The organism is Eubacterium callanderi, from assembly GCF_900142645.1.
Classification (GTDB): Bacteria; Bacillota; Clostridia; order Eubacteriales; family Eubacteriaceae; genus Eubacterium; species Eubacterium callanderi.
Window position 1 is genome coordinate 279,384 of sequence record NZ_FRBP01000004.1, and the last position, 57,671, is coordinate 337,054.

Below are 57,671 nucleotides of genomic sequence, written 5' to 3' on the forward strand. Positions count from 1 at the left end.
GGCGCCGGTGTTCTGCACCCGCGTTCTGTGGAGCTTGCTGAAAAATTTAAAATGCCGCTCATCGTAAGATCGAGCTATAATAATAACGAAGGAACGATTATCAAGGAGGATGTTAAAATGGAAAAAGTGTTAGTTAGAGGAATTGCGTTAGACGAAAATATCGCTAAAATATCAATTTTTGAAGTACCGGACCAGCCAGGGATTGCTTTCAAGCTGTTCAGCATGCTGGCCTCCGCCAATATTCACGTAGACATGATCGTGCAGAATGTCAACCGCACCGCGGTCAATGATATCTCATTCACCGTCGATGCCGACGAGCTTCAGGAAGCGGTAGAAGTATCTCAGAAGTTTGCTTTTGAGGTCGAAGCCCAGAAGGTTGCCTTTGACAAGGGCGTTGCCAAGTTGTCTGTTGTGGGTACCGGCATTGTTGCCAATGCGGAAATTGCCTCTAAATTTTTTGAATCCCTCTTTGAGCTCGGCATCAATATCCAGACCATCAGCACCTCTGAAATCAAAATTTCCTGCCTGATCGATAAAGAACGGGCCAAAGAAGCCATGATCCATATTCATAAAAAATTCGATATGTAATATACTTTATCCGGATTGCTTTAAGGCGGTCCGGTTTTTTAATCACCAGCTTTTCATCAGAGAAAATCTGCGCTATAATATAGAGTAAGAAATCGTGCTGAGGAGGGAAAGTATGAAAACAATTCAGGATTTTGCGGCACTGTTAGACGGCAGAGAATATAAAAAGGAAATGACAGAGGATGAAATCATACAGGCCAGAAAACTTGGCTTTGTCATTGTCTTTGGCTGCTCCGACGACCGGACGGTTTTTCACGGTGCCATCGAGGAGGAACGCCAGACCGTTGACGGCGGCACCCTTTATATTACGGAAAAAGGCCTGTTCGAGGACTGCCCCTGTAACTGTATCTATTCACAGGAGGCAAAGGAAAAGGCCAGCCCCATCGAGGTGAGATGGTGTAAAGGCCCCTATGTCTGGTCCTACAGAACTGAGATCCCCCACGAAAGCTTTGAGATCATCGACAATCAGCCCGCAGAAAACCTCAAGTTCTGCCAGGGAATGGTGTTTGACCTGAAAGGAATAGAATAAGCCTTTGTGCAGCGTGCATATAAGACACGCTGCTTTTTTATTTGTTTCATTTCAGTCTCCTTTGGGTAATCAAAGAATATGATGAAAAAAGGAGAAATTAGAAATGGAAAAAACCATTGGCGACAATCGAAAGCTCAGAAATGGCTTTATTACTTATTTTATTGTCCTGATCGCCCTGGGCGCTGTCTTAATTCCCGTGCTGCCGGGAGGGGCGCTGCCTCTTGAAATTGCATTCTTAATTTTATTTCCGGGTATTCCCGGCACTGTGGTGTGGTACATTACCAATAACGGCCCCAAAAAGACGCCGAAGGAATGGCTGCAGTACAACTGGTACGGTGTTGTGCTGTCCGTTGTCATTATCTTGACCGCGTTGCTGCTGCTTTTGCCGCAGTTCCGTTACCCGACGGATTACCTGTTCTTCACCCAGACTTTTGATGAGAATATTCCACGGGCAATCGAGAATGGACGGGCCTTTGAGGGCGTTCTTCAAAATCTTTTCTCAGGCCTGACACCAGAAAGCGCCTGGATGCTCAGAGCCTTTAACGTGGCTTTTCTCGTGCTTTTCGGCCTTCTTTTGGATCAGTGGCGCCGGAGTAAATCGCACAATGACCTGGTGGCTTTTCTGGTAACCACAGTCCTCATGGCTTTTTCGGTGATCACAGATTTCACCGCCTATGCAAGCCTGGTTTCCTTTATCCCGGCCGTTTGCTGTGCCGGCGTCTGTGTTATTCTGTATGACCGATTTGACAGCGCACTGGCAGACCGTGACCTTAAAACCGCTTATATCGCGCTGCTGCTGTCACTGGTCTTTTTGCTCGTGACCTTCCTGCTGGCTCAGGTTCCCACCATGGTGACCTTTGTCCTGCTGACTGGCTACGTTTATTTTAACAGGGCGGCTCAATCCTCGGTGAAATACGTCGGCTTTTTTGCTTTGCTCTTTGTGTGGGGAACTGCCATCTATTTCGGCATCGCCCAGGCTCTGGCAGGCTCGGCGCAGCGGGTGCTTAACCTTGGACTGGACCCGGCAGGCTCTCTCGGGGCCTTTGGCGGCCGCCTGCTGTGGTTCTTCGGTACCGTGGTGCCAGGCTGTCTGAATAAGATCGTTGAGGCCTTTTTCGGCTCAGCCGTCTACTACAAAGACCCCATCAATCTGGCGGTGACGCCCTATAACCAGATGGTGGCTGGCATTTTTGTATTCTGCGTTCTGTTTTTCTTTATCCTGTCGCTGGTTACCTACTATAAAACCAGGCGCAAGGCGGCGGATGTTATTTTGCTGTTACTCTTTGTGCCGCTGGCTTTTATGTATTATCTGGTGCTTCTGCCCACCACCTTTGCCTCCTACGATACCCTTGGTGTCAATGCTGTTATTGTGTTTATCATGGTATTCGGTATCCGGGACCTGGTGCTTGTTGGGCGGGATACACCCAGTAAGCTTCAGAAGCGGGTCTACGTTTCCATCATCAGCGTTCTGATTTTTCTGCTGATCCTAAACAGTAACCTCTTTACCGCGCAGTTTATTACGGGCTGAGAAGTCCGGTCCAACGCCTCTTTGTCAACGATTTTTAGTGGCAAAGAGGTCTTTTTATACGCTTTTTCAGCAAAAACTTTGATAAATTTACAACGATGCTTGTTATGTGACAAGACAGATGCTATAATAGTTGGAAAGACTGTATACACGGAGGAGAATTATGAACGAGATGGTTGAGCGGATTTTAGAGCTCAAAAAGGAAAAGGATGTCGTGATTCTGGCACACTATTACGTGACCGGTGACATCCAGGATATAGCTGATTATGTGGGAGATTCCTACCTGCTCAGCAAAAAAGCAGCAGAGGCCAGTGAAAAGGTCATCCTGTTCTGCGGCGTCGAATTTATGGGAGAGAGCGCGAAAATCCTGAGCCCGGATAAAACCGTGCTCATGCCAGATATGGAGGCCGACTGCCCAATGGCCCATATGGTAACGCCTGAGGATATCCGGCAGCTCAAGAAAGAATGTCCCGATGCGGCTGTGGTCTGCTATATCAACTCAACCGCCGAAACCAAGGCCTGTGCCGATGTCTGCGTCACCTCATCCAACGCTGAGCGGGTTGTGGCCGCCATGCCTCAGAAGGAAATCTACTTTGTGCCGGATTCCAATCTCGGCCGCCATATTGCTGAAAAGCTGCCGGAAAAAACCTTCTATTTCCACAATGGCTTCTGTCCGACTCATGCCCGCATCAGCGAAGCACTTGTCAGGAGGGCAAAGGAAGACCACCCCGGCGCCAAGGTGCTCATGCATCCCGAGTGTATTCCGGAGGCCCTGGCTCTGGCCGACTATATTGGAAGCACCTCGGGTATCATCGACTTTCCGGGAAAGGATGGCGGCGACAGCTATATCATCGCTACTGAGGAAGGCGTTATGCACCAGATGAAAAAGCAGTACCCGGACAAGGCCTTTTATATGGTCGATGACCTCTGTATCTGCGAGAATATGAAGAAAAATACTTTGGAAAAAATCCTGCGTACCCTTGAAACCTTTGACAATACAATGGAAATGGATGAGAAGCTGCGTGTGCAGGCATCCTGTTCCCTTAAAAAAATGCACGAGTTAGCACAGTAAGGAAGTGTGTGAAAATGAAGAATCATGCCGATGTTATTATCGTCGGAACCGGAGCGGCAGGTCTGTTCTGTGCCCTTAAGCTGCCCCAGAATTTGAGAATTATCATGATTACCAAGGATGAGGCTGAAAACAGCGATTCCTTCCTGGCCCAGGGCGGTATCTGTATGCTGAAGAGTCCTGAGGACTATAAAAGCTATTACGAGGATACCATGAAAGCCGGCCATTACCAGAATGACCCACAGGCCGTATCGATGATGATCAACAGCTCGCCCCATATCATTGACGAGCTGGTCCGCTATGGGGTGGATTTCAGACATGAGGGCAGTGAGTTTGCCTTTACCCGCGAGGGTGCCCACTCTACCCCCAGAATCCTGTATCACGACGATGTGACTGGCCGGGAGATCACCAGCAAGCTGCTGGAACAGGTAAAAACCCGCAGAAACATCGAGTTTCACGAGTTTACCACCATGATTGACCTGATCTGTGAAAACAGCCGGTGCTCTGGCATTGTGGCCCGGAGCAAAACAGGGGAAATCTTCCCGCTTTGCGCGGAAAACATTGTATTGGCAACAGGCGGCCTGGGCGGCCTGTTCCGCTATTCCACCAACTATCCCCACATCACCGGGGACGCTCTGGGCATTGCCATCCGGCATGGCATTGCGGTGAAAAACATCAATTACATCCAGATCCATCCCACCACCCTGTATTCCCAGAAGCCGGGCCGTTCTTTTCTGATCTCCGAATCGGTCAGGGGAGAGGGCGGTATTCTGTTAAATGCCAGGGGCGATCGCTTTGTCAATGAGCTGCTTCCCAGAGATCTGCTGACTGAGGCTATCGAGAAGCAAAAGGCCATCGACCACAGGGAGTATGTGCGTTTATCCGTCGTCCATCTCGGGGCGGAGGCCATTAAGGGGCGGTTTCCAAATATTTACAGGCATTGTCTGGAAGAGGGCTACGATATGACAAGGGAGCCCATACCCGTCACGCCGGCCCAGCACTATTTTATGGGCGGCATTGAGGTTGATCTGGACAGCCGTACTTCTTTTGAGAATCTGTACGCGGTGGGGGAAACCAGCTGCAACGGCGTTCACGGGGCCAACCGCCTCGCCAGCAACTCTCTGCTGGAGAGCCTGGTCTTTGCCGAAAGGGCAGCCCGGCATATTGCGGCAGAGCCGCGGCACAGCCTGGCCTTTGGCCTGCCATCACCGAGGGTGCTGTCAGCGCCTCAGGTGGTTCCAGATTACAAATCATTGATATTAGAGGAAATTAAGAGAGAGGACACACATTTTTATGAACAATGGTGCAACAATTAAAATAAATGTTGACGAGGCAATACTGAGCGCCCTGCGGGAGGATGTGACCAGTGAGGACATTAGCACAAACGCGGTCATGCGTGAGCCCAGGCAGGGCAGGGCAGAGCTCATCTGTAAGCAGGACGGTGTGATGGCTGGCATTGGTGTTTTCAGAAGGGTATTCGAGCTTTTAGACGATACTGCGGCCTTTGAGCTTTACTATGAGGATGGCGACAAGGTGTCAGAGGGGACCGTTATCGGTGTTGTCACCGGTGATATCCGCTGCCTGCTCACCGGCGAGCGGACGGCCCTGAATTTTCTCCAGCGTATGAGCGGCATCGCCACTTATACCAGAGGTCTGGCCGATGTGCTGGAGGGCAGCCGGACAAAGCTGCTGGATACGCGTAAGACTACGCCAAATATGCGTGTTTTTGAAAAGTACGCTGTCAAGGTCGGCGGCGGCTACAACCACCGCTATAACCTGTCCGACGGTATTCTGCTGAAGGATAACCATATCGGTGCTGCCGGAAGTGTTAAAAAAGCAGTGGCGATGGCAAAGGAATACGCTTCCTTTGTGCGCAAGATTGAGGTAGAGGTTGAAAATCTTGAGATGCTGGAAGAAGCCCTTGAGGCCGGAGCGGACATTATCATGCTGGATAACATGGATAACGAGACCATGAGAAGGGCAGTGGCCATGGTTGACGGCCGCGCCGAGACCGAGTGCTCGGGCAATGTTACCCTTGAGCGTCTGGCCGAGATTGCCAAGATTGGTGTTGATTATGTCTCCTGCGGTGCGCTGACACATTCCGCACCGATTCTGGACTTTTCACTCAAAAATCTCAGGCCCGTCAGAGTATAGAATACACGAAAAGAAAGGTTGGTGATTATTTGGACGGAGAACAGCGGCGCAGAGAAATTATGGATGTGCTCAGGACCACCAAAGCTCCCGTATCCGGCGCCTTTCTGGGAAAAAAGTTTCATGTCAGCCGGCAGGTTATCGTTCAGGATATTGCCCTGATCCGTGCGAGCTGCCCAGGCATTATCTCCACACACCGAGGCTATATTATGACTCAGCCTGCCTATGTCAGCCGGGTCTTTAAAGTCTGCCACGGCCCCGGCCAGATCGAGGATGAGCTTAACCGTATCGTGGATGCGGGCGCAAGGGCTGTGGATGTCTTTGTCAGACATGCTATTTACGGTAAAATCGAAGCTGAGCTCAATGTGTTTTCCAGGCGGGATGTGCGCCTCTTTGTGGACAAGGTCAAAAACCATGGAGTAAAACCTCTGACCGATATTACTGGCGGAGAACATTATCACACCGTGGAAGCAGACTCTGAGAGTATTCTGGATGAGGTCGAGGAGGCCCTGCAAAGTGCAGGTATTCTTATAGGCGTTGAATAAAAATAAAGCAGAAGCAGCTAAATGCTTCTGCTTTTTTCATTGTTCTCAAAAGAGCCGAATGGGTATAAATGACATTAAATAAGGGTTTCTTTTTTGATGAAACCGTTATATAATAGAATCATCAAGGAAAAGAGGTAAGAAATGAAAAAGAGACATTTAATCGCACTTTTTATGATTCTTTTGCTCCTGATCCCGGCGCTCAGCGGCTGCGGGAAAGATCTGACCACAAAAATATCTCTGGAATCAGGAGAATACTATGGCGAACAGGAAATCACCCTTTCAAATGCCGGAACCGGAACGATTTATTACACCCTGGACGGCTCTGACCCAAGGGACGGCGGAAATGAATACAATCCTGAAATGCCACTGAAGATCAACTATGGCTCAACTCTAAAGGCCTACACCAAGGAAGGCAGCAGTAAGGGGAAGGTCGTTGAGGCTACCTACACCATTAAAAACATGGAACAGACCGATCAAAGCTCGGGTGCGCTGATGTTTACATCCTATATACGAGGCACCTACCAGAGCGGCGATTCCAAAATCATCTTTAACCAGGACCGCTCACTTGAATGGCAGAACGGCTCAGATGCCGGCAGTTCGCCCTATACCATTACAATGTCCAGCGACGAGGACCCGTTAAAGGCGACCCTTACTTACATCAATAATGATGGTAAGGAGGCTAAATACGATATTGACGCCAACGCCATCTGGGAAGATGGTTCCCTGGTTATCAACGGGACTACCTACCAGCCCGTGGATGAAGAAGAGGAATAAGTGGCTGATCAGCCAATAATAAAAAGAACCGCCCAATTGAGCGGTTCTTTTTATGTATAAGAGATTAGTAGGTAAAGAACGAGGATTTATACGCGCGGCATGGTTTTAGTCGCAACAACATCCACACCAGTGCCTAAGACGTCTTTAATGATGACATCGCCCATTTTGACAGGAGCATCGACAACAATTTTGTCGATTTCTTTCATGACATCAAAGATTTTACCCTTTGGCACAGCGTCAGCTGTTTTGACAGGCAGACGAGCCATTAAAGCGCCGTTGATCACCACAGTGGTCGGGATCACACGTTTAGGATTGGTAACTTCTTCAATCCCATATTTCTCACCATTTTTACAGGTGTTGCCCGTTACAGTGTATTTGCCGTCTTTTTCTTCAACGACCATTTGGCATCCTAAAGGGCATGAAATACATGTTACATTAGTTTTCATTTTTTTGCCTCCTTCGGTTCGACAATAAATTCTATTTTACCATTTGGGTATTTTTCCAGTACTTCTTTTTTGATATTGAAGTTTACCATTTCAGCAGGCAGGAATTTTCTGGCTTTTTTGGTAGCGATCTTTTCACCGTTAATATAGGCATTGACAACGCTGTCGGCATAGACGTTGCGGACACGCATGTAGAAGGTCAGAGCATCGTCCATATTGGCCAAGGATACATGCTGCGGCACGACATAGGAGATACCCTCACCATTGACGGTGTCAAAGTTTGTTTCTGTGGATAATTCACCCTTGATATATTTGGCAGCGCCTTTACCAGCAAGTACGGATTCTTCGGATACGAAGTCAACCAGGTCATGTACATGTACAACATTACCGCAGGCAAACACGCCAGGCATGCTGGTTTCACGCAGTTCTCCGACAACCGGACCACTGGTGCGGCCATCAATATCAACGCCTGCGTTGCGGGAGATTTCATTTTCAGGAATCAAACCAACGGATAAGAGCAGGGTATCACATGGGATAAATTCCTCTGTTCCAGGAATTGGTTTGCGGTCATCACCGACCTGCATGACAGTAACGCCTTCGATACGGTCCTTGCCGTGGATAAAGGTGATGGTGTGGGATAACTTCAATGGAATATCATAGTCATCCAGACACTGCACAATGTTACGAACCAAACCATTTGAATAAGGCATTAATTCACAGACAGCCTGCACATGAGCGCCTTCCAGCGTCATACGGCGTGCCATGATGAGTCCGATATCGCCGGAACCCAGGATTACAACTTCCTTACCCGCCATGTAGCCTTCCATGTTGATGAAACGCTGCGCGGTACCGGCAGTGAAAACACCAGCGGGGCGGTAGCCCGGAATGCCAATAGCGCCGGAGGTACGTTCGCGGCAGCCCATGGTCAGGATAACCGATTTAGTTTCAATGGCTGTATAGCCGTCTTCTTCATTGATGGCGTGGACGATTTTAGTGTCGCCCTTGTCTTCCATGTCAAGAACCATGGTGTTAAGCTCATAGGGAATTCCCAGTTCAACAACCTGGTCAATATAACGTTCTGCATATTCAGGGCCTGTTAACTGTTCTTTAAATGTATGTAAGCCGAATCCGTTATGGATACACTGGTTCAGGATACCGCCGAGTTCGCGGTCACGTTCCAGAATCAGCACATTTTCAGCACCGTCTTTTTTTGCTTCTACAGCCGCAGCAAGGCCAGCAGGGCCGCCGCCTAAAATAACTACATCATAAATCATTGCTTATGCTTCCTCCCCGTTAGATTTTGTTTTTCCGCACAGGATATATGCCTTGTCCTTTGAATCGTACATAACATCATCCATTTCACAGTCCAGTTCCCGGGCTAAGATTTCGACGACTCTCGGAGAACAGAAACCGCCCTGGCAGCGTCCCATACCGGCACGACAGCGTTTTTTAACACTCTTAACAGTGGTTGCACCGGCACTGCGGTGAATAACGTCAAGGATTTCGCCTTCTGTGATGGTTTCGCAACGGCAGATAACCTTACCGTATTTAGGATCTTTAGCGATCAGCTCACGTTTTTCTTCTTCAGACAGTTCGTTAAAGTAAACGTGCTTTCTGTTTTTAGGATTGAAGTTTTCATTTTCTTTTACATCGATGCCTTGGCGTTCGAGCATTGGGATAATGATTTCTTCAACAACATACCAGCCGGCAGCCGGAATAGAGGTCAGGCCTGGAGATTCGTAGCCAGCAAAGTTGACGAAATTTTTAACCGGAGATTCTTCGATGATGAAGTCGCCGTCTGTGGTCGTGTAGGTATCCGCAACCGGTGTGTTTCTTGTACCGGCGTAAGAACGGATAATTTTGTTGAAGCTGTTCTTTAAGGTTGGGCAGTTCTTCAACGCATTTTCCTTAATGTAGTCAAGCTTATCCTGTGTGGTGGAGATATCACCTTTTTCAACAGGGGAAGCATCTGGTCCGATTAACAGGTTGCCATGTACGGTTGGGGCAACGAGGATACCCTTACCGTTTTTAGTTGGGCATGGGAAGATAACGTTGTTAACCAGTCCGCCAACTTCTTTGTCAAAGATGAAGTAGTTGCCCTTACGCGCTAAAAGTTTGAAGTAAGGTTCTCCAACCATCTTATAGATGTCATCCGCATAAACACCGGCAGCGTTGACAACAATTTTGGCTTCAATGTCTTCGCCAGTGGTTTTAATTAAGAAGGAACCATTTTTATTCTGGATATTGGTTACCAGATGGTTCAATTTAAGTGTAACACCATTGTCAACTGCATTTTCAGCAACCTTGGCGCATAATTCGAAAGGTGAAACCAGGCCGGCAGTACCAGCGTATAAAGCACCGCAGATATCAGGGTTGATGTTTGGTTCCATTTCATGAACTTCATCCTTGAACAGGATACGCATATCCGGAACACCATTAACCAGACCATTCTGATAGAGTTCGTGGAGCTTCATCATTTCGTGCTCAGTATGGGCAACGACCAGGGAACCGGTGCGTTTGTACGGAACATCCAGGTCAGCACACACCTTTTCGTACATGATGTTTCCAGGTGCATTAAATTTACCCTTTAATTTATAGGAAGGCGCATCAAAACCAGCATGAACGATAGCTGAATTCGCCATGGTAATCTGATTTCCCACATCATTTTCTCCGTCCAACAGAACCACATCCAACTGAAAGCGGGATAACTCCCGGGCTATGTAGGAACCGGCAATACCAGCGCCTATAATAGCGATATCATACATAATAAATCCTCCTTGATTTGTTATAATATATTTAAAAATATAGACAAAGTTAGTTGTTCAATAAAAAAACCACACAATCTTCTCAGAAATTTGAAATACTAAGAAAATTAGTGCGGCTCTCCATTGCCATTGATTTAGTTTTTTATTCTCCCTCAGGTTTAAGGGGTTCATCTTCTCTATTATTTTGCTCATTTTTTATGCTTGAAAAGGCGTCCCATAACGGCTTATATGAGGTACTGGCAGAGATCGCACCAGCGTCGATGCAAGAACGAACCTCTTCTTCTGTCTCGATAAACCCGCCAGTGATGATTGGAACCGTCAGCTCCTTTTTTACACTGTGGATAATCTTGGGAACGAGTCCGGGCAAAATCTCAACGGCGTCAGGCCGGATTTTTTTTGCCGAGTTAATGGAAACGTCCATGGCGGACGAGTCCAATAAAAATAAACGCTGTATGGTCATCAGACCTTCCTGCTTAGCACGGGCAACGAGAGAATTCTTCGTTGAGATAATGCCAGTAGGGTTGATCTCTTCCTTCAGATATTTGATAAAATAATTATCCTGCGCGTATCCTTTGATAAGATCCAGATGGACAAAGGCATACTTACCGGCATGGTTCACATACTCAACCATTTTTTTGAGGTTGTAGATGTTTCCGCCCAGTAAAAAGATAATCTGCGTGTCTGATGCGATGGCATCGTGAATATCCTTGGGATTTCTGACAGCGGCGATGATCGGATTCGCTTGAAACATAAGAAAACATTTTCTTGTCGACATTAGGTCCTCCTTAGACTCATCTATGCCTGTATTCTAGCATAAAGGCATTCGGAGGTAAATAGTTTTTTTAGACTTTTTGTACTTTTGTTAAAGTTTTTGTCGGGAAAGTCCGAAAACTCCCCGACAAAAACCATTCATTTTTACTTTTGATAATAAAGAGGCTTATTCAGCTTCTTCCCATCCTTTTGCACATTCTACAGCTTTTACCCAGCCTTTGTACAGTTTAGCGCGAACTTCAGAATCCATCATTGGTTCGAAGGTTCTGTCGATCTTCCATGCATCGGTAACTTCTTCTTTGCCATGCCAGAAATCTACAGCTAAACCAGCTAAGTAGGAAGCACCCATAGCGGTGGTTTCAACGATAGACGGTCTGTCTACTGGAACACCAAGGATGTCTGCCTGGAACTGCATTAAGAAATCATTGTTACATGCGCCGCCGTCAACTTTGAGAGATTTCAGAGATACGCCGGAGTCTTTTTCCATAGCATCCAGAATGTCTTTTGTCTGGTAAGCTAAAGATTCAAGAGTTGCACGGATTAAGTGGCATTTGTTTGCGCCACGTGTTAAACCAACAATTGCGCCACGAGCGTAAGCATCCCAATGCGGAGCACCCAGGCCGGTGAAAGCAGGTACCATGTATACACCGTTTGTATCTGGAACTTTCTTAGCGAAATGTTCGGAGTCTGGGGAAGTATCGATGATCTTTAATTCATCTCTCAGCCACTGGATAGCAGCACCAGCAACGAAGATAGAACCTTCAAGTGCGTAGTCAACCTGTCCGTCAAGGCCCCATGCGATGGTTGTTAAAAGACCGTTTGTAGATTTAACGAATTTTTCACCTGTGTTCATTAACAGGAAACAGCCTGTACCGTAGGTATTTTTAGCCATACCAGGTTCGAAGCAAGCCTGTCCAAAGAGAGCTGCCTGCTGGTCACCAGCGATACCGGCAATTGGAATTTCGCCACCAAATAAGGTAGTGGTTCCGAAAACACCGGAGGAAGGTTTAACTTCAGGTAATAAAGACATTGGGCATTTGAATTCAGAACATAATTTTTCATCCCATTTGAGTGATTTGATATTGAAAAGCATGGTTCTGGAAGCGTTAGAGTAATCTGTTGCGTGAACTCTGCCTTCAGTTAATTTCCAGAGCAGCCATGTGTCAATGGTACCAAATGCTAATTCGCCTTTTTCAGCTCTTTCGCGAACGCCTTCAACATGGTCTAAGATCCATAATAACTTAGTGGAGGAGAAGTAAGGGTCAAGAATAAGACCGGTATTGTCCTGAACATAATCAGCGAAGCCAGGAATGGCGTTAAAGTCATCAGCATAGCTGGCGGTACGGCGGCACTGCCAAACAATTGCATTATATACAGGTTCGCCTGTTTTTCTATCCCAAACAACGGTGGTTTCACGCTGGTTTGTAATACCGATCGCAGCGATATCATCAGCGGTTGCGCCAACTTTTGCCATTGCTTCACTTACAACACCACTCTGAGTAGCCCAAATTTCCATTGGATCATGTTCAACCCAACCTGGCTTTGGATAAATCTGAGTAAATTCTTTCTGTGCAACGCTTACAATTTCGCTTTCATGATTGAATAAAATCGCTCTTGAACTTGTGGTTCCGGCATCCAGTGCTAATACATACTTTTTAGACATAAGTATAACCCCCTAAAATAAATTAAAATATATTTATTTAATTATGCTTCTGAGATACTATCAGCATAAATAAATCAAATGTTAATAAATGGTACAGTTTTCATTAAAAAAAGGCACAAACTAACAACATTAACATATTCTTTTTATGCAATGCGAAAGTATGGCCCTCCTAGACTCCTGCCCAATATTTAGATAACAACAATTCTACTGACATGTCTGCGATTACATCACTATTATATAGGATACGTCGCACTCAGTTCGATTTAATGATATTATAGCACAATATGGATATTGTGTAAAGGATTTACAATCTAAAAACAAAGTTAATTTTTTAACAAACCCCAAAGGCGCCTGTTTAAGGGGCTTTAAGCGGATTCTGAATTTTTTTCAGAAATAATCAGGAATCCCCAAAAAATCATTTCATAGATGAAAAGAGTGTTTTTTTGTTCAACAAACATAAAATTTTGCCAATTGAAAAATTAACTTATCAATTGGGTAAAACTGTGATATAGTATAAATTAAATAACCAAAGTTCATTAGGAGGGAATTCTTATGAAAAAATTTATCAATGATGTTGAAAACGTTGAAAACGAGATGCTTGAAGGGATCGTCGATGCCCACCCGGATTATGTCAAACGCCTTGAAGGTTTAGACGTACTGGTAAGAGCAGATAAAAAAGAAGGAAAAGTAGCGCTTGTCAGCGGCGGCGGCAGCGGACATGAACCAGCTCACGGCGGTTTTGTCGGCAGAGGAATGCTGGATGCCGCGGTAGCTGGCGCTGTATATACCTCTCCAACACCGGATCAGGTTTACGAAGCAATCAAAGCAGTTGATGCCGGAAACGGTGTATTATTAGTCATTAAGAATTACACTGGTGATGTCATGAATTTTGAAATGGCTGCTGAAATGGCAGAAGGTGACGGTATTGAAGTGGCTTCTGTTGTTACCAACGATGACGTTGCAGTACAGGACAGCCTTTATACGACTGGCCGCCGCGGCGTTGCCGGAACTATTTTTGTTCATAAAATTGCTGGGGCAAAGGCAGAAGCAGGCGCTTCTTTAGCCGATGTTAAAGCTGTTGCTGAAAAAGTTATCGCCAATGTACGTACCATGGGCGTTGCCATCAAACCATCAACCGTTCCTGCGGCAGGAAAACCAGGCTTTGAACTGGCAGAAGATGAAATGGAAATCGGTATTGGTATCCATGGCGAACCGGGAACTCACCGCGAAGCTTTAAGACCGGCGAACGAAATCGTTGACCATCTGCTTGAAAAGATTTTAGCAGATATTGACTACTCAGGTTCCGAAGTTGCTGTTATGGTTAACGGCGGTGGTGCAACACCTGCGATGGAACTTTACATTCTCAACAAACGCGTTCACGATGTATTGACCGAAAAAGGCATTAAGATTGCCAAAACCTTTGTTGGCAACTACATGACCTCCATCGATATGGCTGGGGCTTCCATCAGTCTGTTAAAACTGGACGACGAAATGAAGGAACTGCTGAACGCGCCGGCAGATACCATTGCATTAACACAGTTTTAAATAATTCTTTAAATTAGATATGATATTATAATGACAGGCCTAACCGGCCTGTCATTTTAGAGCATATTAAAAATAACACAGAGACATGGAGGATATGGAGAAAACCGCACGGAACCTCCGGCTCTGTGTCTTTGTGTTTCTTTTAATCGTAGAAAGGAATTAATTATGGCAGCAACAAAAGAAAATGTATTAACTTTTATTCACCTGTTTAATGATAAAATGCAGGAACACCGTCAGGCTTTAACCGATATGGATCAGGCCATCGGTGATGGTGACCACGGTATTAACATGAGCCGTGGCATGAAAGCCGTTGAAGAAAAATTGCCAACATTTGAAGAAAAGAACATTGACGACATCTTAAAGGGTGTTGGCATGACATTGGTTTCCACTGTTGGCGGCGCATCCGGGCCATTGTACGGCACTGCGTTTATGAAGGCTGGAATGACCTCTAAGGGAAAGGATGAGCTGACCGCTGAGGATATCAGCGCAGCTCTGGAAGCCGCCATTGAAGGGATTAAACAGCGCGGTAAGTCTACCACGGGTGAAAAAACCATGCTCGATGCCATTGTACCAGCCAAAGAAGCCTATGATAAAGCTGTTGGTGAAGGAAAAGGCATTGCGGACGCACTGGCGGATGCTGAAGCTGCTGCATGGGACGGTGTCGAGTATACCAAAACAATCATCGCAACCAAAGGCCGCGCAAGTTATCTGGGCGAACGCAGCATCGGACACCAGGACCCTGGAGCAACCTCCATCACCTATTTAATTCAGGCAGCGAAAGAGGCCGGAGAACAGGCCGGAGCGTAAACCATGGTAGGAATCGTTGTTGTATCACACTCACAAAAAGTAGCGGAAGGCGCTAAGGAACTGGCGCTACAGATGGCGGCTGATGCAAAGATTGCAGCGGCAGGCGGTCTTCAGGATGGGAGCATTGGCACTGATATGGAAAAGATCACCAATGCCATCAATGAAGTTATGTCCGATGATGGCGTTATTATGTTAGTCGATATGGGGTCAGCCATCATGACCTCTGAAATGGCCATCGAGATGTCTGACAATCCTGAAAAGATTAAAATTGTCGATACTCCTGTTGTTGAGGGAACAATCTTTGGAGCGGTTGAAGCTTCAATTGGCTCTTCAATGGAACAGATTATGGACGTTTTAGCGCAGGCAAAAACTCAGCCAAAATTTTAATTATCTTCTAATTATTATTTAATGAAGGAAAGTTCAGGACCGTATGTTTAAGCACGGTCCTTTTTCTTTTTTGATGAATTGTAATTGAGAGGTCATTATTCTTGAAACCCTATTAAAAGTATGATACTATTGGGAAAATATGAGAAAAAAATATATTGTGTAAAAGGATAAGAATGAGTGTGGTATGAATGAAAAGCAAAAAAAAGTAGTTCTCTGGATAAGCGTGGTTGTATGGATGGGTCTTATCTTCATGTTTTCGGCGCAGAATTCTACAGAGTCATCCTCCTTAAGCGGGAGTGTCGTCGGTGTGATACTCCATGCCATCAAGACTATTTTTCCAGATATACGGCAGGTAGAGCTGAATCATCTGCAATTTTGGATCGGTTTTTTTGTCAGGAAGGCAGCGCACGCCTCCATTTACTTTGTTTTAGGCATATTAGTATACACAGCAATCGGAAAAAAGGTCAGCCGGAAAAAACGTTTTTTGATGACTGTTGCGGTTTGTTTCCTTTATGCGTGCACCGATGAATTTCACCAGCGTTATGTTCCAGGCAGAAGCTGCGAATTCAGAGACGTATGTATTGATACTGTTGGAGCGCTTTTGGGGATCGGCTTTGTTATTTTTATCAACTGGGTAAGGCGCATTAAGAATGGCAGACCATGGAAAGAAGCCGTCCGTGACATCCGTATTCACGGAATTCTTTGGGGGATTGCTGGTGTTATCTTTGTGATTGTTTTATGCTGCCTTTACCTGTATCTCGGTAAGAATATCCTGGTGACCACAAAATATACCATGAAATCAGCGGATATACCGGAAGCCTTCGATGGCTATAAAATACTGCAGATATCGGATTTTCACTCAAAAAAATTTCCAGATAATAACGAAGGGCTGGCAAAAACGATCAGTGCGTTAAAGCCGGACATTATTGTGGCAACCGGTGATATGCTGAATGCCGCCCAGGATGATGATGGAGAGGTGTTTTTAGAGCTGATTCCAAAGATAGACCCGGATATTCCGATTTACTATGCGGCAGGCAACCATGAAACTGTTGATGAAGTAACAGATCCCAAAAGTGCAGGTGTATATTTTGAGCAGATTGCAGAGCTGGGCGTTGTTCGTCTTGACAATGAGAAGGTCGTTTTGTATAAAGACGGTGAGAGCATAGATCTGTATGGTTTGGAAACAGAGATGACCTATTACAGAGATCGAAGAAATCCAAATTTTGATAAGCTCAAGCTGAAATCAGAGCATATTGAGGAATTGATTGGTCCGGCAGAGAATTCAAGGTTTGTAGTTTTGATGGCCCATAACCCACTTTATTTTGAAGCTTATGCTAACTGGGGGGCAGATCTGACGTTATCGGGCCATATCCACGGCGGAATGATCTATGTGCCGTTTAAGGGCGGAATGTTTTCACCGGAGTATAGTCTCTGGCCGCAGTATTATGCAGGCGACTATCATATGGGCGACAAGGTTATGTTTGTAAACAGAGGGATTGGCAGCAGCGGAACCATACCGGTACGAATCCTGGATAATCCGGAAATATGCTTAATAACTCTGGAAAAGCTTCAGTAAAATGACTTCTCAACATTGGACAGTGCTGTTGAAATTAACAGCACAAAAAATAGATGATTTATAAAATAAAAAATTGATTTATTGGTTGTTTAATAGTATAATCACTTATAAATAAATTAATTAGAAGGCATTATTGATTAAAACAATAATGCTTTTAATATGTCTGAGAGCATGGGAGAAGTTAATGAAAAAAGATTCCAAGGATATGGCAGTACGTGTCGCATTCCTGATTTTTTTGGATGCTGTGGTACTCTTTTTATCCTATTTATTCGCGTTTTTGCTGACTTACAATTTCAAAATTCCCTTTAATTTTGTCAGTGGCGCGCGTTGGTTTTTAGCCATGGGGATCGGCATTAAGGTGGTTGTTTTTTTTATCACTGGTATGTACAACACCCTCTGGCGCTATGCAAGTATTGAGGAGCTCTGGCAGATCACCTTTTCTGTTATTCTTGCGAACATTCTGACCTTTGTGCTGTACTTTGCCATCGGTGCAGGGGTTCCGACAACTGTTCAGATTCTGTCATTTGTGTTTGATTTGATCATGGTAGGCGCAATCCGCATTTTTTATCGGACAGGCAGGCGCATAAAACAAGGCGTCGGAGGTAAGGGAAACAGCAGGAATGTACTGATTGTCGGCGCAGGAGAAGCGGGTATTAAGATTCTGAGGGAGCTGGCGGCAGGCGAAATGAAAAGTTATGTCGTTGGTTTTGTGGATGACAATGTCTATAAACAGAAAAAGAAAATCAATGGTTTGACAGTCTTAGGCGGCCGAGAAGATATTCCCGATATTGTCGAGGATGAACAGGTCAACGAAATCATTATTGCGCTGCCGTCTGTTCCGAAAAAGGAAATGAATGAAATCGCGGAGATCTGCCATAAGACAGGACGTCCAGTCCGGGTTTTACCCAGCTTTGATGATATCCTGAATTATGACGTCAGCCTCAGCAAGTTAAGAGATCTGCAGATAGAGGATTTACTGGACCGGGATGAAATCCATCTGGATAAAAGTGTCATTTCTGAGTTTATCAGGGGCAAAGTGGTGCTGGTGACGGGTGGTGCGGGCTCTATCGGCTCTGAGCTTTGCCGGCAGATTATCAAGTACCAGCCGAAGCAGCTTGTTATACTGGATATTTATGAGAATACACTGTATTATTTGGAACTGGAGCTGCGGCGTTATATCCACGAACTGGAAATTGAAAGTGGCTATGGCATACGCCTGGATCTGGAGATTACAAGTATTCGCGATAAAGCCAGTGTCAACAGCCTGTTTGAACGTTATCGTCCGCAGGTAGTCTTCCACGCGGCGGCGCATAAGCATGTCCCGCTGATGGAGAAGACGCCAAAGGAAGCGGTAAAAAACAACATTTTTGGGACAAGAAACGTGTTGGACGCCTGTGTTGAGTATCAAGTTGAAAAATTTGTGCAGATATCCACAGACAAGGCTGTTAAGCCAACCAATGTGATGGGAACAACCAAGCGCATCTGTGAAATGCTGATTCAGCTTTACGATCAGCATAATCAAACGGAGTTCGTCGCTGTTCGTTTTGGAAATGTCCTCGGAAGCAATGGCAGCGTTATTCCCATATTTAAAGAACAAATTGCAAATGGAGGACCGCTGACAGTTACCCATCCCGATATAGAAAGGTTTTTCATGACCATTCCCGAAGCAACACAGCTGGTTCTTCAGGCTGGCAGTATCGCCCATGGTGGAGAAATCTTTGTGCTGGATATGGGAGAACCGGTTAAAATTAAGGATTTGGCTGAGCGTATGGTCCGCCTCTCAGGCTATGAGCCTTACACAGAGATGCCGATTGTCTTTTCAGGATTGAGGCCGGGGGAAAAATTATACGAAGAGCTTTCTTACGATATGGCTGAATTTGATAAAACACGGTATAAAGATATTTTTGTTGAAAAGCCAGAGGTTTTTGATGAAATAGTAATATGTGATGAGCTTGAAAAATTGAAACAAATTGTCGATGGTGGAACAATGTCTGAGGTGATTGACCAATTGAAAGTAATCGTTCCAGACTATCACCCAAACCGTGAAACTGCTATTTAAAAAGAGATACAAGGAATATAAAAATTCCTTGTATCTCTTTCTTTTTTAAGTTATAATTGTTTTTGTTATAATAAAATAGTTATAATTTAAAGTATACAAAATAATGAAGGGAAAATTTTGATGGAAGAGATTAGTTTACATGACATACTGGATATGTTAAAGGAAAACTGGAAATTTATTGTCATTTTAACCTTGTGTTTTATGATTGTGGTTTCAGTGTTTACCATCTTTTTTATGAACAAAGAGTACAGCAGCTACACAACATTAATGATTGGTAAATCAGAAGGCTATTCTGATACAAATGCCAATGCGAACTACAATGAAGTATTGACTAACCAGAAATTAGTTGGCACCTACAGTGAAATCGCAAAGAGTAAGAGTGTTGTTTCAGAGGTTGAAAATAATTTAAACCTTGATTTAAGCGATGGACAGCTGTCCAAAATGATCGATGTCACAACCGTTAATGATACGGAGCTGATAAAGATTACAGTTACAGATGAGGACCCTGTAGAGGCAGCCAGTATTGCCAATGAAACAGCGAAAGTATTCATGTCCAATATCGGCGAATTGATGAAGATCAGTAATTTACAGGTAGTCGATGCGGCAGAGGTCAACTCCACTCCAGTTTCTCCGAATTTAAAACTGAATGTTGCGATTGCCTTTTTGCTTGGTATTGTTGTGAGTGTTTTCATTATCTTTATCAGAGAAATGCTTAATACCAGTGTTAAATCTGTTGAAGAATTAAAAGAGCTCATTGATGGGGTACCGGTTGTTGCGGTTATACCACATTCTGAAGAGCTGATGACCCATTCTGAAGGAGGTAAAAAATAATGAAGGATTCCATAATTACCTATAAATCTCCTAAAGGCCCTATCTCTGAAGCCTTCAGGAATATGCGTACCAACATTACATTTGCGGATATTGATGAGGAACTGAGGGTTCTGACGATCACAAGTACAGGTAAAGGTGAAGGGAAGTCGACAATTATTGCGAATTATGCTGTTGCACTTGCCCAGTCAAAAAAGAAAGTGCTCTTGATTGACTGTGACCTGCGTCGCCCCAGAATTCACCGTTTGTTTGAACAGCCCAATAAACGAGGACTGACAAACATACTTTTAAGAGAATGTGAACCAACAGAAGCGATCCAGACAACCGATGTGGAGAATCTTTTTATGATTTCTTCAGGGCCTATCCCGCCGAACCCTTCGGAAATTCTGGCCAGCAAGCGGCTTATTGAATTAATTAACCAGTTTAAACTGGCTTTTGATTATATCTTGATTGATGCGCCGCCGGTTGGCGTTGTAACAGATGCTGCGGTTCTTTCGCATGTAACAGATGGTTATATTGTAGTTGCGGCAATCAGCGTGACAAATAAGGAAGGGGTGCGCATGGCCCTTGAAACACTGCGCAATGTCAATGGAAATATTGTCGGTGTCGTAGCGAATAATGCTCCAGTAAGTAAACGCAGCGGTTACTACTATTATTACAGTGCTTACGAGGAAGACCAACATCAAAGCAAGAAAGAGAAGAAGCATCGGAAAATCAAAGAAAAAAGAGGAAAGTAAGGGGCAGACAGTATGATTGATATACACACGCATGTGCTATACGGTATCGATGATGGTTCCCCAACAATTGAAAACAGTCTTGAAATGCTCAGAGTTGCGGAGCGGATAGGTTTCCGAGGTGTGGTTCTAACACCACACTATATGAGCTATACAAATTTTGTTTCCAGAGTTGCTGAGAACAAAAAAAGATTGAAAGCTTTGATAAAAGCAGTTGCGGAAGAAAATATCAATATACAGCTGTTTTTGGGAAATGAGCTCTATTATGAACCGGATATGATACAAATGGTTGAAGCAGGTGAGTTTACCACCCTGAACAAAAGCAATTATTTTTTAGTGGAAACCATGCGGCATGATTCAAGTGTCGAGCATTTGCAGGAATTTCTTTACCGGTTACAGGCTAAGGGGTACTCAACGATTTTAGCACACCCTGAAAGATATGATTTTGTAAGGGAAAATCCCAATGTATTATTGGACTTTATAGATAAAGGAACCTATATACAAACAAACGCATTGAGCCTGACAGGGTTTTACGGAAGTGCGTCGAAAGAGACTGCCGAGATCATGCTGGAGCACAATATGGTCCAGTTTCTGGCCAGCGACGCACACCGTGTTAAGAGCTACGAACTGATGGAAAGAGCATTAGAACGTGCGGAAGAAATTGTTGGGCGTAAAAAGTTTGAGCAAATTATGAATTTAAATCCGGCAATCGTTCTTAGCAATAAAGGGACGATTGAGTGTAGTCCGGTCGAATACAGCCCTAAGAAAAAACATCATTTTTTCCCTTCATTTAGGAAGACTGGCAAAAAACGTTTAGGAGGGGTGGGGATTCAGTAAATGAAACATGTAAAAAATACAGTGATTGTTATTTTGTTTGTGGTGTTTTGTGTCCTTATTGTGTATGGTTTAAAAACCTGGAACAATGACGGCAAAAAGAAAGTCGCAGCAAATGCGAACCAGCCGGCTACCACTGTACAAAATACGGATAAAACCACTGCGCCAACGATTACGATTACCTCAAATAATCTTTTTAATGAGAACAATGTGACAAATGGCGATGTGTCTGTCGCGTTTAAGGCTTCTGATTTAAAGGATGCTTTTGTCAACGGAACATCTTTGAACGATCCGCAGTCCCAGGAAAAGGTAACGGAGGCTCTTCTGTCTAATCCAGGCAGTTATGAGATCATTGTGGAAGATAATAATGGCAGTAAAGCCGTCTTAAGGTTTTCCATTGATCCTAATGTGGTTATCTCTGAAGAAGGCGGAAAAAAAGCTTCTGACATTAAATCTGAGCCTTATACAGGTGAGGTAGCACAGGTGCAGCAGGGACCTGCGATTACAGCGCAGACACCAGCCGGGCTTATAAATGGGGGAACTGTCAGTTCTGAGTTTGTAACCCTGGCATACAGCAGCCCGGAGCAGATTACATCTGTTACGCTTGACGGCGAGGCAATGGAGGTCATTGGCACGGTGACGAGCTATATGTCTGGAAAACACACAGTGGTGGTTACAGACAGTAAGGGAGCAAGCTCAACCTTTACCTTTACAAATAATTATTAAAGCTAAAAAAAGAACACCCAATGTGGTGTTCTTTTTTTTAACAGTGTTTATCAGACACTTTGATCTTCAAAGATATAGGCATCCATTTTTTCACGGACCGTTGGAATATCAAATACCAGATAGTACACACCATCAATCATCTGCCCATTGGCGTCATCATCCTGCGGGAAACGATTCTGCCGGATCCCCTGCTTGGCAAGTGAACCGTATTTGGCAGTCATATCAAGCATTTCCTGGTTAGAAAGGCTGGTGGTGATATAAGGGGCAAGATCACTGATCAGGCCTGGATAGCTGGTTACAGGCTGCTGGATCATTTTTATGACAAGCGCATTCAGGACAGTCCGCTGACGTTCAGTTCGTTTAAAGTCATTGCCGCTGGCATAACGGATTCTGGAATAAGCCAAAGCCTGCTCACCGGTTAAAAGCTGAGTACCGGACTGGTAAAGTCCTGGAATCTGGCCGGTCGCGATTTCTTCATCAGTGATGTCAATGCTGACGCCGCCGAGCATATCGATGATTTCAGGCATTGAGGTAAAATTGACGGACATAAAGTCTGTGATGTTCAGACCAAAATTTTCGTTGAGCGTGCGGATTGCGAGCTCAGGGCCGCCAAATGCATAAGCGTGGTTGATTTTATCCATTCCGTGGCCTGCGATATCAACATAAGAGTCACGCATGACAGAGGTCAGCTTGATGCGGTTATGGACATTGTCTAAAGTCAGGATCATGATCGAGTCGGAACGGCCAGTCTCGCCTTCAGCGGCGTCGATACCGTAGAGCGCAATGTTGACAATCTCTCCGTTTTTGTTTTCAGTAATACCCAGATCCTGAGCATTATCTGAAATATCAACCTTATCCATTTTGTTCATGGTATTCTGAATGTATGAGTAGGCATATAAGCCACCCCCCAAGATAAGAGCAAAAATGACAGCTACAATGATCAAAGCTGCTTTTTTTCCGGTGCTCATGCCGCCGGCTTTGTTTTTTCCCATATAAAAAGACACTCCTTATTTATTTTATAATTGACAATTATACCATATCTCCACTGCGCTTTCTATTATAATTCAAATTATTTAACAGGAACTTTGAAAAATGCAATTGTAACCGGGAACAATATTATCCATCTGGGACAATAGGGGGTGTATTTTGTTTTCGTAATGTGATATAATATGAGAAATTATTGGAAAATAACAAAGAAAGGAGGGAATACAGATCGAATCTGAATTTACACATTTACATGTCCACAGTGAATTTAGCCTTTTAGATGGTTTTGGAAGAATTAAGCAGCTCGTGAAAGAAGCAAAGGATTTGGAAATGAAAAGTCTCGCGCTTACAGACCACGGGGTGCTTTTTGGCGCGGTCGATTTTTACAAAGCATGCCTGGAGGAAGGCATCAAGCCGCTTATCGGCTGCGAGGTTTATGTTTCTCCCCGCCGTCTTGACCAAAAGGAAGGTAATATTGACACCAATCCATATCATCTGGTGCTGCTGGCCGAAAACAACGATGGCTATAAAAATCTGATGAAAGTCGTATCTGAAGGCTTTATTGATGGATTTTACTATAAACCCAGGGTTGACCATGAATATTTAAGAAAGCACCATGAAGGCATTATTTGTCTGTCGGCCTGCATTGGCGGGGAAATTCCAAGACTGATCATTGAAGGACAGCTGCAGAAAGCAAATGAAATCTGTCAGATGTATCAGGATATTTTTGGAAAGGGAAATTTTTTCCTTGAAATACAGGATCACCGTATGCAGAAGGAAGCGCAGGTCAATGAGGTGCTCATTGACTTTTCTAAAAAATATGACATTCCTCTGGTAGCGACCAATGATGTCCATTATGTCCGGAAAGCGGATGCCGAAGCCCACGATATATTGCTGTGTATTCAGACAGCGGCTTCTGTGGACGATGAGGAGCGGATGCGGTTTCCAAATAATGAATTTTATCTGAAATCCCCAGATGAAATGTCCCGGTTATTCATTGATGTGCCGGAGGCCATTGAGAATACCAACAAAATTGCCGAGCGCTGCAACGTGAGTTTTGACCTTGAAAGCGCCCATTTGCCTGAGTTTGAACTTCCAGAGGGAGAACCCTCTGCGGGTGGTTACCTGAGAAAGCTTTGTGAAGCAGGACTTAAGGCCCGGTATCAGGAGATTACGCCAGAAATAAAGGAACGCATGGACTATGAGCTGGATGTGATCCATTCCATGGGCTTTGACAATTATTTCCTGGTTGTCTGGGATTTTATTAAATACGCCAAGGATCATGACATCATGGTCGGACCAGGCCGTGGGTCCGCCGCGGGAAGCCTTGTGGCCTATGGGCTGGATATCACGACACTGGATCCCCTCAAATACAACCTGCTGTTTGAGCGGTTTTTAAACCCTGAACGAATCACGATGCCCGATATCGATTGTGATTTCTGCTATGAACGAAGACAGGAAGTCATTGATTACGTGATCAGAAAATATGGCGCAGACCATGTGGCGCAGATTATTACCTTTGGTACCATGGCGGCAAGAGGTGCAGTGCGTGATGTGGGAAGAGCTTTGAATATGCCCTACAATGCGGTGGATAAGGTAGCCAAAGAAATTCCGATGCACCCAGGGCAGAATATTACGATTGAAAGGGCTCTGGAAGAAAACAGCGAGCTTCGGAAGATGAAGGAAAACGATCCGGAGGTTTCCAAGCTTCTGGATATGGCCGAATCCATGGAGGGTCTGGCACGTCATGCCTCCACCCATGCGGCTGGTGTGGTTATTTCAGATAAGCCGCTGATGGAGTATGTTCCGCTTTACAGGAACGGAGACATGATTACCACCCAGTTTCCCATGGGACTCTTGGAAGACCTCGGGCTTATAAAGATGGATTTCCTGGGTTTGAGAACCTTGACGGTTATACGGGACGCCCTTGAAAATATAAAACACAGCCAGGGGATGAACATCAATTTAGACAACATTGATCTCGAAGACCCCAAGGTTTATAAGATGCTGTCCAAGGGAGACACCCTTGGGGTATTTCAGCTTGAGAGCAAAGGGATGATCGCTTTTATGAGAGATCTGCAGCCAGAGCATTTCGAGGACATCATTGCCGGAATCTCGCTTTACCGCCCTGGTCCGATGGATCAGATCCCCAGATATATTGAGAATAAAAAAAGTCCGGAAGCCATTACCTATCTTCATCCGATTTTGGAACCAATTCTGGATGTTACTTATGGATGTATGGTTTACCAGGAACAGGTTATGCAGATATTCAGGGATGTGGCAGGCTTTACCATGGGCAGAAGTGACCTGGTCCGCCGTGCCATGTCGAAAAAGAAAATTGATGTCATGAATCAGGAAGGTGAAGTTTTTATCCACGGCGAGGTGGATGAAAACGGCGAGACCGTCATTGACGGCGCGGTACGCCGGGGCGTGCCGGAAAATGTGGCAGAACAGATATACGCGGAAATGAAGGATTTTGCCAAATACGCCTTTAACAAATCACATGCCGCTGCATACGCGGTTATCGCCTACCAGACTGCCTGGCTCAAATGCTATTATCCGACAGAATTTATGGCGGCGTTAATGTCCTCTGTGATGGACGATGAAAAAAAGGTATCTAAATATATTGAGGACTGCCGTAAAAATGACATCAAGGTGCTGCCGCCGGATGTGAATGTCAGCTATGACAAGTTTTCTGTAAAAAACAATAAGATCTGTTTTGGCTTAGGGGCCATTAAGGGACTTGGGAAAAATGCCATTGTGTCCATTGTAAATGCCAGAGAGACCGATGGCGCTTTCAAAGGCTTTCGGGATTTCTGTGAGAAAGTCGATTTAAAGGCTTTGAATAAACGCATGGTGGAAGGCCTGATCAAAAGCGGCGCCTTTGACTATACCGGAAGTACCCGCGCCCAGCTTTTACTTGGTGCAGAGCGGATGGTGGATCAGGTGCAGCGTGAGAAGCGTGACCGCCTTGCCGGCCAGATATCCTTGCTGGATTTTGGCGGAAACAGCAGCCTGAAGGAGGACTTTTTACCCGATGTCGCACCCTTTACCAAGGAACAGCGGCTGGCGCTGGAGAAAGAGGTGCTCGGCCTGTATGTTACGGGGCATCCCCTTGAAAAATATGAGAATACCTTAAAAGAAAAGACAAACCTTAACAGCAGTATGCTTGACAGCTACGAGGACCTGAGGGATTCTGGGATCAGGGACGGCGGCGCGGTAATCATTGGCGGACTCATTGATGATGTCAAAAACCAGATCACCCGCAATGGCAAGCTGATGGCTTTCATGACACTGGAGGATTTATACGGCCGCCTGGAGGTGGTTGTATTCCCCAATACATTGGAAAAATACCGTCCTCTTCTGACCGTGGACCACGCGGTGATTGTGAGAGGTAAGATAAATTATAATGAAGAAATGAATGTTTCTGTAATCTGTGAGCAGGTCTATCCTCTCAGCCTTAAAACGGATATTCCGCAGGTGAAAGAGGAAAGAACAGCGTATGCGCCGGCTGAAAAGAAGGAGAAGCTGGTCATTCATTTTACAGATTTTACACAAAAGCCCTTGCTAAAAGAGATTAAATCCGTTTTAATGAAAACACCGGGTCCGGTACCGGTGGAGCTGCATTTTGAAAAGGAACATAAAAAATTTGGCGCAGATAAAAACCTGTGGGTAAGCGTCTGTGATGAATTAATAAATAACCTGGAAGCAATTCTAGGGCAGAATAAAGTGGAGGTACTCAAATGAAGATTGGTATTTTAACGAGTGGTGGTGACGCACCAGGAATGAACGCGGCGATCCGGGCAGTTGTCCGGACAGCCATTTATCATAAAATTGATGTTTACGGCATCAATCGCGGTTATGCAGGACTGCTGGATAAAGATATCAGCCCATTAAACGTCTATTCAGTCGCAGATATTCTGCAAAAGGGTGGTACCATTTTAAGAACCTCCAGAAGTGAGTTTTTCCCGACAGAGGCAGGACAGAAACGCGCAGCAGAGGTTCTGAGAGAGTATGGCATTGAGCATCTGATTATCATCGGCGGGGACGGGAGCCTGAGCGGCGCGCTGGCACTGAAAAAGCTGGGTGTGAGCGTTGTGGGAATTCCCGGCACCATCGACAATGACTTTGGCGCCAGTGATTTTACCATCGGCTTTGACACCGCTGTGACCACAGCCATTGAAGCCATTGGAAAAATCCGCGACACCACCTTTTCCCACAACCGGATCAATGTGGTGCAGGTCATGGGACGTACCTGCGGGGATATTGCCCTGTATGCGGGCTTCTCAGTCGGCGCGGAGGCATTGATCATCCCTGAAATTGAAACGAACCTTGAAGGAATCTGTGACCGGCTGCTGGCAGGCAAGGATCGTGGGAAGCTCCACAGCATTGTCATGCTGGCTGAAGGCTGCGGAAGCTACCGTGATTACTGTAAAAAAATCGAGGAATTGACACAGGTTACAACTAAAGGCACCAATTTAGGGTATATCCAAAGAGGTGGATCACCATCTCATTTTGACCGTAATCTTGCGAGCTTTATGGGATATAAAGCAGTAGAAGCCATCGTTAACGATAATACCGGAAATGTTGTGGTGCAGCGCAAGGGCGAGTACATTATGGTTCCCCTTGAGGAGGCGCTGGAAACACCAAAAGCTTTCCGTAAAGATATGTATAAAATTGCGAAGATTCTGTCCATTTAACGATTCAAGAAGTTTGACATAAATAATAATATAAAGTGAGGTTATAACAGTATGAAGAAAACAAAAATGGTGTGCACCCTTGGGCCTGCATCCGATTCAAAAGAGATTTTAACCAAGATGATCCAGGGCGGGCTGAATGTAGCGCGTTTGAACTTTTCCCACGGAAGCCACGAAGAGCATGCGGGAAGAATCCAGAGAATTAAGGAAGTACGTAAGGAGCTGAATATTCCAGTTGCGCTGATGCTGGACACTAAAGGCCCTGAAATCCGTACCGGGGATTTAAAAGAAGGAAAGGTTACCCTTGAAACCGGTAAAAAGATTGTGCTGACCTCAGAACAGATCGAGGGAGATGCAGACCGCGTCAGTGTCAGCTATGAAGGGCTGCCTGATGACCTGTCTGTAGGAAACAAAATTTTGATTGACGACGGACTGATCGAACTGAATGTTGACCGTATTGACGGAACAGAAATTTATTGCAGCATCGACAATGGCGGCGTACTGGGCTCTAAAAAGAGCGTCAATATTCCAAATGTCGAAATCAATCTCCCAGGTCTGACTCCAAAGGATGAAAGTGATTTAATCTTTGGGATCAAGCAGAAAGTCGATTTTGTGGCAGCGTCCTTTGTGCGCAAGCCACAGGATGTTATCGCGATCCGTAAGGTTCTCGAAAATAACGGCGGTGGAAATATCCAGATTATTTCTAAAATTGAAAACCGCGAAGGCGTTGAAAAAATTGACCGCATCTTAGCTGTTTCGGATGGTATTATGGTGGCCAGAGGGGATCTTGGTGTCGAAATCCCGGCCGAGGAAGTGCCACTGGTACAGAAAAGCATTATTAAAAAATGTAATCTTCTGGGTAAGCCGGTTATCACAGCCACACAGATGCTGGATTCCATGATCCGCAACCCGAGACCAACAAGAGCCGAAGTCGGAGATGTTGCCAACGCAGTGTTTGATGGTACAGATGCAGTAATGCTTTCCGGTGAAACCGCAGCGGGCGCTTATCCGGTACAGGCTGTTGAAACCATGGCAAATATTGTGGAAAAAACTGAACGCTCTGAAGAATACATCAATCGTCAAAAACCAGAACACGGTGAACTGACCATAACCAATGCGGTAAGTGAAGCAGCTGTTCAGATTGCGGCGAACCTGGACGCAACAGCTATTATTGCGGCGACTTCTTCTGGACATACACCGCGTATGCTGTCTAAATACCGCCCAGAATGCACTATTTTAGCCGTCAGTGATAAAGTATCCACTGTCCGCCGTTTAACCCTTTCCTGGGGCGTTTACTGCATGTATATGACAGAGCTCAGAGATACAGATTCCATGGTGCACGATTCTGTACAGGCAGCTGTAGAGCTGGGCGTTGTCAAGATTGGTGATCTGGCTGTTGTAGCTGCTGGTGTGCCGCTTGGTGTACAGGGCAACACCAATATGATAAAAGTCCATACTGTGGGCAATGCAATTATGAGTGGCATTGGTATCGGCGATAAGCCTGTAACAGGCTATGCAAAATTGATTAATGAAGATAACGCTTCCGAATTCAAGGAAGGGGATATTCTGGTTGTCAAATCCTTATCACCGGATATTTCATGGATTCTGGATAAGGCAGCGGCCATTATTACCGAAGAAGGCGGCCTGAGTTCTGAAGGCGCCATCGCCGGATTACACTATAATATCCCGGTAATCGTCGGTGTCGAAAAAGCCCTTGAAATCATTGGACATGGTAAGCTGATCTCTGTTGATCCAAAGCGTGGGATGGTTTATCAGGGTAAGGTTCGCATGGTTTAAGTTGAAAAGTGAAATAAAAAAGAGCGTGCATTTTGCAGGCTCTTTTTTAATGGATCAAATTTAAGAATCGGTTTCGGTTTCTTCCAGCCGGACAATCTTGATTTCAAGAACACACTTCAGGCTGGCTTTTGTGATGGTAACAGCGAGATTTTCATAGGTGAAGGTATCGCCGACCTTTGGTATATGGCCAAGCAAGTCAACGACCCAGCCGTTTACCGTATTAGAGTCAAGATCCTTATTTTGAAACTGAATATTGAAATATTCAAACATATCAATAAGATTGGCATGGCAGGAAACCAGGGTGGTATGCTCATCCAGTGGTTTGAAAACCTCCACAATCTGGTCGTGTTCATCCCAGATGTCGCCCACAAGCTCTTCCAGGATATCTTCAAGGGTGACAAGCCCAAAGGTGCCGCCGAACTCATCCGCGACAATGGCCATATGGGTTTTGGATTTTTGAAGCAGGCGCAGCAGGGTTGAGATTTTCATGTTTTCGCTGGCATATACCACATCGGCCACAATTCCCTGAATGGAAGTGATACCGTGGTTGATCAGTGAATGGAAATCCTTCTCGTGGATCATACCGACAATATTATCAATACTTTTAATATAGACCGGGAGTCTGGAGTAACCGGTGGTTGAAAAAAGCTGTTCTATTTCATCCAGAGGTGTTTCGAGGTCAATGGCAGTGATATCGACTCTGGGAATGGCAATATCCCCGGCGCTGAGGTCATCAAATTCAATGGCGGAACGGATCAGCTCGCTCTCATGTTCGTCCAAAACCCCTTCGTTTTGAGCTTCATCCACAATGGTTTTTAATTCCTCATCGGTAATGCTGGGGCCGTCAGAAGATTTGAAAAATTTTGACAGCAGTCTTTTCCATTGGGAAAAGACAAAGGTCAGGGGCGTCAGAAGATAAATAAAAAAATTTAAAATCGGCGCTGAAAAAATAGAAAACTTTTCAGGGCTCTCCTTAGCCATACTCTTGGGGGAAATTTCTCCAAAAATCAAGACAAGAATGGTCATGACCACAGTGGAGATGGTGACGCCCAGATCACCAAAATGTCTGGTGAAAAGAACAGTTGCCAGCGAAGCTGAGGTAATGTTCACAATATTGTTGCCAATGAGAATGGTTGAGAGCATTTTGTCGTAGTCTTTGCTGATATTCAGTACCAGAGCTGCTTTCTTATTGCCTTCAGCTGCCATGTTTTTCATGCGGATTTTGTTAAAAGTCGAAAAGGCTGTTTCGGTGGCCGAAAAATAGGCCGACATTAAAATAAGCAGTGCGAGCACAAACATCATTATTAGACTGCTACTGTCCATAAAATAAATTTTCCTCCTGAAATGTATTCGTTATTATATCCTATTATAGCATAGTCAGCCGTTCTTTTGTTAAAAACGTGCACAGATATTTATAAAGAAAATGCCCGGGTACCTTGCTGATATCCGGGCGTTAGGATTAGTTGATGTTATAGTCGATTTTGTAAATCTGTGAAATGGGCTGTCCCTTGGTGTCGCTGGTGGCTGTTTCTCTTTTTTTCTCAATAGAGAAATAGATTGTGGACTTATAGGGGTGTGCAATAATTGCCGAGGTCAGGGTGAGCGGGGCGGATATCTGCAGCTTGTTTTTTCCGTTTGCATCCATGATCCAGATGGACTGGGAAGTCTTGGTATTGATGCTGGAAAACTGTGTGTACAGAATTTTCTCCCCGTTGGGCGTATACGCTGCCGAAGTGAAATTCCCCTCACTGACAACGGAGGGCTGAGCGCCTTTGCTGATGCTGTAGCTCATGATCCGGTTGGAGTCGCCATAGTTCTGCGTATAGATAATGCTGCCATTCTGGCGGTTAATATCAAAATTTATAACATTTTCATCAATCAGAGTGGAGCTGAGCTCATCACTTCCGTCTTTTATCTCAGACAGATACAGGTTTGTTTTTTGATCATCGGTCGGGTCTGTGCCGGTGAAGATCACCGCATTATTTTTAGGATAATACTGGATATCATGGACGGGAATGCTGCGGACCGTGTGGTAAATGCGGCGGTCACCCTCTGAGGTTGCCATGACGATCTGATTATTGGAGTTGCTGTAAATAACGCTGCTGTCATCCACAATACAGATATTCGAGTTGACATTTTCCTCAGGTGAGGAAATCGTCTTTGTAACACTTTTGTCAATGGAGGTCCAGATAAGCTGGTTAGAGGATTTTTCATTTTCTGTGTCCAGCCCCTTTTCCACATAGAAGACGCCTTTGGCGTATTCATCAAATTTGGCGGAAAGCTGGTGCTTTTCAGAATTGACAAAACTGGTCAGCTGGTTCTCGTTCTCACTCACCTTAAGCAAATTGATGTTATAGGTGATGGGCGGCGCCTCGGTTGTATTGAGTAACAGGAGGGTGCTCCCGTCGTAGGAAATATCCTGAACCGTTCCTGTTCCGATGTTTTCAAAGGAAAGAATCTCCATTTTACTCTGGGGGTTTTTTTGCTGAAGCAGTGTGTTGTTGAGGGCCAGCGGTTTATCCTGAGGTACCAGGAAGCTTCTGCAGCCACCGAGGAAAAAGGGAAGCGTGAGAAATAAAAGCAGCGCGATCCATTTATTCTTTTTCATTTTTTTCACCTCCGGCGAGCGCTTTTTCAATGACAGGCAAGGTTACAATCACGTTGGTACCTTCGCCGACCTGGCTGTCAACACGGATGGTACCATTGTGTTTCTCTACGATCTGTTTTACAAGGTAGAGACCAAGTCCGGCTCCACCCTCGCCCTCACTCCGGGCGCGGTCCTCATCGACACGGTAGAAGGCATTGAAAATGCGGTCCTTTTCCACGTCGGAGATACCAACACCGTAATCGCGGATTGAGACAACAATATTGCCGTCTTCGCGCGTAGAGACCACGTCGATAATATCCCCTTTGTCGGAGTATTTGATGGCGTTGTGTAAGACATTGATGAAGAGCTGTTGGAGCCGATCATAGTCGCCGAGTATTTCCGGCAGGTTTTCATCCGATTTATAATTGATCTCAATATCATTTTGACTGGATTTAATCTGCATTTGGTCAACCACATCGATGAGCAGGGCATGCAGGTCCAGGTTTGCTTTCTTAACATCAAATTCGATTTTATCGAATTGGTTCACATTCAGCAGATCATCCACAAGACGCAGCAGTCGATGGCCCTCGCGGTTGATGGTCGATAGTGAACGGTTTAGAATTTCAGGGTCCACAACCTGTCTCCGGGTGAGCATATCCGTATAGCCGATAATGGTTGTCAGCGGCGTCCGCAGCTCATGGGAAACAGAGCTGATAAATTTTTTCTGTTCGTTCTGAAACTGCTTGGTGGCGGTGACATTACGGATAATGATCATGTAGTTTTCTTCATAGCCGGCCTCCCGGATAGGGCTGCCGATAATGAGCAGGTTACGGCCGTTACAGTCAATTTCCTCTGATATGTGGTCCTTGCCGTTTTTAAGGTCATCAAACATATCCCGAAGGAAGGACTGGTACTGGAAGTCGTAGATTGTTTTGGGGTTGGATATGTTAAAGTAGGTTTTGATATAGGAATTGGACGTGATGATGTTGCCCTTTTTATCAATGGCCAGCAGCCCATCGTCGAGTGAAGCCAGAACACTGGCGAGGCGTTTACGCTCAGATTCCAGCTGAAGGATCACATTGTTGACATTCTGGGACATTTTGTTAAAAACCTGGGTAAGATCCCCAATCTCATCATCCCGGCTGTAGTGAACCATGACATTGTAGTTACCCTTGTTAATTTCGCTTGAGATGCGGGTCAGGTCCTTGATGGGCTGGACAAAATGCTTCGAAAAGGATAAGGTGACCACAACCAGAATAGTCAGGCCGAGAATCCCGCCGATGACAAACAAAAGCGTGCACAGACTGAGGAAGGAGTCCATATTGTCCAGTGAATAAATAAAACCGACGTAGCCAAGAAAATTATTGTCGATCTCAATTGGCGACACATAATAAAGAACACTGGCGTTGTCGATATTTTTTAAGGTCATAACCGGGCTGTCCTTTTGACGGGAAAGCTCAATCTCATTACTCAGGAATTGATTATCGGGGATTGAGACAGAGTCCGCGATGGCGCTGCCGGCAGCGTCGAAAAGAATAACACGGCTGTTTTCGAGCTGGGCAATACTTTTGCTGAAGGCCAGGCTGTTGTCAATATAGCGGGTCTCATTGGCCGCCTCGGAGGAACTGGCCTTTAGCTCCTGTCCGATGTAGAGCACGGCGTCCTGACTCATCACCCCGAGCTTATCCTTAGCCTGGTTGATATAGTAGTAGGTAACCCCCTGGATCACGCAGAAAATAACAATGATAAAGGTAGCGATAAAAAGGGCGATGTTGTAAACAATCATTCGCCCCCGGTAAGTCATTTGCATTAGATTTTCCTCATTTTATATCCGATCCCAAAAACGGTTTGGATAAATTTATTGGGCTGCGTATCAATCTTGCGGCGGATACGCTGGACGTGCATGTCGACGGTCCGGGTATCGCCGTAATAATCGTAGCCCCAGATTTTTTCAAGCAGGGTATCCCGTGGAAAGACCTGCTCGAGATTGGAGGCCAGCAGATACAAAAGGTCGAATTCCTTTGGCGTTAGGTGTACTTCCTTGCCGTCAAGCAAAACGGTCCGTTCATCCGGCATGATGCTGAGAGGTCCATTCTTGATAACGGCATCGGTCTTTTTGGCGGCTGGGGCCTTGGTAGCGCGGCGGAGATGGGCCTTGATACGCGCCAGCAGCTCGCGGTTGTCAAAGGGCTTGGTCAGGTAATCATCAGCGCCCAGCTCAAGGCCGAGAACCTTGTCGATAATATCGGTTTTAGCAGTTAAAAGAATGATGGGAACATCCATCATCGGCGTCAGGGTTTTGCAGACATCGTAGCCATTGACCTTGGGCAGCATGATGTCCAGGACAATGAGGTCCGGCTCAAAGCTCTGGGCCTTTTCGATGGCCTCCTGGCCATCATAGGCGGTCTCTACCTGATAGCCCTCAAAGTCTAACTCCATTTTGATTAAATCTACGATGGCGGCTTCGTCATCGACAACTAAAATTTTTTCGTTCATGCTGTTCTCCTTCTATATAAATATCATGTAATATAATGTGTCGTAAAAGTGATCAGAACCACAGGTGGAACTGTTCTTTGTTCTGGATGGCTTTCAGGATGCGGTCATCCAACTCTGGAATGGTCTTTCGGAGCTCTTTCATCATATCCTTCATGTCCTCACGTTTGGTATGGCCGTCGGCGGGGCAGGTGCTTTTAATGACGGGCAGCTCTTTGATCTCAGGATTATAGATAATATCCTTTTCCTTAACAAAGATTAAGGGACGGATCAGGGTGATATCTTTCCGGTCAAGATAGGTTACCGGTGAAAAGGTATTGATGCGGCCCTCATAAAAAAGACTCAGGAAAAAGGTCTCGATGGCGTCATCGGCATGGTGGCCGAGGGCAATTTTGCGGCAGCCCCGCTCAATGGCCAGGTCGTGCAGTGCGCCGCGCTTCATTCTGGCGCAGAGTGCGCAGGGATTCTTTTCCTGCCGGGCCTCAAAAACAATGGGGCCAATCTGTGTTTTTTTGATGGTGTAGGGAATGTCCAGCTCAGCGCAGAGCTGAACCAAGGGTTCAAAGTCCATTCCGCCAAAGCCCATATCCAGGGTAATGCCCTCCAGTTCAAAGGGAACTGGTGAGAAATATTGAAAGCGCTTCATGGCGACCAGCAGCGCAGTGCTGTCTTTACCACCAGACAGGCCTACTGCAATGCGGTCGCCCGGGCGTATCATTTCGTATTTTTCAACTGCTCTTCGCAAAGGTCCGAGGATCTTTTTCATGATGTCTCCTTTATATAACAAACTACTGGTATTTTACCATTATACAAAGGAAAAAACAAATTTTGCATCAGGTTTTTAGCTGAAAATAAAACTTTTGGAAAGCTTGTCAGTCGCCTTTATAGTTGTTTCGGATAGAAATTAATGTTATAATTTTAAATTGCATATTCCGATATTGGAAATGCTTAAGTTTTGATAAAGATGATTAAAAACAAAGGAGAAACGAATGTCCCAGGCGATTATTAATTTTTTTGCTTTTTTACCTGACTGGCTGGAGGTTTTCATTATTTCAGCCATCCCGATTGTTGAACTCAGAGGTGCGATTCCATGGGGAACCCTGGTGCTGCATATGCCTTATTTACAGGTTTTTCTGTTATCCTGGCTTGGAAGCATTATTCCGGCGCCTTTTATACTGCTGTTTTTACCGGCGGTCTTAAAATGGATGCGCGGTACCAAGATTTTCGGCCCTTTCGCCAACTGGCTGCATACAAGAGGGATGAAAAAGTCACAGAAAATCACACAATACAAATTTTGGGGATTGATGATTTTCGTGGCCATTCCTCTGCCGGGTACTGGCGTCTGGACAGGCTGTCTTGCCGCGTCGCTCATTGAGATGGACTTTAAGCGCGGCATGCTGTCAGTTATTCTGGGCTCAGCCATCGCAGGTGTGATTGTAACAGCATTGTGTGCCCTTGGCCTTATGGCCGTTGGGGGATGATGATATGGTTCGTTTGATTGCCCTTGATCTCGACGACACCCTTCTGACAACAGACAAGCAGATTTCCCGCAAAAACCGGGAAGCGCTGAAGGCGTGTATGGACAGGGGAATCCGGGTGGTTACAGCAAGCGGACGGTTCAATGAATCACAGCTGGTGTTCATTAAGAATGTTGGACTGGGGCTCGAAAAAGAATACCACGTCGGCGACGGCGGTGGGACAATTTTTAATGAGGATAAAATTTTAAAGGTAATGGGCGCCATTGACAAAAGCCGGTATCTCAGCGTTTTAAGCCAGACCCGGGAGCTCAAGGTGCCCTGCTTTGTGGCCACGAGCCACAATATGTTTTATGATATACCAGACCAGCCGCTGTGCCGAGTCTATGGAAAGGTGCCCGGTGTGCGCCGGCCGTATATTGAACAGCTGGAGGATCTTTCGGCAATCGAAAATGCCCTTAAGTTTGTGTTTTCCTATCAGTCTGAGGAAGAGCTTGAGCGGATCCAGTCGATCCGCTGTGATGGGACCATCACTTTTCACGCAGGGCGAAATCTCATGGAAATCACCATGGAGAGCCTGAACAAATTCGCGGCCCTTACGGAGTTGGCCGGGCTTTATGGCATTGCAACCGATGAAATGGCCTGTATTGGGGACAGCGAGAATGATATTCCGATGATCGAAGGCGCCGGGCTTGGGATGGCGGTCAAAAACGCCATGGACAGCGTTAAGAAGCATGCCGATATTGTTGGTGAGAAAACCAATGACGAGGATGGTGTGGCCTGGCTTTTAGAAAAGTATATATTGTAATAAAAAAGAGGCGTGGTGAAAAGCGCTGCCAGTTTTGCCTAAAGATCAAATTCAGCGCTGTGAATAACGGCCAGGAATCGTGCGGTACTACCGTAATAGCCGGACACTGGTGAGATAAAGCATTTGCTTTAGTCAATAAGCTGCCGGTGAGAGGGTAGCGTCCGCAGAACGCTTTTGTCTTCCTTAGGTAAAAGGTTTCGTCTCTCAGGTTTTTTGACAGACTAAGATCAAATTCAGTATTGAATTTGGTCTTTTTTATGTTTACAATAGACCTTAGTGACAAAATAATGAAAAAGGAAGTGTGAAAATGCCATTATCACAGAATTTTTATAGACAAACCCGCAGGGAATTAGGCGAAAAGCTGGAGCCGGAAAGCCTGGCGATCATCTATTCTGGACGGGCAGTTCAGCAGTCTTTGGACGCGGACTATCCCTTTTATACCGATAACAACTTTTATTATCTGACCGGCATTGAGGAGCCTGATGTGACCCTTTTGATGAAAAAGGATGCAGGCGGCGAGGTTTCGGAGTGTTTATTCATTGATGAGCCAGACCCCTTCAAGGAAAAATGGGTAGGTGCTAAGATCAGTATTGAAGAAGCTCAGGCGTTGTCTGGCATTAAAGATGTTCGCTATAATACTGAGCTGGAGTCTTTTATTTTACAGGAAACCCGTTTTGATAACCTGTATTTCGATTTTACCATGCCCAAGCACCAGAGTTTTGCAACCAGCGACCCGCAGATCAAGCTGCTGTTCGCGGATATGGAGCTTCAAAATCTTCAGCCCTATCTGACCGCCATGCGGCTGATTAAAAAGCCCGAGGAAGTCCAGGCGCTGCGTGATGCCATTGAGATAACTGCGAAGGGGATTGACGCTATTCTTGAAAATCTGAAACCGGATATGAAGGAATACCAGATTCAGGCGGTTTTTGAATATACCATCAATATGATGGGCGCCCAGGGAGTTTCCTTCCAGACTATTGCGGCCTCAGGAAAAAGCGCTACGGTGCTGCATTATATTAAAAACCAGGCGACCATGAAGGGAAGCGACATGGTGCTTCTGGACCTGGGGGCCCGCTACAAGGGCTATTGCGGCGATATCAGCCGAACCTTCCCGGTTTCAGGAACATATACCGATGAACAGGCCACGGTCTACAATATGGTTCTCGAGGCCCAGAGAGAGCTGATCCAGATGTACCAGCCCGGTGCAAAAATGCTGGATATCCAACAGGCAACCAAGGATATTTTTCTTGAGAAATGTTTAAAAAACAACATCGTGCCTAAAAATAAGGACATCAATGAATTCTATTACCACGGTATCGGCCATTCGCTGGGGCTGGATACCCACGACACCAACGATAAGCGGGAATACATCCTGGAGCCTGGCATGGTCATCACCTGCGAGCCCGGTCTTTACATTGCCGAAATGGGGATGGGCGTGCGGATCGAGGATGATATACTCGTGACAGAAAACGGGCCGGAAAACCTGTCGCCGCAGATTCCAAAGGATATTAATGTTATTGAAAAGCGGATGAAGGGATAAGCTCTTTTGTTTTTTTAATGAAAGGGGCTTGACAAAATTGCCCTGTAGGTTTATCCTATTACAAGTAATTGAATATTTACCTATCCAGAGAGGTGGAGGGACAGGCCCGATGAAACCCGGCAACCAGCATAAGCATGGTGCCAATACCTGCAGTTAAACTGTAATGATGGGGTTTTTGAACGAATCTAACCCCATGCGCGCATGGGGTTCATTTTATTTAAGGATTTGAAAAATCTGTGATCTTTATCAAGGGTAAATAGAATTACGACAATACAAATTTTTAAGGAGCGAATGATGAAACAATTATTTACCTCAGAATCCGTTACTGAAGGCCATCCGGATAAAATCTGTGACCAGATCTCCGATGCGGTGCTGGACGCGATCATCGAACAGGACCCAATGGCCCGCGTTGCCTGTGAAACGTCCGTATCAACCGGTTTGGTTTTAGTGGCGGGCGAAATCACCACCAACTGTTATGCAGACATTCCCAAAATTGTCCGTGAAACCATCCGCGGTATCGGCTATGACCGGGCGAAATATGGCTTCGACTGTGAAACCTGCGCGGTTTTAACCTCCATTGACGAACAGTCCTCAGATATTGCCATGGGCGTTGACAAGGCCCTTGAAGCAAAGGAAGGAAAGCTGGAAGAAGAAGACCTGGCTACCGGCGCTGGGGACCAGGGCATGATGTTCGGCTTTGCGTGCAACGAAACACCAGAGCTCATGCCAATGCCAATCTCTCTGGCGCACAAGCTGGCTAAAAAGCTATCTGATGTACGCAAACAGGGTGTTGTCGATTACCTGAGACCAGATGGAAAATCTCAGGTGACCGTTGAGTACAACGACGGCGTACCCACCAGAGTGGACACCGTGGTCATCTCCACTCAGCACAGCGCAGATGTGGACGCTGCTACTATCCGTGAGGATATGATCGAAAAAGTTATTAAACCCGTAATTGACCCATCACTTTTGGATGAAAATACTAAATATTTTATCAACCCGACCGGCCGTTTTGTCATCGGCGGACCGCAGGGTGACGCCGGCTTAACCGGACGTAAAATTATCGTAGATACCTATGGTGGATACGGACGCCATGGCGGCGGTGCTTTCTCAGGAAAGGATCCGACAAAGGTTGACCGCTCTGCGGCTTACGCAGCCCGTTACGTTGCCAAAAACATTGTGGCGGCAGGGCTGGCGGATAAATGTGAGGTCCAGCTTGCCTATGCCATCGGTGTGGCTGAACCGGTATCCGTTTTTGTTGATACCTTTGGAACCGGCAAGGTTGCCGACGATAAAATTGCAGAGCTGGTAAGAAAGCATTTTGATCTAAGACCAGCCGCCATCATCAAGAATCTTGACCTGAGGAAACCGATCTACAAGCAGGTGGCCGCTTATGGTCATTTTGGCAGAAACGACCTGGATTTACCCTGGGAAAAAACCGACGTCGCAGAAAAATTAAAAGCGGAAGTTTAAAACAGAGGATCACAGCTGAAAAGTTGTGATCCTTTATCTTTTTGTTTCTTAAAAAGGATATAAAGTATCCAAAAATTAAGGCAAAGCGTGACCGTTTTGTGTATAATTAATGCATTCGAGTAATAATTTGAATACTTTTAGATAAAACTTGGATAGAAAATCTTGTTTTTGTGCGTTAAAAAGTATAAAATAAACTGTACAGCATCATTGGCAACTGCCAAAAGACCAAGCTGCTAGGAAGATGATTGAATGATTGAATTTATAAATGTTACAAAAACGTATGATAAAAATGAAAAAGACGCCTTAAAAAATGTAAACCTGTTTATTGATAAGGGCGAGTTTGTATTTCTGGTTGGCCGAAGCGGCGCCGGGAAGTCTACCTTTATCAAGCTCTTGCTCCGCGAAATCGACGCGAGTACCGGGACGGTTAAGATCAAGGGTCATGATATTTCCAAGCTTTCCAAAAAGGAGATTCCTTATCTTAGAAGAAAGCTGGGCGTGGTTTTCCAGGATTTCCGTCTGCTTGAAAATAAAAGTGTGTATGAAAATGTGGCTTACGCCATGGAGATCATTGGCCGGCCCGAGCGCAAGATCCGCAAAAAGGTGCCGCTGGCATTGGAAATGGTCGGGCTTTCACATCGGGCAAACCATTATCCCAATGAGCTCTCCGGCGGGGAACAGCAGCGTGTTGTTATCGCCAGAGCCATTATTAACAACCCAAGTATTCTGATCTGTGACGAACCGACAGGGAACCTTGACCCTGTGACATCGCGTGATATCATGCGTATTCTGGAAGAGATTAACAAGCATGGCACCACTGTGGTAGTTGTAACCCATGACAGTGAGATGGTTAATATTATGAAAAAAAGGGTATTAACCTTGGAAAATGGCTATCTCACCAGCGATGACGTCAAAGGACGGTACCGCAATGCGAAGTAATCACTGGAAAACAATGCCCCGGACGATCCTCCGCGATACAGCACAGAGCATGCAGCGAAACAGTCTTATGAGTATTGCGGCTGTTTTTTCCATCATTGCAGCGCTGATCATTTTGGGAATCTTTCTGGTGCTTACCATCAATATCCGTCAGGCGACGGCGAATGTGGAATCCCAGCTGGAAATGAAAATTTTTCTGAAGGTAGACTACACTGAAGAACAGCGCGCCAGCCTGGAACGGGATCTCAAGGCCAATCCTCTCATTTCTGAGGTTCGTTTTGAAACAAAGGACGAGGCTCTGGAAAATTTTTCAAGCTCACTGGACGACTACACAGGTCTTCTCAGTGATTTCAGTTCCGAGAACAACCCCATGCCCGCCTCTTTTATCATTCAGGTAAAAGACTCGGAAAGCATGGACGATGTTAAGGCTTTTGCTCTGACTTATCAGGACAAAGGGGTCGAATACGTAAAATACGGCGAGGAGTATATCAACGCTCTGCTGAATTTTAACCATTTTGCCAATACAATGAGCATCGTTGTGCTGATTGTCCTGTCAGTCATTTCATTATTTTTGATTTATAATACCATCAAGCTCACGGTGTTTGCACGCCGGAAGGAGATTGGTATCATGAAATATGTCGGCGCGACCGACGCATATATAAGAACGCCATTTGTCCTGGAGGGAACTTTTCTGGGGCTGATTGCGGCCGTTATGGCTGTGATGATCGTGCGTTTGGCTTATTACTATATATTGGGCATGCTCGGCGGCAGTGTACTGCTTCCCATGACCTCAGCATTGGCGACACCGGATCAGGTAATGGGTCAGCTGATCTTTTTCTTTACAGTTTATGGTGTGGTCATCGGTGCGGTAGGCAGTGTGTTCGCTATTCGAAAATTCTTAGACGTATAAAAAACAGGAGGGGACTTCAGAAAATGAAGAAGAAAATTTCTTTAATTGTAACGGCATTATTTTGTTTATCTTTATTTATTTCTCCGGTTTACGCAGCCACAAAAGACGAATTGCAGCAGCAAAAAGACGACGCGTCTGCAAAAAAAGAGGCTGCCCAGTACCAGGTGGATATGACCCAGAACACCATCGAAGGGATTCAGACTGAAATCAGCAAGGCTAACGCAGAGATCGACAGGATCAACGGCCAGATCAGTACTCTGGACGGACAGATCAATGATCTGACCGCTAATCTGGAAAGAACCACAGCCGAGCTGGAAGCGGCCGAAGAAAAACAGGCCAAACAGGAAGAAGAATTAAAAGAACGTGTCCGTGTCATGTATATGTACGGGAACGAAGGCTATATGCAGGTTCTTTTCTCAGCCACAGACTTCGCGGATTTCATCGCCAAGGCGGATATGATGAAATCCATCGTGCAGGCCGATAAAGACTGCGCAACAGCACTGGAAAAAACCCGTGCGGAGGTAGAAGAGAAAAAAGAAACCATTGAGACAAACAAAGCACAGGTAGAGCAGGCAAAGGCAGATCAGGAAACTGCCCTGCAAAGCCAGCAAAGTGTCAAGGCTCAGAAGGATGAGCTGTTAGCTAAGAACCAACAGGTAGTACAGCAGTATCAGGCAGAGGTTAATAAGCAGGATGAAATCCTGAAACAGGCCGATGCAGAGCTGGCAGTAATCGCTCAGCAGGAAGCTGAAGCTCTGGCAGCCCAGAGAGCACAGGAAGAAGCAGAGAGAGAGCAGGCGGCCCAGAATGGTTCTGGCGGTTCCGGCAGCGATGCGGACAGCGGCTCCTCCGGCGGCGGTAACGTCGTAGTTTCCAGCGGCTTTATGTGGCCGTTGCCAGGCAACTACACCATTACCAGCTGGTTTGGCTACCGTCCAGCTTCCGATACCAACGGTATTGGCTCCACCAATCACGGAGGAATGGACATTGCCGCCTCCACAGGCACACCGATCCATGCACCGGCTGGCGGTTATGTAACGAAGGCATCTTGGTATGGCGGCTATGGCAACTGTATCATGGTGGCCATGGACAATGGCGATACCCTGTTATTTGGCCATTTAAGCGGTTATAATGTGTCTTACGGCCAGCGTGTCAACCAGGGCGATATCATCGGCTATGTGGGCAGTACAGGCAATTCTACCGGACCACATCTGCATCTGAGCTACTTTGCGAATAACGTCACACCTGTAGATCCATGGGATTACATCTATTATTAAAATATTGACAGAATTTGGAAAGAATCGTCCGGTTCTTTCCTTTTTTATTGTTTATTTAAGGCTTTTAGTGTATTCTTTTCAGGTAAGTATTGACTCAAATTGATTTGAAAGGATTGACAATGGATAAAGGGCAGAGAAAAAAGCTCATCGTTATTGCGGTAATAGCGCTTATTGTTACAAATATTTTAACCTTTTGCCTGACAACAGGCGCCAATGTAGCGCTGGGCAATAAGGTGATTTTAAATGTTGACAGTACAGAAATGGCCGATGGACTTAAAAAACTGGTAAGCTTAAAAGGTCATATCGATAAGGAATATTATAAAGATATTGATGATACGACCCTGATGGAAGGGGCCATGAAGGGCATGTTTGAGTCCACAGGAGACCCCTACAGCGGCTATTATACTGAGGAAGAATTTCAGAAGCTGATGGAAAGCTCAACAGGCACCTACAGCGGCATTGGCGTGGTCGTGACTGAGGATGAAAGCGCGACGACCACAGTGGTTACCCCCTACAAGAACACCCCGGCGGGGGATGCGGGAATGCAGATTGGTGACAAAATCGTCAAGGTAAACGGTGAGGATGTCAGCGGAAAGGGATCCGAGTACACCGTAAGCCTGATGCGCGGCGATCCGGGCACTGAGGTGGAGGTAACCGTACTGAGGGACGGACAGGAACAGACCTTTAACCTGACGCGTCAGAGCATTGACACCCCAACAGTGGACTCCAAAGTCATTGACGGCATTGGCTATATTTCTATTTCGGAATTTACCAATAAAACCTCTGAGGATTTTAACGCTGAGCTTGAAAATCTTCTGAGCCAGCATATCAGCGGGCTCATTATTGATCTTCGCTATAACGGCGGCGGTGTGGTTACCTCCGCGGTGGCAGTGGCAGACCGGCTGCTGGGCGATACGACGGTGGTCTACACGGTTGACAAAGACGGCAGCCGGAAGGACTATACCTCGACCGGGGAGGTGAAGCTGGACCTGCCGATGGCCGTACTCGTTAACGAAGGAACCGCCAGCTCCTCCGAGATCCTGTCTGGGGCGATACAGGATACCGGGGCTGGACAGCTTATAGGAACACAAACATTCGGTAAAGGCATTGTCCAGGAGGTTGTGCCCCTCAAGGATAAGAGCGGCTACAAGCTCACCAATGCGGAATACTTTACACCGAACGGCCGGAACATTAACGAAAAGGGCCTGACGCCCGACGTGGCTGTTTCCCAGAACGAGGCCTATAAGAACACGCTGAACGTCCCGGAAGACCAGGATTTACAGCTTCAGAAGGCACTTGAGATTTTAAAGGGTAAGTAAACAGGAGGGGAGGATCGGAGTTTTAAAACTTCGATCCTTTTTTCTGCTATATTGAACTGATTCCCATTGACAAAACCGACAGAAGTGGTACAATAAGAGAACACATGTTTCTTGGATTGAAGGGTTACAAAGGTGATTGAATGAAACCATTTAAAGTAGTGTCCGACTATGAACCAAAGGGCGACCAGGAAAAGGCCATCCGGGAACTGGCCGACGGCATTGATAAAGGGATGAAATTTCAGACCCTTTTGGGCGTCACCGGTTCTGGTAAAACCTATACCATGGCCAAGGTGATCGAAGCTGTCCAGAAGCCGACGCTGATCATCGCCCACAATAAAACGCTGGCGGCCCAGCTCGCCAACGAGTTCCGGAGCTTTTTTCCGGAAAATGCAGTGGAATATTTTGTATCTTATTATGATTATTACCAGCCGGAGGCCTACGTGCCGCATTCCGACCTTTATATTGAAAAGGACTCCTCCATCAATGATGAGATTGATAAAATGCGCCACTCGGCCACAGCGGCGCTTTTTGAACGCCGGGACGTAATTGTGGTGGCCAGTGTATCGTGTATCTACGGACTTGGGAGTCCTATTGATTACGAAAATCTGGTACTTTCTCTGCGTCCGGGCATGGAAAAGGACCGCGACGCGGTTATCCGGAAGCTGGTGGATATCCAGTATACCCGCAACGATATTGCCTTCGAGCGTAATAATTTCAGGGTAAGGGGCGATATTCTGGAGATTTATCCGGCGGCATCCTCAGGGAAGGCCGTTCGGCTGGAGTTTTTCGGCGATGAAATCGACCGGATTACCGAGATCGACACCATTACAGGCGAGATCACCGGTGAGCTCAGCCATGTTTCCATTTTTCCAGCCTCACACTATACCACCACGCCCGAAAAGCTGGATGTGGCCATCAAAGGTATCCGTGACGAGTTGGCAGACCGGTATGATTATTTTACCGGGCATAATCAGCTGGTGGAGGCGCAGCGCATTCTGCAGCGGACCAACTATGACCTGGAAATGCTCAAGGAGATGGGCTACTGCAACGGCATCGAGAACTATACACGCTACATTAACGGCTCGCCTCCAGGAGCGCCGCCCTATACGCTGATCGACTATTTCCCAAAGGACTTTTTAATCTTCGCGGATGAGTCCCATGTGTCCATTCCGCAGATTGGCGGCATGTCCTCAGGCGACAGGGCCAGAAAACAAAATCTGGTGGATTATGGCTTCAGGCTCCCGTCTGCCTATGATAACCGCCCGCTCAACTTTGAGGAGTTTGAAGGGAAAATCAATCAGATTGTTTTTACCTCGGCCACACCGAGCAAGTATGAAAAAGAACACAGCGAACAGACCGTCGAACAGATCATCCGCCCCACCGGCCTCATCGACCCTGAAATCTTTGTGCGGCCCATCAAGGGACAGATCGACGATTTGATGAGTGAGATCAATGAGACGGTATCCAAGGGAAACCGGGTGCTGGTGACCACACTCACCAAAAAAATGGCGGAGGATCTGACCCAGTATTTCAAGGAAAACGGCATTCGGGTCAACTACCTGCACTCCGACATTGACACCATCGAGCGGACAAAAATCCTCAAGGAGCTGCGCATGGGCGAGTTTGACGTTTTGGTCGGTATTAACCTTTTAAGAGAAGGGCTGGACCTGCCAGAGGTTGGACTGGTCGCGATCCTGGATGCGGACAAGGAAGGCTATCTGCGATCAGAAACCTCACTCATCCAGACCATCGGCCGCGCGGCCAGAAATGTGGAGGGCAAGGTGCTTATGTACGCGGACAGAATTACCAGGTCCATGGATTATGCCATCACCGAAACCAACCGCCGGCGGAAAATCCAGAGTGAATTCAACGAGGCCCACGGTATTATTCCGCAGTCTGTCCACAAAGAAATCCACGATTCCCTCGAGGTGACAAAGGTCGCTGAGGATCAGGCTTCCTATGTGGTGGAAGACGAGGTGATGGATGTGGAAGCTGAAATCATGAACCTCGAAGCAGAAATGCTGACCGCTGCGGAAAATCTTGAGTTTGAAAAGGCCGCTGCGCTGCGTGACCGGATTAAAGAACTGAAAGGAAATAAATGAAATACATAGACGTCAAGGGTGCCAAGGAGCACAACCTTAAAAATATTAATGTGAAGATACCGAGAGACCAGCTGGTGGTGCTGACCGGTCTCAGCGGATCGGGAAAATCCTCGCTGGCTTTTGATACCATTTACGCCGAAGGGCAGAGACGCTACGTCGAGTCCCTTTCTGCTTACGCGAGGCAGTTTTTAGGCCAGACACAGAAGCCCAATGTGGAGAGCATTGACGGCCTGTCACCGGCCATTTCCATTGACCAGAAAACCACCAACCGGAACCCCCGTTCGACTGTTGGGACAGTGACGGAAATATATGACTATTTCCGTCTGCTTTATGCCCGTATTGGCATTCCCCACTGCCCAAAATGCGGCAAGGTTATTGAGTCGCAGAGTGTGGACCAGATTGTGGACACCGTTCAGGCTCTGGAGCCCGGCACCCGGTTTCAGATTCTGGCGCCGGTGGTGCGCGGTGAGAAGGGGCAGCATAAAAAGCTGCTGGACCATTTGAAAAAGGAGGGCTATGTCCGTCTGATCGTAGACGGCGAGTCCAGAGAAACCAGTGAAGACATCGAGCTGGAAAAAAATAAAAAGCACAGCATTGAGGTGGTGGTTGACCGCCTTAAGAGCAAGGAAAACATGACCAAACGCCTGACCGACTCCATCGAGACAGCCCTGCATCTGGCAAACGGCCTGGTGATCTGTGATGTGATCGGCGGCGAACAGCAGCTTTTCAGCGAAAAGCTGTCCTGTCCAGACTGCGGCATTGCCATGGATACGCTGGAGCCCCGGACATTTTCCTTCAACAACCCCTTTGGGATGTGTTCCGAGTGCCACGGACTCGGTTTCCACAAGGAAATTGACCCGGACTTGCTGATTCCAGACAAAAGCCTGTCCATTGAACAGGGGGCCATCAAGTTTTTCGGGCTGAAAAATGACTCGAAAATCATGGTCAATCTCATACGCGCCATTGCGAAAAAATACAATTTTACCCTGGACCAGCCCCTGACAGAAGCGCCGGACGCTTTTCTTCAGGAGCTTTTGTACGGCTCGGATGAAATTCTGGAAATCGAGTATGAGGGCAAGTTTTCGGGCACCTATACCACGACCTTTGAAGGCCTTGTCAACAATATGGAGCGCCGTTATCAGGAAACCCACTCCGAGGGTATGCGCAGCCTTATCGATAAATATATGTCTGAGATTCCCTGTCCAAAGTGTAAAGGGAAGCGCCTGAACCCCACAAGCCTTGCGGTAACGGTACAGGATAAAAATATTATTGACCTTACGGATATGTCGGTCAAAGAGCTTTTGGGCTTCTTTTCAAAGATGCATCTCACAGAGACAGAACAGATGATAGGCGAACAGATTTTTATTGAGATCAACGCGCGCCTGAAATTCCTCCAGGACGTTGGTCTGGAATACTTGACCCTTTCCCGTGCTGCAGGCACCCTTTCCGGCGGCGAATCCCAGCGTATCCGCCTGGCCACCCAGATCGGTTCCGGACTTGTGGGGGTGCTCTATGTACTGGACGAACCCAGTATCGGGCTGCATCAGCGGGATAACCAGAAGCTGCTGAAAACCCTGCGCCGCCTCACCGATCTCGGCAATACCCTGGTGGTGGTGGAGCATGATGATGAGACCATGGAGGAAGCCGACTGGATTGTGGATATTGGCCCCGGAGCGGGCGTTCATGGCGGCGAGATCATTGCCGAGGGAACCGTTGAGGATATCAAGAAGGTGCCTGAGTCGATTACCGGCCAGTATCTGAGCGGCAAAAAGCAGATTGAGGTGCCAAAGGAGCGCCGGGACGGTAAAGGCACGGCCATCACCATTAAGGGCGCGTCTCAGAACAATCTGAAGAACATTGACGTTTCCTTCCCGCTGGGCAAATTTATCTGTGTCACCGGTGTTTCCGGCTCAGGAAAGAGCACCCTGGTCAATGAAATTTTGTATAAGGGCGCTTCCCAGAAGCTGTACCGCAGCTTTAAGAAGCCTGGAAAATACAAAAGCATCGAGGGATTGGATGAGATTGATAAGGTCATCGCCATTGACCAGTCCCCCATCGGGCGTACCCCAAGATCCAATCCAGCGACCTATACCGGTGTGTTTGACATGATCCGTGACCTTTTTGCCAAGACACCTGAGGCCAAGGCCAGGGGCTATAAAAAGGGACGCTTCAGCTTTAATGTCAAGGGCGGCCGCTGTGAAAAATGCAGCGGTGACGGAATACTCAAAATCGAGATGCATTTTCTGCCTGATGTCTATGTACCCTGCGAGGTGTGCCACGGACAGCGGTATAACCGCGAGACGCTGGAGGTTAAGTATAAAGGGAAAAACATCGCGGATGTGCTGGATATGACGGTTGAGGAATCCCTGAAATTTTTCGAGCATCTGCCCAATATCCGCAATAAAATGCAGACCCTCTATGACGTGGGGCTTGGCTATGTGAAGCTGGGACAGCCGTCTACACAGCTTTCCGGCGGGGAAGCGCAGCGCATCAAGCTTGCCACAGAGCTCTCAAAGCGCAACACGGGCCGCACCCTTTATATTCTGGACGAACCGACCACGGGGCTTCATATGGCGGATGTCGCAAGGCTGATCGACGTACTGCAGCGCCTGGCCGATACCGGCAGTACAGTGGTGGTGATCGAGCATCAGCTGGACATGATAAAGGTCGCCGACCATATTATCGACCTGGGGCCAGAGGGCGGCGACGGCGGCGGAACGATTGTATGCACAGGGACCCCGGAGGAAGTCGCCAAAGTGAAGGAATCCTATACAGGGCAGTACCTGGCTAAGATTTTGAATAAAACCTATGACAGGTCGTGACATCAGTATCGAGATGCCCCACGCCTGAAACAGACAATAAAATAAGCGCATGTGGTCTCTGAGCAGCCGTTCAGAGCCCCTGCGCTTTTTTGATATTATACGCCGAAAGGAGGCGATGTGTATGGGAGAAAAAAAGAATACCAAACAGGATAAAACGCAGAACTGTCAGCCCGATGACCTCATCGTGCTGACTGAGAGAATTATGAAAGCGCATGGTAAGCGGGATCTGGAGTTTGTGATGCGGCATATGGATGAGCATGTGCTGTGGATCGGGGCCCTGCAGAACCAGTATATCCATGGGAAAAAAGCAATGCGCGCGGTACTTGAGCGTGAACAGGATGTGCCCATCTGTTCAGAAGGGGTGGACTGTGAGGTTACCTACAGAACAACGGATACCGTCATTGTGACCGGCCGCCTGAATGCCTATACAGACCCGAAGACAGGCTATGTCCTTAAGCAAAACCAGCGGCTTACCTTCGTCTATCAAAAGCAGTCCGGGGGCTGGCGTGTGGTACACCTGCATGTTTCCAACGAATGGGATGTGCTTCAGGAAGGGGAGGTGTTCCCCTATGCCTGTGGCCGGGAAACTTACCGCTACATGCAAAAACAAATTGATGCAAAACAGCGGGATTCCCAAAAGCTTGAGGTGCATATCCGTAAGCGGCCATATATTCTGGAAACCCACAGTATTCTTTTCATCGAGGCCTTTAAGCACCACTGCATGATCTGCCGCGTGAGCGACCGAATTCAGGTCGATGAATCGATCACTGCCCTGGCAGAACGGCTTCCGAATGCGTTTTTAAGGGTCCACCGCAGCTTTATCATTAACCTGAACTATGTGGACCACCTGGCATACAGCTCTGTTTTTCTGTGTGATGGAATTGATATTCCAATTCCCAAGCAGCACTATCGGGAGACTAAAACACACATTATGGACAGGCTTTCCCAGCTGGGGATTACGGTGAAGGAAAATCCGGCATCCCGGTAAGTTCAGGCAGCGGGTTTGATAGCCTGTGCTACCATTGATGGTGTTTAACCGCCTATTGGTGCACAGGCCATTGATTTTTTTGGTATATTTTATATAATAAGAATTAATTAAACGTTTTAAAGAGGAGGTCCTACCATGAAAAGAACACTTCGACTTAAGAGATGTATGGCTTTTCTGCTCATCTTAACTCTGGTACTGGGTGGCAGTCCAGTGGCACTCGCTGGTGAGGCGGTTGACCTGACAAAGCCATCGGGAGCCGAGAATCAGCCAATACAGCTGCAGGCAGCAGACACGATTGATGGGGTTGCTGACCTTGTCGTCACCAATTTAAAAGAGGCCGTAACCCAGGACGGACTGGAAAGCGCCAAAACCCAAAAAAGTCTCCATGCCGACGCCCGTTATATCAGCGGAACACTGACGGTCACCGGCATAAAGGATACAGACTGGTACTATCAGACTTTGGCCGGAAGCAAAAACCAGCTTAACAATCTGCACCTGGGCGGCGCCTTTGACACCGCGACAGTGGTATCGCTGAGCGTTGACCCCAAAACGCCGGCCCAGGCAGACTTTATGCTAAAGCTTCCAGAGGATGCGGTGATGTCTGAATCGGCAGGAAACCTTACTCTGGAGTCTGCCTGTAATGTGACAGCGACGGATCTGACGGTGAGCGTGCCGGTAGAGACGGTGTTTCTGGCCCTTGCCGGAGATGGCATTACTGTCGATGATCCCCAGGCAGACAAACCCTCCTACACAGCCGTTGTCAATATTGATGGCGGAAAGCTCAGCAAACGGCTGACCCAGGGTGACGTAAGCTTTGACGGCGCCTTTGCGGGCGCTTCGGTCACTTCGGTAACCACCGATGCAGATAAGACCGGATTTACAGTCAAATTTACAAAGGAGGCCAACACAGATACTTCCAGGGCACGCACTGGGCGCCTGATTCTTCCAGCAGACATCCTGACCTACACAGACGGCGCGGCTCTTAACCGCGACGTCACGCTGACAATGCCGGACGAGTATGTCCCCAAAACGGTTAACCTCACAGGCGGCGCGAGCGGCGGCCCTGTCGTCAACGGGACAGATATAGGCAAGCAGATCGCAAATCAGAGCGTGACGGTGGCGACACAGGTTCTCAATAAGATCAATGATACCGCAGGCTTTGCGGGACTTGGTTTCCTCAACATTATCACAGATCTTATCTGCAAGCTTGACGCTGGTGCGCAAGACAGTGAGCTGGCTAAAATACAGGATCAGATCAGCCAGGTCAGCCGTCAGCTGAATAACAGCACCGATGAAATTATTAACGGGCAGCGTCGGAGCGATATTCTCGCGAGGCTTAATGCTTTAAACAGTGTGGCGGGCGATCTGAAAAATGATTTTGACGCATGTAATACCTCGGCTAAAACCGCGATCCAGTACATGGCGGGCCAAACCACTGACGGACATTTAGAGGAGATTCGCACAGCCATGAGCCATGTGTATTCCAGCCAAAATAATGATAACCGTTATTATGATCATATGATGAATCTGGGCCGCGGCATCACCGGTGAGGGGGCGCTTTTAAAAGATACCGATATTTTTACTGCCTTTAAGAGCCTGTCCTCCTATAATTACGACTGGAGCAGCCAGACCCTGGACGGACGCGAGTCCTTTAACGAAGCCATCAAAAACTACTATGCCCAGGGATACGGTAATCTTCTCACCGCTATGCAGTATGATTATGACAGCAATGAAGCTGAAGCCAAAGCGAAAATCCAGGCCATTTCAGATATGCAGACCCTATTGAAGGCGGGCGGGCTGAACCCGGCGGATGTCGAGAGTCTCAACAAGCTCATTGCCCAGTACGGCGGCAATGTGACGGATGCGGACGGCACGCCCAATGGCGGTGACATTGGTCTGTGCAATATGCGTATGCAGCGGACAAAGCAGAATATGGACAGCCTTACGGCCATGCAGGCAAAGATTAACAGCCTTTACACCAGTGCTGCCCAGGGATGTAAGGCTGACCGTCAGCTGGATGCGGACGGAAAGGTTTTTAACTATCGTGTGAATAAGACCTACAATAAAACCCTGCAGGGCTTAAAGGGCAGCAGCTGTTACTACCGCAATAAAAACCACTACACTGCCAGTGACTGTACGCAGACCCAGAAAAACGACCATGCCAGCCGCAGCGATTATGAAACCATGATGCAGGCAGCACGTATCAGGAAGTACAGTTCCTTTAAGGATGAACTGACCGCTGCCGGGCTGACACAGGTTAACATGACCGCGGAAAAGACCACAAAGGCGCTGAGCGGTCTGGATGCTGCGGGCTTCTATATCGGTAACGGCTCTGTTAAAAAGAGCGGAACCTTGCTTTTTTCACGGCTTAATTTTAAATACTGCCTGGCCATTATTGATATGAACGGCAGCTATGACGGTGCCCATGAATGTTACCGCTACGGCAACCTGTGGGGCAAACTCAGCTGGCAGCCCAAGGAAGAGCGGCCACTGCTGTTTTTACTGGAGGTTAAATAAGCGCAGCCGATCACAAGCTAAGTTTTTACATAAAAAATGCTAAATATTACCAATCTTTTCACGAAATGCGTTGACAGGTACTGTCTAATTAAGTATAATAAAGCTAACAAAAGAGTTTAACAGACAGTGGGTGATAAAGATGAAAACAACATTGAAGGATTTAAGACCTGGTGAATCAGGTGTGGTTGATACAATTTCAGTGGAAGGCCTTATGCGCCGTAAGCTCATGGATATGGGCGTAACCCCTGGTGTCGAGGTAATGGTCGATAAGGTAGCGCCTTTTGGAGATCCGATCGAAATTCACCTTAGAGGCTACGCGTTAAGCCTGAGAAAAAACGATGCTGAAAATATATTAATCGCCTAATTGTTTAAGATTTTGAATAAATATTAAATCACAAAAACCGCCTTTTTCGAGGTGGTTTTTCTCTTGTAAGGACAAGTTAGTTTTATGTGACATCCTAAAACCGAGGAGTATTTTATGAATTATCGCGTTGCACTGGTGGGAAATCCGAACTCTGGAAAGACCACCCTGTTTAACAGCCTGACTGGAAGCAATCTGTATGTGGGGAACTGGCCGGGCGTCACCATTGAAAAAAAGGAAGGGGATCTGCGGGATACCGCGAGCAAAATTACGCTGGTGGACCTTCCCGGCATTTATTCGCTGGCGCCCTATTCGATGGATGAAATTGTATCGAGGGATTTTTTGCTGAGTGAACCGCCGGATTTGATCATCAATATTTTAGATGCGTCAAACATTGAGCGGAACCTCTATCTGACCACCCAGCTGATGGAATTGAAGATTCCCATCATCGGCGTGCTGAACATGATGGATATTGTTGAGAAAAAGGGATTGAAGCTGGACCTCCAATCCCTGAAAAAGGGCTTTGGGTTCCCATTTATGGAGATATCCGCCCAAAAGGGAATCGGTATTGAGGCATTGATCAAGGCAGTCGAGGAAAAGCTGGAGGATGACCGGAAATCCGGGAAAGCACCGGAATTCAATCCGGTTTTTCCAGATAATATCGAAAAGGTCATCATTGATTTCGACAACCTGGTGCAGCGGTCTTACCCGGATATTCTGCCCGGCTATCCCAAAATTTTCAGAAGCATCAAGCTCATTGAAAAGGACGATGAAATTCTGAAAAAGGTGGCGAACTGCTTTGGACTGGATCAGGATATTTATGACGCCCGGGAAAAGATCCGAGAGATCAGCGGGCAGGATGTGGACAGCACCATTGCGGATTACCGCTACCGCTTTATCACAGATCAGGTAACTAGGGCTACGAAAAAGATCGGTAAAACCCATCTGGCCTTTGAGGACAGGCTGGATAAGGTACTCATGAACCGCTACGCGGCCCTGCCTATTTTCTTTATCTTTATGTTTATCATTTATTTTGTGTCCATCAACGTGGTGGGGGATGGAACAACAGGCCTTATCGAGGGTTTTATCAGCGAAATGCTGATTCCCGGCGTGACGGGCTTAATGGAAGGGCTAAACGTGGCTCCGTGGCTCATTGCTCTGGTGACAGAGGGTGCGATCACCGGTGTGGGGGCGGTTTTGACCTTTATCCCACAGATTACCGTGCTGTTCATCTTTATCTCCGTGCTGGAGGACAGCGGCTACATGGCGCGGGTGGCCTTTATGATGGACCGCGTATTCCGAAAATTCGGCCTTTCGGGAAAATCCTTTATCCCGATGGTCGTGGGGCTTGGGTGCTCGGTTCCTGGAATTATGGCAACCCGTACGCTGGAAAACGAACGGGAGCGGAAGCTGACCATTATCCTGACTCCCTTTATCTCCTGTGGCGCCAAGATGCCGATCTATGTGCTTATGGCGTCAGCCTTTTTCTCAAAGGCCCAGTCCGTCATGGTCTTTTCCTTATATATCGTAAGCCTGCTGGTGGTTTTTGTGTCAGGCGTGATTTTGTCCAAGACGGTATTTAAAGGACAGGATTCCGGCTATCTGCTGGAGCTGCCGCCCTACCGCCTGCCGGTTCTTAAAAACACGGTTACCCAGGTATGGCAGCGTGTGAAGGAGTTTATTGTACGTGCCGGCACCATTATTTTTGCGGCCTCGGTTGTGCTTTGGTTTCTCCAAAACTTTGGTACGGACTTCCAGATGACGGCCAATGCCGATGAAAGCATTCTGGCGGCCTTCGGAAAATTCATCGCCCCGGTTTTTGCCCCGCTGGGCTTTGGCAACTGGGTGGCCAGCGTTTCGGTATTGTCGGGTATCGCGGCCAAGGAAATGATCATCAGCACCATGAGTGTCTTGACCAGTACCTTTGACGGCGGCTTTACCATGGCGCTCGGACAGATTTTTACCCCGCTTTCGGCTTACAGCTTCATCCTGTTTGTGCTCCTGGCATCGCCCTGTACGGCAGCGCTGGCGACCATGAAAAAAGAGCTGGGAAGCTGGAAAACTTTTGGCTTTGCCATTTTGTACCAAACGGGTACTGCCTATCTGATCTCCATGCTGGTCTACCAGATTGGAAGCTTGTTTATTTGATTTATCTGCGGCCTCAGGCCGCTTTTTTGTTACCACTTTAGCATCTTTGGGTAGATATAATCCTATACAAATGAAAGCAAAATGGAGGAAACCATGAAAAAGACACAGGTATCTGCCCAAAATGGTTCGGAAGGCCGCTCTTTTGCGGCGGGGCTGAATTTTTATAAGCTCTTCTGGATTTTTATGATCGGCTGCTTTTTAGGGACGATTCTTGAAATGATTTTTTGTTTTGTAACCCAGCACGGCCTTATCGAAAGCCGATCAGGTTTGATTTACGGCCCCTTTAACCCAGTCTACGGCTTTGGAGCTGTGGTTCTGACCATTGTTTTAAGGCCTCTTGCCCATAAAAGAGACCTGATCATCTTTCTTTTCAGTATGGTCATTGGCTCAGGCTTTGAGTATCTCTGTTCAGCCTTCCAACAGTATTTTATGGGGACAGTATCCTGGGATTACAGCAACCTGCCCCTCAACATCGGCGGGCGTACCTGCCTGCTGTACGGTCTGTTCTGGGGGCTTCTGGGGCTTTTGTGGGTAAAGGACATTTATCCGTATTTCTCCAAATGGATCGAAAAAATCCCCAACAAGGTGGGGATTGTGCTGACCTGGGTGTTGGTGGTGTTTATGATTTTTAACATGGCCATTTCGGCCCTGGCTGTCCAGCGCTGGGATCAGCGTGACCATGGTGTCAAGGCGGACAATTCGTTTGAAGAATTCCTGGATAAGACCTATCCCGATGATTTTATGCGCAAGATCTATCCGAACATGATCCTTTAGGAAACTGAAGATTGAAAATGGAAAATTCAGGTACAAAAAGCCTCTGGCTTTTTGATTGAGACACGGCTTGCGCCGCAATTTAATCAAATTGCCAGAGGCTTTTTTTCGATAATTTGCCAACTCACTTATGCAAATTTATTTGTCTGCGGCCGCAGGCCGCTGCTTAAATCGCTTTTGTCAACGGCAAAAGGGTTCTGGAATTTTCAATTTTCCATTTCCTCACTGGCAGCAAGCTCTAAATTTAAATCAGGCGTCTCAGCTGGTTCCTTCCCTTTAAACACGGTGAGGATCGTGACGCCGGTCAGGATCAGCGCGCAGCCCAAAACACTCTTGACGGTGATGGGCTCGCCCAGAAAGGCGATGCCGCAGACCACGCTGGTGATGGGTTCAAACATGCTGAGAATGGCGGCTGTGGTACCCCCAGACAGCTTGACGCCAACCTGGAACAGGGTGATGCCCAGAAAGCCACAGAGCATGGCCACCAGAAAGGAGAGCAGCCACCCCATGGGGGTGATGTCAAGGGTCAGCGTTCCTGTGAACAGTCCGTAGATAAAAACAAAGCCGGCCACAAACAGGTTGATGTAAAAAGACAGCTTGAGTGGGTGCAGCGCAAGGAGGCTGCTTTTATCCAGATACAGGATGTAGAAAGCGTAGGTCAGGCCGGAAACCAGCGCTAAGAGGATGCCAAGCAGTCCACCCTCAATTTTACCGCCCATAAAAAAGCTGATACCGGCTGTGGCGATGACCAGGGCCAGGATCTTGGGCTTGGTGAGATGTTCCTTAAAGATCAGAATGGCACCCAGAGCCACGAATACCGGATAGACAAAGTGCAGGGTGGTGGCAGTGCCCACGGGAATATAATTGTAGGACTGGTACAGCATCAGTGTGGTGACAGCAGAGCCGATAAAACTGATGATCAAAAGCTGCTTAAGCTGCGTTTTTGAAAGCTTAAAGGACACCTTCTGCTGTTTTAAAATAATCCATAGGACCGGTACACAGAAAAAGGTCCTCAGAAAGGTCAGCATAATGGAATTGCTGCCGTTAAGATAGGTAATTTTTCCCATGATCGGTGTAAAACCAAAGATACAGGCCGAGAGTATGATAAACAAATTTCCTTTTAAGCTTTTCATTTTTCCTCCAACAATATAAATGCTTCCCAACAGCACAAGCATACACCATAATCAAAGGAAAAACAAGGGGTCAAAAAAGTAAAAACGGCCTGCGTGCCGGGCAGACCATTTTCAAATGAATCTTTTTAAAAAGCAGATTTGTAGATGTATTCCGAGGTCGAGGCGTGAAGGGCGCTGACGTAGTTACAGCGGAAGGACACAATATCCCCGATCTGGT

48 protein-coding genes and 1 riboswitch (2 of these 49 cut by a window edge) are annotated in these 57,671 nt (G+C 46.6%); of the genes, 35 read left to right on the forward strand and 13 right to left on the reverse strand.

The window, feature by feature from the left end:
• The 8 genes from BUC22_RS06825 to BUC22_RS06860 form a co-directional block, all read left to right on the forward strand.
• Window positions 1–588, forward strand: partial view of an aspartate kinase gene (locus BUC22_RS06825; protein WP_013381440.1) — the 3' end only. Its footprint begins 621 nt before the window's first position; the window shows 588 of its 1,209 coding nt (coding positions 622–1,209); its start codon lies off the left edge, out of view; its stop codon occupies window positions 586–588.
• 112 nt (window positions 589–700) lie between these two features.
• Window positions 701–1,114, forward strand: a complete 414-nt coding sequence (locus BUC22_RS06830; protein WP_013381384.1) for a hypothetical protein — start codon at window positions 701–703, stop codon at window positions 1,112–1,114.
• Window positions 1,115–1,217: 103 nt separating this feature from the next.
• Window positions 1,218–2,642, forward strand: coding sequence for a hypothetical protein (locus BUC22_RS06835; RefSeq protein WP_013381383.1), 1,425 nt, complete (start codon window positions 1,218–1,220; stop codon window positions 2,640–2,642).
• 160 nt (window positions 2,643–2,802) lie between these two features.
• Window positions 2,803–3,711, forward strand: a complete 909-nt coding sequence (nadA, locus tag BUC22_RS06840; RefSeq protein ID WP_013381382.1) for a quinolinate synthase NadA — start codon at window positions 2,803–2,805, stop codon at window positions 3,709–3,711.
• Window positions 3,712–3,725: 14 nt separating this feature from the next.
• On the forward strand, window positions 3,726–5,024 hold the full coding sequence (locus tag BUC22_RS06845) for an L-aspartate oxidase (RefSeq protein ID WP_013381381.1): 1,299 nt from the start codon (window positions 3,726–3,728) through the stop codon (window positions 5,022–5,024).
• The gene (nadC, locus tag BUC22_RS06850) at window positions 5,002–5,862 is read left to right on the forward strand and encodes a carboxylating nicotinate-nucleotide diphosphorylase (protein ID WP_013381380.1); all 861 of its coding nucleotides are present in this window, start codon (window positions 5,002–5,004) and stop codon (window positions 5,860–5,862) included. Before BUC22_RS06845 ends, nadC begins: the two co-directional genes overlap by 23 nt.
• Window positions 5,863–5,891: 29 nt before the next feature.
• The gene (locus tag BUC22_RS06855) at window positions 5,892–6,404 is read left to right on the forward strand and encodes a transcription repressor NadR (RefSeq protein ID WP_013381379.1); all 513 of its coding nucleotides are present in this window, start codon (window positions 5,892–5,894) and stop codon (window positions 6,402–6,404) included.
• A 141-nt stretch (window positions 6,405–6,545) separates the two neighbouring features.
• On the forward strand, window positions 6,546–7,178 hold the full coding sequence (locus tag BUC22_RS06860; protein WP_013381378.1) for a chitobiase/beta-hexosaminidase C-terminal domain-containing protein: 633 nt from the start codon (window positions 6,546–6,548) through the stop codon (window positions 7,176–7,178).
• Window positions 7,179–7,264: 86 nt separating this feature from the next.
• On the opposite strand, the gene BUC22_RS06865 is transcribed toward BUC22_RS06860, so the two are convergent.
• From BUC22_RS06865 to glpK, 5 genes are all read right to left on the reverse strand, one after another.
• The gene (locus BUC22_RS06865) at window positions 7,265–7,624 is read right to left on the reverse strand and encodes a DUF1667 domain-containing protein (RefSeq protein WP_013381377.1); all 360 of its coding nucleotides are present in this window, start codon (window positions 7,622–7,624) and stop codon (window positions 7,265–7,267) included.
• Complete coding sequence (locus BUC22_RS06870; protein WP_013381376.1) at window positions 7,621–8,895, reverse strand: NAD(P)/FAD-dependent oxidoreductase; 1,275 nt, start codon at window positions 8,893–8,895, stop codon at window positions 7,621–7,623. The genes BUC22_RS06865 and BUC22_RS06870 overlap by 4 nt, the downstream gene beginning before the upstream one ends.
• A 3-nt stretch (window positions 8,896–8,898) precedes the next feature.
• Window positions 8,899–10,386 carry an NAD(P)/FAD-dependent oxidoreductase gene (locus tag BUC22_RS06875; RefSeq protein ID WP_013381375.1) on the reverse strand — a complete coding sequence of 496 codons (1,488 nt, stop codon included), beginning with the start codon at window positions 10,384–10,386 and terminating at the stop codon, window positions 8,899–8,901.
• Between the two features lie 142 nt (window positions 10,387–10,528).
• On the reverse strand, window positions 10,529–11,161 hold the full coding sequence (locus tag BUC22_RS06880; protein ID WP_013381374.1) for a glycerol-3-phosphate responsive antiterminator: 633 nt from the start codon (window positions 11,159–11,161) through the stop codon (window positions 10,529–10,531).
• Between the two features lie 162 nt (window positions 11,162–11,323).
• Window positions 11,324–12,820: a glycerol kinase GlpK gene (glpK, locus tag BUC22_RS06885; RefSeq protein ID WP_013381373.1), complete on the reverse strand. Its 1,497-nt coding sequence runs from the start codon at window positions 12,818–12,820 to the stop codon at window positions 11,324–11,326.
• 552 nt (window positions 12,821–13,372) lie between these two features.
• Here glpK and dhaK point away from each other — a divergent pair.
• The 9 genes from dhaK (at window position 13,373) to BUC22_RS06935 (ending at window position 22,316) form a co-directional block, all read left to right on the forward strand.
• The gene (gene dhaK / locus BUC22_RS06890; protein WP_013381371.1) at window positions 13,373–14,365 is read left to right on the forward strand and encodes a dihydroxyacetone kinase subunit DhaK; all 993 of its coding nucleotides are present in this window, start codon (window positions 13,373–13,375) and stop codon (window positions 14,363–14,365) included.
• Between the two features lie 165 nt (window positions 14,366–14,530).
• Window positions 14,531–15,172, forward strand: coding sequence for a dihydroxyacetone kinase subunit DhaL (gene dhaL / locus BUC22_RS06895; protein WP_013381370.1), 642 nt, complete (start codon window positions 14,531–14,533; stop codon window positions 15,170–15,172).
• A gap of 3 nt (window positions 15,173–15,175) precedes the next feature.
• Entirely contained in the window at window positions 15,176–15,559 is a 384-nt protein-coding gene (gene dhaM, locus BUC22_RS06900) for a dihydroxyacetone kinase phosphoryl donor subunit DhaM (RefSeq protein WP_013381369.1), read from the forward strand.
• 184 nt (window positions 15,560–15,743) lie between these two features.
• The gene (locus BUC22_RS21270; RefSeq protein WP_013381368.1) at window positions 15,744–17,135 is read left to right on the forward strand and encodes a VanZ family protein; all 1,392 of its coding nucleotides are present in this window, start codon (window positions 15,744–15,746) and stop codon (window positions 17,133–17,135) included.
• 184 nt (window positions 17,136–17,319) lie between these two features.
• Window positions 17,320–19,194 (forward strand): polysaccharide biosynthesis protein, encoded by a 1,875-nt coding sequence (locus BUC22_RS06915; protein WP_013381367.1) that lies wholly within the window; start codon window positions 17,320–17,322, stop codon window positions 19,192–19,194.
• A gap of 120 nt (window positions 19,195–19,314) precedes the next feature.
• Entirely contained in the window at window positions 19,315–20,025 is a 711-nt protein-coding gene (locus tag BUC22_RS06920; RefSeq protein WP_013381366.1) for a YveK family protein, read from the forward strand.
• Entirely contained in the window at window positions 20,025–20,759 is a 735-nt protein-coding gene (locus BUC22_RS06925; RefSeq protein WP_073382625.1) for a CpsD/CapB family tyrosine-protein kinase, read from the forward strand. The genes BUC22_RS06920 and BUC22_RS06925 overlap by 1 nt, the downstream gene beginning before the upstream one ends.
• A gap of 12 nt (window positions 20,760–20,771) precedes the next feature.
• Window positions 20,772–21,593 (forward strand): tyrosine-protein phosphatase, encoded by an 822-nt coding sequence (locus BUC22_RS06930; RefSeq protein WP_013381364.1) that lies wholly within the window; start codon window positions 20,772–20,774, stop codon window positions 21,591–21,593.
• The gene (locus BUC22_RS06935; RefSeq protein WP_013381363.1) at window positions 21,594–22,316 is read left to right on the forward strand and encodes a hypothetical protein; all 723 of its coding nucleotides are present in this window, start codon (window positions 21,594–21,596) and stop codon (window positions 22,314–22,316) included.
• Between the two features lie 50 nt (window positions 22,317–22,366).
• On the opposite strand, the gene BUC22_RS06940 is transcribed toward BUC22_RS06935, so the two are convergent.
• Window positions 22,367–23,308 (reverse strand): LCP family protein, encoded by a 942-nt coding sequence (locus BUC22_RS06940; protein ID WP_013381362.1) that lies wholly within the window; start codon window positions 23,306–23,308, stop codon window positions 22,367–22,369.
• Window positions 23,309–23,528: 220 nt separating this feature from the next.
• On the opposite strand from BUC22_RS06940, the gene BUC22_RS06945 reads away from it, so the two are divergent.
• From BUC22_RS06945 to pyk, 3 genes are read left to right on the forward strand one after another with little or no spacing between them, the layout of a single operon-like run.
• Window positions 23,529–27,047: a DNA polymerase III subunit alpha gene (locus BUC22_RS06945; RefSeq protein WP_038350663.1), complete on the forward strand. Its 3,519-nt coding sequence runs from the start codon at window positions 23,529–23,531 to the stop codon at window positions 27,045–27,047.
• Window positions 27,044–28,000: a 6-phosphofructokinase gene (gene pfkA / locus BUC22_RS06950; protein ID WP_013381359.1), complete on the forward strand. Its 957-nt coding sequence runs from the start codon at window positions 27,044–27,046 to the stop codon at window positions 27,998–28,000. The genes BUC22_RS06945 and pfkA overlap by 4 nt, the downstream gene beginning before the upstream one ends.
• A 51-nt stretch (window positions 28,001–28,051) precedes the next feature.
• Window positions 28,052–29,794: a pyruvate kinase gene (gene pyk / locus BUC22_RS06955; protein WP_013381358.1), complete on the forward strand. Its 1,743-nt coding sequence runs from the start codon at window positions 28,052–28,054 to the stop codon at window positions 29,792–29,794.
• Window positions 29,795–29,854: 60 nt separating this feature from the next.
• Here the strand turns inward: pyk and BUC22_RS06960 are convergent, their stop codons facing one another.
• The 5 genes from BUC22_RS06960 to BUC22_RS06980 all read right to left on the reverse strand — a co-directional run bounded on the left by BUC22_RS06960 (window position 29,855) and on the right by BUC22_RS06980 (window position 35,640).
• Window positions 29,855–31,117 carry an HlyC/CorC family transporter gene (locus tag BUC22_RS06960; RefSeq protein ID WP_013381357.1) on the reverse strand — a complete coding sequence of 421 codons (1,263 nt, stop codon included), beginning with the start codon at window positions 31,115–31,117 and terminating at the stop codon, window positions 29,855–29,857.
• A gap of 136 nt (window positions 31,118–31,253) precedes the next feature.
• Window positions 31,254–32,402 (reverse strand): hypothetical protein, encoded by a 1,149-nt coding sequence (locus BUC22_RS06965; protein WP_073382628.1) that lies wholly within the window; start codon window positions 32,400–32,402, stop codon window positions 31,254–31,256.
• Window positions 32,389–34,191: an ATP-binding protein gene (locus BUC22_RS06970; protein WP_013381355.1), complete on the reverse strand. Its 1,803-nt coding sequence runs from the start codon at window positions 34,189–34,191 to the stop codon at window positions 32,389–32,391. Before BUC22_RS06970 ends, BUC22_RS06965 begins: the two co-directional genes overlap by 14 nt.
• Window positions 34,191–34,877, reverse strand: coding sequence for a response regulator transcription factor (locus tag BUC22_RS06975; protein WP_013381354.1), 687 nt, complete (start codon window positions 34,875–34,877; stop codon window positions 34,191–34,193). Before BUC22_RS06975 ends, BUC22_RS06970 begins: the two co-directional genes overlap by 1 nt.
• A gap of 52 nt (window positions 34,878–34,929) precedes the next feature.
• On the reverse strand, window positions 34,930–35,640 hold the full coding sequence (locus BUC22_RS06980) for a tRNA lysidine(34) synthetase (protein WP_013381353.1): 711 nt from the start codon (window positions 35,638–35,640) through the stop codon (window positions 34,930–34,932).
• Window positions 35,641–35,863: 223 nt separating this feature from the next.
• Between BUC22_RS06980 and BUC22_RS06985 the strand changes: the two genes are divergently transcribed.
• From BUC22_RS06985 to BUC22_RS07055, 15 genes are all read left to right on the forward strand, one after another.
• Entirely contained in the window at window positions 35,864–36,355 is a 492-nt protein-coding gene (locus BUC22_RS06985; protein ID WP_013381352.1) for a COG2426 family protein, read from the forward strand.
• Window positions 36,356–36,359: 4 nt separating this feature from the next.
• A complete protein-coding gene (locus BUC22_RS06990; RefSeq protein ID WP_013381351.1) occupies window positions 36,360–37,157 on the forward strand; it encodes a Cof-type HAD-IIB family hydrolase in 798 nt (265 codons plus the stop codon).
• Between the two features lie 307 nt (window positions 37,158–37,464).
• Window positions 37,465–38,697 carry an aminopeptidase P N-terminal domain-containing protein gene (locus BUC22_RS06995; protein WP_013381350.1) on the forward strand — a complete coding sequence of 411 codons (1,233 nt, stop codon included), beginning with the start codon at window positions 37,465–37,467 and terminating at the stop codon, window positions 38,695–38,697.
• A 77-nt stretch (window positions 38,698–38,774) separates the two neighbouring features.
• A riboswitch (SAM riboswitch) is annotated at window positions 38,775–38,870 on the forward strand.
• A gap of 118 nt (window positions 38,871–38,988) precedes the next feature.
• A complete protein-coding gene (metK, locus tag BUC22_RS07000) occupies window positions 38,989–40,170 on the forward strand; it encodes a methionine adenosyltransferase (protein WP_041689901.1) in 1,182 nt (393 codons plus the stop codon).
• A 249-nt stretch (window positions 40,171–40,419) separates the two neighbouring features.
• Window positions 40,420–41,109, forward strand: coding sequence for a cell division ATP-binding protein FtsE (gene ftsE, locus BUC22_RS07005; protein ID WP_013381348.1), 690 nt, complete (start codon window positions 40,420–40,422; stop codon window positions 41,107–41,109).
• Complete coding sequence (gene ftsX, locus BUC22_RS07010) at window positions 41,099–42,016, forward strand: permease-like cell division protein FtsX (RefSeq protein WP_013381347.1); 918 nt, start codon at window positions 41,099–41,101, stop codon at window positions 42,014–42,016. Before ftsE ends, ftsX begins: the two co-directional genes overlap by 11 nt.
• Window positions 42,017–42,039: 23 nt before the next feature.
• On the forward strand, window positions 42,040–43,293 hold the full coding sequence (locus BUC22_RS07015) for a murein hydrolase activator EnvC family protein (protein ID WP_013381346.1): 1,254 nt from the start codon (window positions 42,040–42,042) through the stop codon (window positions 43,291–43,293).
• 119 nt (window positions 43,294–43,412) lie between these two features.
• Complete coding sequence (locus BUC22_RS07020) at window positions 43,413–44,612, forward strand: S41 family peptidase (RefSeq protein ID WP_013381345.1); 1,200 nt, start codon at window positions 43,413–43,415, stop codon at window positions 44,610–44,612.
• Between the two features lie 140 nt (window positions 44,613–44,752).
• Window positions 44,753–46,714 carry an excinuclease ABC subunit UvrB gene (gene uvrB / locus BUC22_RS07025; RefSeq protein WP_013381343.1) on the forward strand — a complete coding sequence of 654 codons (1,962 nt, stop codon included), beginning with the start codon at window positions 44,753–44,755 and terminating at the stop codon, window positions 46,712–46,714.
• Window positions 46,711–49,536: an excinuclease ABC subunit UvrA gene (gene uvrA / locus BUC22_RS07030; RefSeq protein WP_013381342.1), complete on the forward strand. Its 2,826-nt coding sequence runs from the start codon at window positions 46,711–46,713 to the stop codon at window positions 49,534–49,536. Before uvrB ends, uvrA begins: the two co-directional genes overlap by 4 nt.
• Before the next feature lie 121 nt (window positions 49,537–49,657).
• Window positions 49,658–50,524, forward strand: a complete 867-nt coding sequence (locus tag BUC22_RS07035; RefSeq protein WP_013381341.1) for a LytTR family transcriptional regulator — start codon at window positions 49,658–49,660, stop codon at window positions 50,522–50,524.
• A 135-nt stretch (window positions 50,525–50,659) separates the two neighbouring features.
• The gene (locus BUC22_RS07040; RefSeq protein ID WP_073382630.1) at window positions 50,660–53,041 is read left to right on the forward strand and encodes a hypothetical protein; all 2,382 of its coding nucleotides are present in this window, start codon (window positions 50,660–50,662) and stop codon (window positions 53,039–53,041) included.
• 139 nt (window positions 53,042–53,180) lie between these two features.
• A complete protein-coding gene (locus BUC22_RS07045; RefSeq protein WP_013381339.1) occupies window positions 53,181–53,405 on the forward strand; it encodes a FeoA family protein in 225 nt (74 codons plus the stop codon).
• A 114-nt stretch (window positions 53,406–53,519) separates the two neighbouring features.
• Window positions 53,520–55,550, forward strand: coding sequence for a ferrous iron transport protein B (feoB, locus tag BUC22_RS07050; protein ID WP_013381338.1), 2,031 nt, complete (start codon window positions 53,520–53,522; stop codon window positions 55,548–55,550).
• Between the two features lie 93 nt (window positions 55,551–55,643).
• Window positions 55,644–56,324: a putative ABC transporter permease gene (locus BUC22_RS07055; RefSeq protein ID WP_041689900.1), complete on the forward strand. Its 681-nt coding sequence runs from the start codon at window positions 55,644–55,646 to the stop codon at window positions 56,322–56,324.
• Window positions 56,325–56,527: 203 nt separating this feature from the next.
• Here the strand turns inward: BUC22_RS07055 and BUC22_RS07060 are convergent, their stop codons facing one another.
• Together BUC22_RS07060 and BUC22_RS07065 are read right to left on the reverse strand one after the other, a co-directional pair.
• Window positions 56,528–57,454 (reverse strand): DMT family transporter, encoded by a 927-nt coding sequence (locus tag BUC22_RS07060; protein ID WP_013381336.1) that lies wholly within the window; start codon window positions 57,452–57,454, stop codon window positions 56,528–56,530.
• 125 nt (window positions 57,455–57,579) lie between these two features.
• Window positions 57,580–57,671, reverse strand: partial view of an alanine/ornithine racemase family PLP-dependent enzyme gene (locus tag BUC22_RS07065; RefSeq protein ID WP_013381335.1) — the 3' end only. Its footprint extends 970 nt past the window's final position; the window shows 92 of its 1,062 coding nt (coding positions 971–1,062); the start codon falls outside the window, past its right edge; the stop codon is at window positions 57,580–57,582.

Excerpts from the sequence above, each read along its gene's own strand:
- BUC22_RS06920 (WP_013381366.1), top strand. The coding sequence starts at position 19,315 with ATGGAAGAGATTAGTTTACATGACATACTGGATATGTTAAAGGAAAAC.
- BUC22_RS06925 (WP_073382625.1), top strand. The coding sequence starts at position 20,025 with ATGAAGGATTCCATAATTACCTATAAATCTCCTAAAGGCCCTATCTCT.
- BUC22_RS07045 (WP_013381339.1), top strand. The coding sequence starts at position 53,181 with ATGAAAACAACATTGAAGGATTTAAGACCTGGTGAATCAGGTGTGGTT.
- BUC22_RS06865 (WP_013381377.1), bottom strand. The coding sequence starts at position 7,624 with ATGAAAACTAATGTAACATGTATTTCATGCCCTTTAGGATGCCAAATG.
- pfkA (WP_013381359.1), top strand. The coding sequence starts at position 27,044 with ATGAAGATTGGTATTTTAACGAGTGGTGGTGACGCACCAGGAATGAAC.
- BUC22_RS06970 (WP_013381355.1), bottom strand. The coding sequence starts at position 34,191 with ATGCAAATGACTTACCGGGGGCGAATGATTGTTTACAACATCGCCCTT.
- ftsE (WP_013381348.1), top strand. The coding sequence starts at position 40,420 with ATGATTGAATTTATAAATGTTACAAAAACGTATGATAAAAATGAAAAA.
- BUC22_RS06880 (WP_013381374.1), bottom strand. The coding sequence starts at position 11,161 with ATGTCGACAAGAAAATGTTTTCTTATGTTTCAAGCGAATCCGATCATC.
- pyk (WP_013381358.1), top strand. The coding sequence starts at position 28,052 with ATGAAGAAAACAAAAATGGTGTGCACCCTTGGGCCTGCATCCGATTCA.
- BUC22_RS06980 (WP_013381353.1), bottom strand. The coding sequence starts at position 35,640 with ATGAAAAAGATCCTCGGACCTTTGCGAAGAGCAGTTGAAAAATACGAA.
- dhaM (WP_013381369.1), top strand. The coding sequence starts at position 15,176 with ATGGTAGGAATCGTTGTTGTATCACACTCACAAAAAGTAGCGGAAGGC.
- BUC22_RS07055 (WP_041689900.1), top strand. The coding sequence starts at position 55,644 with ATGAAAAAGACACAGGTATCTGCCCAAAATGGTTCGGAAGGCCGCTCT.
- metK (WP_041689901.1), top strand. The coding sequence starts at position 38,989 with ATGATGAAACAATTATTTACCTCAGAATCCGTTACTGAAGGCCATCCG.
- BUC22_RS06875 (WP_013381375.1), bottom strand. The coding sequence starts at position 10,386 with ATGTATGATATCGCTATTATAGGCGCTGGTATTGCCGGTTCCTACATA.
- feoB (WP_013381338.1), top strand. The coding sequence starts at position 53,520 with ATGAATTATCGCGTTGCACTGGTGGGAAATCCGAACTCTGGAAAGACC.
- uvrB (WP_013381343.1), top strand. The coding sequence starts at position 44,753 with ATGAAACCATTTAAAGTAGTGTCCGACTATGAACCAAAGGGCGACCAG.
- dhaK (WP_013381371.1), top strand. The coding sequence starts at position 13,373 with ATGAAAAAATTTATCAATGATGTTGAAAACGTTGAAAACGAGATGCTT.
- BUC22_RS06995 (WP_013381350.1), top strand. The coding sequence starts at position 37,465 with ATGCCATTATCACAGAATTTTTATAGACAAACCCGCAGGGAATTAGGC.
- BUC22_RS06935 (WP_013381363.1), top strand. The coding sequence starts at position 21,594 with ATGAAACATGTAAAAAATACAGTGATTGTTATTTTGTTTGTGGTGTTT.
- BUC22_RS06860 (WP_013381378.1), top strand. The coding sequence starts at position 6,546 with ATGAAAAAGAGACATTTAATCGCACTTTTTATGATTCTTTTGCTCCTG.
- BUC22_RS06990 (WP_013381351.1), top strand. The coding sequence starts at position 36,360 with ATGGTTCGTTTGATTGCCCTTGATCTCGACGACACCCTTCTGACAACA.
- BUC22_RS07035 (WP_013381341.1), top strand. The coding sequence starts at position 49,658 with ATGGGAGAAAAAAAGAATACCAAACAGGATAAAACGCAGAACTGTCAG.
- BUC22_RS07060 (WP_013381336.1), bottom strand. The coding sequence starts at position 57,454 with ATGAAAAGCTTAAAAGGAAATTTGTTTATCATACTCTCGGCCTGTATC.
- BUC22_RS06985 (WP_013381352.1), top strand. The coding sequence starts at position 35,864 with ATGTCCCAGGCGATTATTAATTTTTTTGCTTTTTTACCTGACTGGCTG.
- BUC22_RS06830 (WP_013381384.1), top strand. The coding sequence starts at position 701 with ATGAAAACAATTCAGGATTTTGCGGCACTGTTAGACGGCAGAGAATAT.
- BUC22_RS06835 (WP_013381383.1), top strand. The coding sequence starts at position 1,218 with ATGGAAAAAACCATTGGCGACAATCGAAAGCTCAGAAATGGCTTTATT.
- BUC22_RS07015 (WP_013381346.1), top strand. The coding sequence starts at position 42,040 with ATGAAGAAGAAAATTTCTTTAATTGTAACGGCATTATTTTGTTTATCT.
- ftsX (WP_013381347.1), top strand. The coding sequence starts at position 41,099 with ATGCGAAGTAATCACTGGAAAACAATGCCCCGGACGATCCTCCGCGAT.
- BUC22_RS06940 (WP_013381362.1), bottom strand. The coding sequence starts at position 23,308 with ATGGGAAAAAACAAAGCCGGCGGCATGAGCACCGGAAAAAAAGCAGCT.
- BUC22_RS06960 (WP_013381357.1), bottom strand. The coding sequence starts at position 31,117 with ATGGACAGTAGCAGTCTAATAATGATGTTTGTGCTCGCACTGCTTATT.
- BUC22_RS06845 (WP_013381381.1), top strand. The coding sequence starts at position 3,726 with ATGAAGAATCATGCCGATGTTATTATCGTCGGAACCGGAGCGGCAGGT.
- nadC (WP_013381380.1), top strand. The coding sequence starts at position 5,002 with ATGAACAATGGTGCAACAATTAAAATAAATGTTGACGAGGCAATACTG.
- nadA (WP_013381382.1), top strand. The coding sequence starts at position 2,803 with ATGAACGAGATGGTTGAGCGGATTTTAGAGCTCAAAAAGGAAAAGGAT.
- BUC22_RS06870 (WP_013381376.1), bottom strand. The coding sequence starts at position 8,895 with ATGATTTATGATGTAGTTATTTTAGGCGGCGGCCCTGCTGGCCTTGCT.
- BUC22_RS06930 (WP_013381364.1), top strand. The coding sequence starts at position 20,772 with ATGATTGATATACACACGCATGTGCTATACGGTATCGATGATGGTTCC.
- BUC22_RS07040 (WP_073382630.1), top strand. The coding sequence starts at position 50,660 with ATGAAAAGAACACTTCGACTTAAGAGATGTATGGCTTTTCTGCTCATC.
- dhaL (WP_013381370.1), top strand. The coding sequence starts at position 14,531 with ATGGCAGCAACAAAAGAAAATGTATTAACTTTTATTCACCTGTTTAAT.
- BUC22_RS06975 (WP_013381354.1), bottom strand. The coding sequence starts at position 34,877 with ATGAACGAAAAAATTTTAGTTGTCGATGACGAAGCCGCCATCGTAGAT.
- BUC22_RS06965 (WP_073382628.1), bottom strand. The coding sequence starts at position 32,402 with ATGAAAAAGAATAAATGGATCGCGCTGCTTTTATTTCTCACGCTTCCC.
- BUC22_RS21270 (WP_013381368.1), top strand. The coding sequence starts at position 15,744 with ATGAATGAAAAGCAAAAAAAAGTAGTTCTCTGGATAAGCGTGGTTGTA.
- BUC22_RS06915 (WP_013381367.1), top strand. The coding sequence starts at position 17,320 with ATGAAAAAAGATTCCAAGGATATGGCAGTACGTGTCGCATTCCTGATT.
- BUC22_RS07020 (WP_013381345.1), top strand. The coding sequence starts at position 43,413 with ATGGATAAAGGGCAGAGAAAAAAGCTCATCGTTATTGCGGTAATAGCG.
- uvrA (WP_013381342.1), top strand. The coding sequence starts at position 46,711 with ATGAAATACATAGACGTCAAGGGTGCCAAGGAGCACAACCTTAAAAAT.
- glpK (WP_013381373.1), bottom strand. The coding sequence starts at position 12,820 with ATGTCTAAAAAGTATGTATTAGCACTGGATGCCGGAACCACAAGTTCA.